This window comes from Kocuria kalidii, from assembly GCF_044462225.1.
Taxonomy (GTDB): Bacteria; Actinomycetota; Actinomycetes; order Actinomycetales; family Micrococcaceae; genus Kocuria; species Kocuria kalidii.
Genome location: NZ_JBISWJ010000110.1, coordinates 1 through 40,434, shown reverse-complemented (window position 1 = coordinate 40,434; position 40,434 = coordinate 1). Strand labels below are relative to the sequence as shown.

General features: G+C 74.1%; 38 protein-coding genes, 4 tRNA genes and 1 riboswitch. Of the genes, 33 read left to right on the top strand and 9 right to left on the bottom strand.

All coding sequences use genetic code 11. The features are described 5' to 3' along the window. The first annotated feature begins 121 nt into the window (after positions 1 to 121). The gene (gene dxs, locus ACH9D3_RS16485; protein WP_396411752.1) at positions 122 to 2,167 is read left to right on the top strand and encodes a 1-deoxy-D-xylulose-5-phosphate synthase; all 2,046 of its coding nucleotides are present in this window, start codon (positions 122 to 124) and stop codon (positions 2,165 to 2,167) included. Between the two features lie 22 nt (positions 2,168 to 2,189). Here the strand turns inward: dxs and ACH9D3_RS16480 are convergent, their stop codons facing one another. Beyond that, a complete protein-coding gene (locus ACH9D3_RS16480; RefSeq protein WP_396411751.1) occupies positions 2,190 to 2,633 on the bottom strand; it encodes a Rieske 2Fe-2S domain-containing protein in 444 nt (147 codons plus the stop codon). Between the two features lie 245 nt (positions 2,634 to 2,878). Here ACH9D3_RS16480 and ACH9D3_RS16475 point away from each other — a divergent pair, with 245 nt between their 5' ends. Then, positions 2,879 to 3,298, top strand: coding sequence for a hypothetical protein (locus tag ACH9D3_RS16475; protein ID WP_396411750.1), 420 nt, complete (start codon positions 2,879 to 2,881; stop codon positions 3,296 to 3,298). 96 nt (positions 3,299 to 3,394) lie between these two features. On the opposite strand, the gene ACH9D3_RS16470 is transcribed toward ACH9D3_RS16475, so the two are convergent. The 3 genes from ACH9D3_RS16470 to msrB all read right to left on the bottom strand — a co-directional run bounded on the left by ACH9D3_RS16470 (position 3,395) and on the right by msrB (position 6,022). Continuing rightward, on the bottom strand, positions 3,395 to 4,741 hold the full coding sequence (locus tag ACH9D3_RS16470) for an HRDC domain-containing protein (RefSeq protein ID WP_396411749.1): 1,347 nt from the start codon (positions 4,739 to 4,741) through the stop codon (positions 3,395 to 3,397). Positions 4,742 to 4,793: 52 nt separating this feature from the next. After that, complete coding sequence (locus ACH9D3_RS16465; RefSeq protein WP_396411748.1) at positions 4,794 to 5,486, bottom strand: DUF3000 family protein; 693 nt, start codon at positions 5,484 to 5,486, stop codon at positions 4,794 to 4,796. Between the two features lie 101 nt (positions 5,487 to 5,587). Further along, positions 5,588 to 6,022, bottom strand: a complete 435-nt coding sequence (msrB, locus tag ACH9D3_RS16460; RefSeq protein ID WP_396411747.1) for a peptide-methionine (R)-S-oxide reductase MsrB — start codon at positions 6,020 to 6,022, stop codon at positions 5,588 to 5,590. A gap of 166 nt (positions 6,023 to 6,188) precedes the next feature. On the opposite strand from msrB, the gene ACH9D3_RS16455 reads away from it, so the two are divergent. Further along, the gene (locus ACH9D3_RS16455) at positions 6,189 to 7,502 is read left to right on the top strand and encodes an alpha/beta fold hydrolase (protein ID WP_396411746.1); all 1,314 of its coding nucleotides are present in this window, start codon (positions 6,189 to 6,191) and stop codon (positions 7,500 to 7,502) included. Between the two features lie 7 nt (positions 7,503 to 7,509). Here the strand turns inward: ACH9D3_RS16455 and ACH9D3_RS16450 are convergent, their stop codons facing one another. The 3 genes from ACH9D3_RS16450 to ACH9D3_RS16440 are packed head-to-tail and all read right to left on the bottom strand — an operon-like array spanning position 7,510 to position 9,374. Beyond that, a complete protein-coding gene (locus ACH9D3_RS16450; protein WP_396398362.1) occupies positions 7,510 to 8,001 on the bottom strand; it encodes an aminoacyl-tRNA deacylase in 492 nt (163 codons plus the stop codon). A gap of 12 nt (positions 8,002 to 8,013) precedes the next feature. Beyond that, the gene (locus ACH9D3_RS16445) at positions 8,014 to 8,469 is read right to left on the bottom strand and encodes a SufE family protein (protein WP_396398360.1); all 456 of its coding nucleotides are present in this window, start codon (positions 8,467 to 8,469) and stop codon (positions 8,014 to 8,016) included. Continuing rightward, positions 8,466 to 9,374, bottom strand: a complete 909-nt coding sequence (locus ACH9D3_RS16440; RefSeq protein ID WP_396411745.1) for a rhodanese-like domain-containing protein — start codon at positions 9,372 to 9,374, stop codon at positions 8,466 to 8,468. The genes ACH9D3_RS16445 and ACH9D3_RS16440 overlap by 4 nt, the downstream gene beginning before the upstream one ends. A 246-nt stretch (positions 9,375 to 9,620) precedes the next feature. Here ACH9D3_RS16440 and zapE point away from each other — a divergent pair, with 246 nt between their 5' ends. Then, positions 9,621 to 10,682, top strand: a complete 1,062-nt coding sequence (gene zapE / locus ACH9D3_RS16435) for a cell division protein ZapE (RefSeq protein WP_396411744.1) — start codon at positions 9,621 to 9,623, stop codon at positions 10,680 to 10,682. A 149-nt stretch (positions 10,683 to 10,831) separates the two neighbouring features. Here the strand turns inward: zapE and ACH9D3_RS16430 are convergent. Then, a tRNA-Val gene (locus ACH9D3_RS16430) sits at positions 10,832 to 10,903 on the bottom strand. Between the two features lie 298 nt (positions 10,904 to 11,201). Here ACH9D3_RS16430 and ACH9D3_RS16425 point away from each other — a divergent pair. From ACH9D3_RS16425 to ACH9D3_RS16340, 18 genes are all read left to right on the top strand, one after another. Further along, positions 11,202 to 11,274: transfer RNA gene (locus ACH9D3_RS16425), tRNA-Gly, on the top strand. 61 nt (positions 11,275 to 11,335) lie between these two features. Then, positions 11,336 to 11,406 (top strand) — tRNA-Cys (locus tag ACH9D3_RS16420). A gap of 50 nt (positions 11,407 to 11,456) precedes the next feature. Continuing rightward, positions 11,457 to 11,531, top strand: a tRNA-Val gene (locus tag ACH9D3_RS16415). Between the two features lie 187 nt (positions 11,532 to 11,718). Then, complete coding sequence (locus ACH9D3_RS16410; RefSeq protein WP_396411743.1) at positions 11,719 to 12,576, top strand: cytochrome; 858 nt, start codon at positions 11,719 to 11,721, stop codon at positions 12,574 to 12,576. A 73-nt stretch (positions 12,577 to 12,649) separates the two neighbouring features. Then, entirely contained in the window at positions 12,650 to 13,237 is a 588-nt protein-coding gene (def, locus tag ACH9D3_RS16405) for a peptide deformylase (protein WP_396411742.1), read from the top strand. A 44-nt stretch (positions 13,238 to 13,281) separates the two neighbouring features. Then, the gene (gene fmt / locus ACH9D3_RS16400; protein WP_396398355.1) at positions 13,282 to 14,205 is read left to right on the top strand and encodes a methionyl-tRNA formyltransferase; all 924 of its coding nucleotides are present in this window, start codon (positions 13,282 to 13,284) and stop codon (positions 14,203 to 14,205) included. Continuing rightward, positions 14,202 to 15,791 (top strand): transcription antitermination factor NusB, encoded by a 1,590-nt coding sequence (locus ACH9D3_RS16395; RefSeq protein WP_396411741.1) that lies wholly within the window; start codon positions 14,202 to 14,204, stop codon positions 15,789 to 15,791. Before fmt ends, ACH9D3_RS16395 begins: the two co-directional genes overlap by 4 nt. Before the next feature lie 35 nt (positions 15,792 to 15,826). Then, entirely contained in the window at positions 15,827 to 16,492 is a 666-nt protein-coding gene (gene rpe, locus ACH9D3_RS16390; protein ID WP_396411740.1) for a ribulose-phosphate 3-epimerase, read from the top strand. 64 nt (positions 16,493 to 16,556) lie between these two features. Next, positions 16,557 to 16,720: riboswitch (FMN riboswitch) on the top strand. A gap of 118 nt (positions 16,721 to 16,838) precedes the next feature. Then, positions 16,839 to 17,891, top strand: coding sequence for a bifunctional diaminohydroxyphosphoribosylaminopyrimidine deaminase/5-amino-6-(5-phosphoribosylamino)uracil reductase RibD (ribD, locus tag ACH9D3_RS16385; RefSeq protein ID WP_396411739.1), 1,053 nt, complete (start codon positions 16,839 to 16,841; stop codon positions 17,889 to 17,891). A 146-nt stretch (positions 17,892 to 18,037) separates the two neighbouring features. Beyond that, on the top strand, positions 18,038 to 18,715 hold the full coding sequence (locus ACH9D3_RS16380) for a riboflavin synthase (protein ID WP_396411738.1): 678 nt from the start codon (positions 18,038 to 18,040) through the stop codon (positions 18,713 to 18,715). Further along, positions 18,715 to 19,389: a 3,4-dihydroxy-2-butanone-4-phosphate synthase gene (gene ribB / locus ACH9D3_RS16375; protein ID WP_396398495.1), complete on the top strand. Its 675-nt coding sequence runs from the start codon at positions 18,715 to 18,717 to the stop codon at positions 19,387 to 19,389. The genes ACH9D3_RS16380 and ribB overlap by 1 nt, the downstream gene beginning before the upstream one ends. Continuing rightward, positions 19,386 to 20,087 (top strand): GTP cyclohydrolase II RibA, encoded by a 702-nt coding sequence (locus ACH9D3_RS16370; RefSeq protein WP_396411737.1) that lies wholly within the window; start codon positions 19,386 to 19,388, stop codon positions 20,085 to 20,087. Before ribB ends, ACH9D3_RS16370 begins: the two co-directional genes overlap by 4 nt. Further along, positions 20,084 to 20,563 (top strand): 6,7-dimethyl-8-ribityllumazine synthase, encoded by a 480-nt coding sequence (gene ribH / locus ACH9D3_RS16365; RefSeq protein WP_396398349.1) that lies wholly within the window; start codon positions 20,084 to 20,086, stop codon positions 20,561 to 20,563. The genes ACH9D3_RS16370 and ribH overlap by 4 nt, the downstream gene beginning before the upstream one ends. A gap of 67 nt (positions 20,564 to 20,630) precedes the next feature. Continuing rightward, positions 20,631 to 20,894: a phosphoribosyl-ATP diphosphatase gene (locus tag ACH9D3_RS16360; RefSeq protein WP_396398348.1), complete on the top strand. Its 264-nt coding sequence runs from the start codon at positions 20,631 to 20,633 to the stop codon at positions 20,892 to 20,894. Positions 20,895 to 20,948: 54 nt separating this feature from the next. Continuing rightward, positions 20,949 to 21,794, top strand: a complete 846-nt coding sequence (gene hisG, locus ACH9D3_RS16355; RefSeq protein ID WP_396398347.1) for an ATP phosphoribosyltransferase — start codon at positions 20,949 to 20,951, stop codon at positions 21,792 to 21,794. A 61-nt stretch (positions 21,795 to 21,855) separates the two neighbouring features. Continuing rightward, positions 21,856 to 22,620, top strand: coding sequence for an imidazole glycerol phosphate synthase subunit HisF (gene hisF, locus ACH9D3_RS16350; RefSeq protein ID WP_396398346.1), 765 nt, complete (start codon positions 21,856 to 21,858; stop codon positions 22,618 to 22,620). 92 nt (positions 22,621 to 22,712) lie between these two features. Then, entirely contained in the window at positions 22,713 to 22,883 is a 171-nt protein-coding gene (locus ACH9D3_RS16345; RefSeq protein ID WP_396398345.1) for a hypothetical protein, read from the top strand. A 58-nt stretch (positions 22,884 to 22,941) separates the two neighbouring features. Then, the gene (locus tag ACH9D3_RS16340; protein ID WP_396411736.1) at positions 22,942 to 23,946 is read left to right on the top strand and encodes a helix-turn-helix domain-containing protein; all 1,005 of its coding nucleotides are present in this window, start codon (positions 22,942 to 22,944) and stop codon (positions 23,944 to 23,946) included. A gap of 10 nt (positions 23,947 to 23,956) precedes the next feature. Here the strand turns inward: ACH9D3_RS16340 and ACH9D3_RS16335 are convergent, their stop codons facing one another. Continuing rightward, entirely contained in the window at positions 23,957 to 24,469 is a 513-nt protein-coding gene (locus ACH9D3_RS16335; RefSeq protein WP_396411735.1) for a hypothetical protein, read from the bottom strand. 159 nt (positions 24,470 to 24,628) lie between these two features. Here ACH9D3_RS16335 and ACH9D3_RS16330 point away from each other — a divergent pair, with 159 nt between their 5' ends. The 11 genes from ACH9D3_RS16330 to ACH9D3_RS16280 all read left to right on the top strand — a co-directional run bounded on the left by ACH9D3_RS16330 (position 24,629) and on the right by ACH9D3_RS16280 (position 40,391). Beyond that, positions 24,629 to 25,297: a Pr6Pr family membrane protein gene (locus ACH9D3_RS16330; protein WP_396411734.1), complete on the top strand. Its 669-nt coding sequence runs from the start codon at positions 24,629 to 24,631 to the stop codon at positions 25,295 to 25,297. Then, positions 25,263 to 26,744: an AAA family ATPase gene (locus ACH9D3_RS16325; RefSeq protein ID WP_396411733.1), complete on the top strand. Its 1,482-nt coding sequence runs from the start codon at positions 25,263 to 25,265 to the stop codon at positions 26,742 to 26,744. Before ACH9D3_RS16330 ends, ACH9D3_RS16325 begins: the two co-directional genes overlap by 35 nt. A gap of 88 nt (positions 26,745 to 26,832) precedes the next feature. Further along, positions 26,833 to 27,213, top strand: a complete 381-nt coding sequence (gene hisI, locus ACH9D3_RS16320) for a phosphoribosyl-AMP cyclohydrolase (RefSeq protein WP_396411732.1) — start codon at positions 26,833 to 26,835, stop codon at positions 27,211 to 27,213. Between the two features lie 53 nt (positions 27,214 to 27,266). Beyond that, positions 27,267 to 28,865: an anthranilate synthase component I gene (locus ACH9D3_RS16315; RefSeq protein WP_396398339.1), complete on the top strand. Its 1,599-nt coding sequence runs from the start codon at positions 27,267 to 27,269 to the stop codon at positions 28,863 to 28,865. Continuing rightward, positions 28,858 to 29,457 carry a Trp biosynthesis-associated membrane protein gene (locus tag ACH9D3_RS16310; protein WP_396411731.1) on the top strand — a complete coding sequence of 200 codons (600 nt, stop codon included), beginning with the start codon at positions 28,858 to 28,860 and terminating at the stop codon, positions 29,455 to 29,457. Before ACH9D3_RS16315 ends, ACH9D3_RS16310 begins: the two co-directional genes overlap by 8 nt. A gap of 197 nt (positions 29,458 to 29,654) precedes the next feature. Next, positions 29,655 to 29,918 carry an HGxxPAAW family protein gene (locus ACH9D3_RS16305; protein WP_396398337.1) on the top strand — a complete coding sequence of 88 codons (264 nt, stop codon included), beginning with the start codon at positions 29,655 to 29,657 and terminating at the stop codon, positions 29,916 to 29,918. Between the two features lie 105 nt (positions 29,919 to 30,023). Next, on the top strand, positions 30,024 to 32,150 hold the full coding sequence (trpB, locus tag ACH9D3_RS16300; protein ID WP_396411730.1) for a tryptophan synthase subunit beta: 2,127 nt from the start codon (positions 30,024 to 30,026) through the stop codon (positions 32,148 to 32,150). Positions 32,151 to 32,197: 47 nt separating this feature from the next. Then, positions 32,198 to 33,001 (top strand): tryptophan synthase subunit alpha, encoded by an 804-nt coding sequence (gene trpA, locus ACH9D3_RS16295; RefSeq protein WP_396411753.1) that lies wholly within the window; start codon positions 32,198 to 32,200, stop codon positions 32,999 to 33,001. A 78-nt stretch (positions 33,002 to 33,079) separates the two neighbouring features. Then, positions 33,080 to 33,970 carry a prolipoprotein diacylglyceryl transferase gene (lgt, locus tag ACH9D3_RS16290; protein ID WP_396411729.1) on the top strand — a complete coding sequence of 297 codons (891 nt, stop codon included), beginning with the start codon at positions 33,080 to 33,082 and terminating at the stop codon, positions 33,968 to 33,970. A gap of 303 nt (positions 33,971 to 34,273) precedes the next feature. Further along, on the top strand, positions 34,274 to 38,935 hold the full coding sequence (gene gltB, locus ACH9D3_RS16285; protein WP_396411728.1) for a glutamate synthase large subunit: 4,662 nt from the start codon (positions 34,274 to 34,276) through the stop codon (positions 38,933 to 38,935). Further along, entirely contained in the window at positions 38,928 to 40,391 is a 1,464-nt protein-coding gene (locus ACH9D3_RS16280; protein WP_396411727.1) for a glutamate synthase subunit beta, read from the top strand. The genes gltB and ACH9D3_RS16280 overlap by 8 nt, the downstream gene beginning before the upstream one ends. Positions 40,392 to 40,434: the final 43 nt, after the last annotated feature.

Genomic DNA, 40,434 nt, shown 5'->3' with positions numbered 1-40,434 from the left:
CCGGGCCCCTGCCGCGCTGACGGCGGTGTCGGGACTTGCGAGTAGGATCGGGGGAACGTGCCGCCCCGGCCCCCCAGAGCCGGAGCGGCGGACCACGACGCCGAGGACAGCGGGAGAAACCATGAGCGTGCTGGAGCGGGTGTCCGGACCCGAGGACCTCGCGGGGCTGAGCCGCGCCGAGCTGACCGAGCTCGCCGCGGAGATCCGCGACTTCCTGGTCACGCACGTCTCCGCGACGGGCGGCCACCTGGGGCCCAACCTGGGGGTCGTCGAGCTGACCCTGGCGGTGCACCGGGTCTTCGACTCGCCCAAGGACTCCGTGGTCTTCGACACCGGGCACCAGTCCTACGTGCACAAGCTGCTCACCGGGCGCAAGAACTTCGGGACGCTGCGCCAGGAGGGCGGGCTCGCCGGCTACCCGGACCGTGCGGAGTCCGAGCACGACATCGTCGAGTCCTCCCACGCGTCGTCGTCCCTGTCCTGGGCCGACGGCATCTCGCGCGGCTACGCCATGACCGGGCAGCACGACCGGCACACGGTGGTCCTCGTGGGGGACGGGGCGCTCACCGGGGGCATGACCTGGGAGGCGGTCAACAACATCGCCTCCGACCGCGACCGCAAGGTCGTGATCGTGGTCAACGACAACGGGCGCTCCTACGCCCCGACGGTGGGCGGCTTCGCGAACCACCTCGCGGAGCTGCAGGCCAGCGTGCAGCAGGGCGTGGACGCCGTGCGCACCGACCGCCGCTACGAGCAGACCCTCGAGTCGGTGAAGAACCTCCTGAAGCACTCCGGCCCGGTGGGGGGCATGGTCTACCGCGGTCTGCACGGCATGAAGCAGGGCCTCAAGGACGTGGTGGTGCCCCAGGGGATCTTCGAGGACCTCGGCATGAAGTACGTCGGTCCCGTCGACGGGCACGACCTCGAGGCCGTCGAGCAGGCGCTGGGCAACGCCAAGAACTACGGCGGCCCGGTCATCGTGCACGCGATCACCGAGAAGGGCCACGGCTTCGCGCCGGCGATCGCCAACGAGGACGACCAGTTCCACGCCGTGGGAGTCATCGACCCCGTGACGGGCCGTTCCACGGCCACGAGCTCCGAGCGCAGCTGGACGGCCGTGTTCCGCGACGAGATCGCCCGGATCGCCGACGAGCGGCAGGACGTCGTCGGCATCACCGGCGCCATGCTCATCCCCGTGGGCCTGCAGAAGATGCAGGCCGCCCACCCCGACCGGGTCGTGGACGTGGGCATCGCCGAGCAGCACGCCATCGCGATGGCCGCCGGCATGGCCTACGGCGGGCTGCACCCGGTGGTGGCCCTCTACGCCACGTTCCTCAACCGGGGGTTCGACCAGCTCCTGATGGACGTCGCGCTGCACCGGGCCGGCGTCACGGTGGTCCTCGACCGCGCCGGGGTCACCGGGCCCGACGGGCCCAGCCACCACGGCATGTGGGACCTCGCGCTGCTCCAGATCGTGCCCGGGCTGCACCTCGCGGCCCCGCGCGACGAGGCGACCCTCACCGAGGAGCTGCGCGAGGCGGTGGCCGTCGACGACGCCCCCACCGTCATCCGCTACCCGAAGGGTTCCGTGGGCGCCCCGGTCCCTGCGGTCGAGCGGCTCCCGGACGGGGTGGACGTGCTCGCCCGCCGCGGCGGCGAGAGCGGGACCGAGGGGGCCCGCCGGGACGTCCTGATCGTGTCCGTCGGCGCCATGAGCGCCCTGGCCCTGGACGTCGCCGACCGTCTCGAGGCCCACGGCGTGTCCTCCACCGTGGTCGACCCCCGGTGGGTGCTGCCGGTTCCCGGCTCGGTCATCGAGCTCGCCGCCCAGCACCGCATCGTCGTCGTCGTCGAGGACGGCGTGCGCGCCGGCGGGATCGGCTCCCGGATCCGCCAGGAGATGCGCGCGGCGGGCGTCGACACGGCCCTCAACGAGGTCGGCCTGCCCACGCAGTTCCTGCAGCACGGCTCGCGCTCCCAGGTCCTCGCCCGGGTGGGCCTGACCGCTCAGCGCGTCGCCCAGGACACCCTGGCCTCCGTGCTGGGCACCCGCGTGCCCTACGCCCGTCCCGTGCGGAGCGACGGACCCGCCGCCGAGCAGGACGTCGTCGCCGGGGCGGACGGGGACACCCGGGGGGCCTCGCTGCCGCGGTCGCGCCGCGGCTGAGCCCGCTCCCGCCCGCGGCGGATCAGCCGAGGACGATCCGCCCGTCCTCGACGCCCGCCGGGTAGGGCTCCAGACCGGTCTCCGCGGGCCCGGAGAGGACCTCGCCCGTCGCGAGGTCGAACTGCGAGGAGTGGCACGGGCAGACGTAGAGCCCGTCCCCGGGCGTCACCGTGCACCCCTGGTGCGGGCAGACGGGGGAGAACGCGACGACCGTGTCGGCGGTCGGGCGGCTCACCACGGCCTGCACACCCTGCTGGTCGACCCGCACCGCCGAGCCCACCGCCAGGTCCTCCACGGGCCCGGCGTCCACGGGGGCGGAGCCCTCCCCGCCCCCGGGCGACGTGCTCCCGGTCGTCGGCGGCTCGCTCCCGGAGCAGCCGGTGAGCGCCGCGGCCGAGCCCGCCCCGGCGAGGCCGAGGACCGCGCGCCGGGAGGGGCAGGACGTCGGGTGCGGAAGCGGGGTCATGGAGGTCCTCTCGACGGGGCTCGGTGTCCGCCCGCCAGTCTAGGCGCAGCGGTCCGGCCCGTGGCCCGTCCCCGCGTCGGCACCCCTGCGCGTGATCGCTGTGAGCGGAGCCTCGCGGCACCGGTGTCCGCCGGCCCAGTTCATCAGTAGGATGATGATGACAAGCAGCCAGCGGGACGAGCCGTGCACGACCGGCTCCGCCCCGGGCCCGGCCGCAGCGCCGGGACGGACGGAAGGACAGCACCATGCTCAAACGACTCATCTTCGTGACCGGATTCGGGGTCGGCTTCGTCGTCGGATCGGCCTCGGGCCGGCAGAGCTACGAGGCCCTGAAGCAGAACGCCCTGAAGACCTGGCAGGACCCCAAGGTCCAGGACAAGGTCTCCGAGGGGACCGACTGGGTCAAGTCCGAGGTCCCCGTGGTCGGCGGCAAGCTGGCGGACACGGCCAAGAAGGCGGCCGACTCCGTGGGCACCAAGGCCTCCGACGCGTCCTCGACCGTCAAGGGCAAGGTCTCCGGAGCCTCGGGCGGGCAGGACTCGTCCGGCTCCGGCGGGACCTCGGACAGCGGCTACGCCGACCTGCAGGGAGCGAAGCCGGTCACCCCGGAGAGCCCCATGGACCCGGCCGAGCCGCACCCGGCCCCGGGCGACATGCAGGACTGACCTCCGGCACCGAACCGCCGCACCGAACTCCAGGTGCGACCGGACGGGCCCCGGCCGACGGCCGGGGCCCGTCCTCGTCCCGGTAACCGGGGCCGCTCAGGCGGCGGGGGCGTCCCCGTCCTCGCCCGGCGGCTGGTCGCGCTCCGCCTGACGCGCGGCGCGCTTGCGGGCCCGCAGCTCACGCCACGCCGTCCCGACGGCCGGTGCGGCCAGCTGCACCTGCCACGGGCGCGCCCCGAGGTCCCGCAGGCGGTCCGCCACCGCCTGATCGGTCGTGCTCTTCGGGGGCTGCCAGCAGAAGCGCCGCAGGTGCTCCGGGGTCAGCAGGTTCTCGGTGGGCAGCCCGTGCGTCTCCGCGAGCTCGGCCACGAGGGGCTTCAGGACCTTCAGCCGCGCGGCCGCCTCCGGGCGCTTCACCTCCCACGCCTTCACGGGCGGCAGGGCGTCGGACTTCACGGTGAACGGGACGAGCTCCGTGGCGTTGCGGGCCTCGGAGATCGCCCGCAGCCAGCGGGGTGCCTCCCGGGCGGCCAGCCGGCCGTGGAACCCCGGTGTCGCCAGCAGCTGGGGGACGGTGCGCGGCATGGCCGACGCGGCGGCCACCAGCGCGGCGTCGGGCAGCAGGCGGCCGGGGGCGATGTCCTTGTGCTGGGCGAGCCGCTCCCGCTCCTCCCACAGGCAGCGCAGGGCGGTGAGCTGCCGCCGGCCCTTCAGCCTGTTCGTCCCGGACGTCCGGCGCCACGGATCCTGCCGCGGCGGAGCCGGCGCTGCGGTGCGCACGGCCTCGAACTCCTGCAGCGCCCACTCGAGCTTGTCCTGCTCGCGCAGCAGGTCCTCCATGGCCCAGCGCAGCTGGATCAGCATCTCGACGTCGAGTGCGGCGTAGTTCAGCCACTCCTTCGGCAGCGGCCGCTTCGACCAGTCCACGGCCGAGTGCTCCTTCGCGAGGGTGTAGCCCAGCAGCTCCTCCGTCTCCGCGGCCAGGCCCACGCGCCGCAGACCCGCGATGCGGCCGCCCAGCTCCGTGTCGAAGAGCAGGTCCGGCTCCATGCCGAGCGCGCGCAGGGAGGGCAGGTCCTGGGTGGCGGCGTGCAGGACCCACTCGACCCCGGAGAGCGCCTCGCCCAGCACGGCCAGCGAGCCGGTGGCCTCGGGGTCGACGAGCACGGTGCCCACGCCCTCGCGCCGCAGCTGCACGAGGAAGGCGCGCTGTCCGTAGCGGAAGCCGGACGCCCGCTCGGTGTCGATCGCGGCCGGGCCGGTGCCCTCCGCGACGGCGGCGGCGGCCCGCTCCAGCCCGGCCACGGTGTCGATGACCGGCGGGATCCCGTCGAACGGCGCCACGAGGTGGACGGTGTCGGGGATCTCGAAGTCGTCGAAGCCGTCGACCACGGGGGTCGGGGCCTCGTCGGGCGCGGATCGGCGGTCGGCTGGGCTGGTCAAGGAGCGTCTTCGATTCTGTGTCGGCCCCGGTGGGGCACGGTCGGTTCGGTGGTCAGCGGCGCGGGTGAAGCACGGTCACGCCCCGCGGGTAGGGCGGCAGGCCGGCGAAGGTGCAGACCGTGTCGGCCCAGGCCGCGAGGTGCGGAGCCACGTCGGAGCCGTCGGGCGTCCAGGAGGCCCGCAGCTCGACGTCGGCCCCCTCCTCCTGGTCGCCCAGGAGCCCGAAGCCCTCCGCGAGGACCCGGGACGCGGTGCCGCCCTCCCGAGAGTATCCGGCCCGGTGGCGGTCCAGGGCCTCGAGGAGCCAGGTCCAGGCCATCGCGCCCGCCGTGTCGTCGCAGCCGATGTCCCGGCCGGCGGCCGCCCGCGCCCAGGTCACGATGCGGAAGGGGCCGCCCCACGCGGCGGGCTCGGAGGGATCGTGCAGGAGCACGAAGCGTCCCGTGGCCAGCTCGTCGTCCGGCGCACCGGCGCGCGGCGCACCCGCGCGGGCCCGCCGGCCCGGGAGGGCGCTGCCCGTGCCGAGAGCCGGCAGCGCGCCCGGGGCGGCCGCGAGCGCCGGGGCGGGAAGGGAGAGGCCCGGCCGCCGCACCTCGGCGCGCACCGCGGCGGCGAAGGGCGCCAGGTGCGCCGGGGCGGGGATCGCCGTGAGCACGACGTCCCCCCGGTGCCGGCCGAGGCGCAGCTGCTCGAGGGCGTCGTGGAAGTCCTGGGACATCTCGGACAGGTCGTTCACCGCGCTCACACTGGAAGAGTAGGCCGTCCGGCCGTCCGCACCGGCCGTGCCACGCCGCGGGCGCCCGACCGGGCCGGTGCACCCGGCGGCGGGACGGGCGCGGGGGTCGCTCAGTCCGCGGCGGGGGCGAGACGGACGGAGACGGAGTTGATGCAGTACCGGAGGTCGGTGGGGGTGGGGAAGCCCTCGCCGCCGAAGACGTGGCCCATGTGCGAGTCGCAGGCCGCGCACCGCACCTCCACCCGCTCCATCCCGAGGTCGGTGTCCTTGAGGTACCGGACCCGGTCCTCGGCCAGCGGCGCGTAGAAGGAGGGCCAGCCGCAGTGCGCGTCGAACTTGGCCTCGGAGCGGAACAGCTCCGCGCCGCACGCGCGGCACTCGTAGACGCCCTCGGTCTCCGTGTCCCAGTACTCGCCCGTGAAGGGGCGCTCGGTGCCCGCCTCCCGCAGCACCCGGTACTCCTCCGGCGACAGGATCGAGCGCCAGTCCTCCTCGGTCCGTCCGGCGGCGTCGGGGCGGTCGCCGTGCCTGGTGGTCTCGCTCATGGTGTCGTCCTCCGGGATTCGTTCGGTGGTCCGGTCGGCGGCCCCGTCCGGGGACCGCCCGGTGGTCCGGCCGGGCGGCTCGGTGCCGCCCGGGGCGCGGACCGCCCGGCCAGCACAACGACGCGCCCCTCCCGGTTATGCCCGCGGCCCGTGGAAGACTGAGGGCATGCTGCGACGCCCCGTGCCGGTCCCCGCCGTCCCCGAGAACCCGTCCGCGACACAGTGGGCGCGCGGCGCCGTGGTCGGGGCGGCCGTCACCGTGGGCGCGGCGTCACTGTCCTTCGGGCTCTCCAGCGCGGCGGCGGCCTACTTCGCCCGCCAGGTGGTCGTCCCCCCGAAGTACCGCTCCGAGGACCTGCAGATCCTCGAGGTCACCCGGAGCGGCGAGGACGGCGACCCGTCCGCGGCGACGCTCGTGCGGCTGCCGGCCACGGTGGACACGACGGTGGCGGGGACCTACAGCCTGCGCTTCGACGCGGGGCGGGGCCACGCCCGGATCGGCGCCATCCGCGCCTACTCCCCCCAGGAGGGGACCGTGACCCGGGTGGTGGAGGAGGTCTACACGGGGGACCTGTTCCGGGCCACCCGCGGCTTCTGGTCCGGGACCGTCTACCCGGACCCCGGGGCCGCGGGCCTGCCCTTCGAGGAGGTCGAGATCCCCATCGAGGTGGGTCCCGCGCCCTGCTGGGTCGTCCCCGCGGAGGGCGGGCCCACCCCGGAGGGGGAGCGGCCGCGGGTGCTCCCGGGCCCCTGGGCGATCATGGTGCACGGGCGCGGCGCCAACCGGATGGAGACGGTCCGCGCCGTCCCGGTGGCGCGGGCGCTGGGACTGACCTCCCTGCTGATCTCCTACCGCAACGACCGGGAGGCGCCGCCCACGCACGACTTCCGGTACGGGCTGGGGTTCACCGAGTGGAAGGACGTGCAGACGGCGATCAGCTACGCGAAGTCCCGCGGCGCCACGCAGATCGTGCTCTTCGGCTGGTCCATGGGCGGGGCGATCTCGCTCCAGACGGCGGACCTGTCCTTCTACCGGGACGACATCGCCGCCCTCGTGCTCACCGGCCCCGTGGTGGACTGGTTCGAGCTCATCGCCCACCACTCCCGCACCCGCCGCATCCCGTCGGGGATCGGCCGGCTGGCCACGAACCTGATCTCGCACCCGGCGGGGCGGATGCTGACGGGGCTCGCCGCACCGGTGGACCTCAAGGCCCTCGACTGGCTCTCCCGGTCCGAGCACCTGCGCACGCCCACGCTGGTGCTGCACTCCGTGGACGACGAGTTCGTCCCCGCCGCGAGCTCCCGCCGGCTCGCGGAGCTCAACCGGCTCGTCGAGTTCGTGCCCTTCGCCCGCGCCCGGCACACCAAGGAGTGGAACGTGGACCCGCAGCGCTGGGAGGACGCCGTGCGGCGCTGGCTGCCGGGACGGCTGGCCCAGGACGCCCGGACCTTCCGCGTCGGGAGCGCGGGGCGCCGCTGAGGCGCCGTCAGGAGCGCAGCGCGGCGGTGCGCCCGCCCGTGAGGCGCAGCAGCTCGGCCGGCGGCAGCTCGACCTCGAGGCCCCGCCGCCCGGCGGAGACGAGGACCGTGGGCCACGACCGTGCCGAGTCGTCGAGCAGGGTGGGGGAGGGCGTCCGCTGTCCCAGGGGCGAGATCCCGCCGACCACGTAGCCGGTGCGCCGCTCCGCGAGCCGGGGCTCCGCCAGGGCCGCCCGCTTCCAGCCCAGGGCGGCCGCGGCCGCCCGCAGGGACAGCCGCCCCGCCACGGGCAGCACGGCCACCGCCCACTCCCGCTCGTGCACGACCAGCAGGGTCTTCAGGACCTGCTCCGGGTCCCGGCCGAGGGCGGCGGCGGCCTCCAGGCCGAAGGACGCCGCCGCCGGGTCGTGGTCGTACTCGTGCAGGGTGTGGGCCACGCCCTCGCGCACCAGCAGCGCGACGGCGGCGGTGGGACCCGTGCGACGGGACGCCTTCGCCACGCCGGTCCCGGCTCAGGCGCCCTGGAGCTCGCGGACCCGCCGCTTGATCCGCGCGAGCATCGCGGACATCCCGCGCATCCGCAGCGGGGACACGAGCTGGGTGAGCCCGAAGCGCTCCGGCAGGTCGTCGGGGACGTCCAGGACCTGCTGGGCCGGGAGCCCGTCGAGACCCTCGTGCAGGATCGAGGCGAAGCCGCGGGTGGTCGGTGCCTCCGCGGGGGCGGAGAAGAACAGCCGCACCGGGGCACCGGGCCCGGGCTCGGCGCCCTCGTCCCACTCGACCGTCAGGAACAGCGGCGACTGGCACTCGACGACCTGCTCGAGCTCCTCCGGGTGCTCCCCCAGCCGGTCGGGCAGCGCCGGGAGGGAGCGGGAGAAGTCGAGCAGCAGCTGCAGCTTGTCCTCCTGCGGCACGGCCGTGAAGTCCTCGACGAGCTCCTCGAGCTGGGCGGGCAGGGATCCGCTCACCGGGCGGCCCCCGGGGCCTCGCCGCGCTCCTCGCCGAGGACGATCGGCACGCGCACGGAGTTGCCCCACTCGGTCCAGGACCCGTCGTAGTTGCGGACCTTCTCGTACCCCAGCAGGTACTTCAGCACGAACCACGTGTGGCTGGAGCGCTCGCCGATGCGGCAGTAGGCGATGATGTCGTCGTCGTCGGAGAGCCCCACCTCGTCGCGGTAGATCGCGTCGAGCTCCTCGCGCGAGCGGAACGTGGCGTCCTCGGCGGCGGCCCGCGCCCACGGCACGGACGCGGCGGTGGGGATGTGCCCCCCGCGCAGCGTGCCCTCCTGGGGGTATTCGGGCATGTGGGTGCGCTCGCCCGTGTACTCCGGCAGGGAACGGACGTCGATCAGGGGCTGCTCGCCGAGGTGGGCGAGGACGTCCTCCTGGTACGCCCGGATCGGGGCGTCGTCGCGCTCGACCACCGGGTAGTCGGCGCGCTCGGGCACGACCTTGTCCGTGGACAGCTCCCGGCCCTCGGCGACCCACTTGTCCCGCCCGCCGTCCATGAGCCGGACGTCCGGGTGGCCGAACAGCTCGAACACCCACAGGGCGTAGGCGGCCCACCAGTTGGACTTGTCCCCGTAGACCACGATCGTGGTGTCGCGGGAGATGCCCTTGCGGGCCATGAGGTCGGCGAACTCGGTCGCGTCGACGTAGTCGCGGGTGTCGGGGCGGTTGAGGTCGGTGTGCCAGTCGATCTTCACGGCACCCGGGACGTGCCCGGTCTCGTACAGCAGGACGTCCTCGTCCGACTCGACCACGGTCACCCCGGGGTCGTCCCGGTGCTCGGCGACCCATGCGGTGGACACCAGCCGCTCGGGGTGCGCGTACTGCGCGAAATCTTCGTTGTTCTCCACGGCAACGCCCATGGGGACTCCTTCCGGGGTGGGGATTCGGGGTACGGGTCCTCGCGGACCGGCTTCCCCTCCAGGGTAGTGGTCCGCGCCCCGGGACGCCCCCGCGGGGAGCGTCGCAGCGTCCCCGGCAGCCCGTATTTCGCGGCGGGCGCACCCGGTCGGCGGGCCAGCCGGTAAAATCGCCGGAAGCACGCGCGCGCGCCGCTCGGCGCGCCGGAACAGCGAGCCGCCGGGCACGGCGGGCAGAGGAGTCTCCCCGTGAGCATCCAGATCGAGCACCTCACCGAGCGGCGTCCCCAGGTGTCGGCGGACGAACTGCTGTCCGCCTTCCGGCCCTCGGAGCGTTTCGGGGAGGTGTCCTTCGACACCTACCGTCCCGACCCGCAGCAGCCCTCCCAGTCCGAGGCCGTGCGGGAGCTGCGGAACTTCGCCGACTCCGTCGACCGTTCGACGGGCTCCGGCGGGAGCTTCTTCTCGAAGCTCTTCGGCGGGGGGAGCCGCAACGACGACGTGCGGACGGGCATCTACCTCGACGGCGGCTTCGGGGTGGGCAAGACCCACCTGCTCGCGTCGCTGTGGCACGCGGTGCCCGGCCCGAAGGCGTTCGGCACGTTCGTGGAGTACACCAACCTCGTGGGGGCGCTCACGTTCCGCAAGGCCGTCGACGCGCTGAGCACCTACCGGCTCGTGTGCATCGACGAGTTCGAGCTCGACGACCCCGGTGACACGGTCCTGATGTCCCGGCTGATGCGCGAGCTCGCCGACGCCGGGGTGCGCATCGCCGCGACGTCCAACACGCTGCCGGGTTCGCTCGGCGACGGCCGCTTCGCCGCACAGGACTTCCAGCGGGAGATCCAGGTGCTGGCCGACCAGTTCGAGGTGCTGCGGATCGACGGCGAGGACTTCCGCCACCGGGGCCTCCCGCAGGCCCCCGCGCCGCTGTCCGACGGGGAGCTCGACCGGGCGGTGGAGGAGCACTTCTCGGGACGGGTCGTGGCCGCCGACGCGTTCGCGGACCTCGTGGAGCACCTCTCGACCGTGCACCCCTCCCGGTACCGCAAGCTCATCGAGGGGATCGACGCCGTGGCGTGGCGGGACGTGCACACCATCGAGCAGCAGGCCGTGGCGCTGCGCTTCGTGGTGCTCGCGGACCGGCTCTACGACAAGAACCTGCCGATCATCGCCTCCGGCCGGCCCTTCGACGAGGTCTTCACCGCCGAGATGATGGCCGGCGGCTACCAGAAGAAGTACAGCCGCGCCGTGTCCCGCCTCACCGCCCTCGCCCGCGAGGGCATCCTCGGGGACGTCTCCGCGGTCTGAGGGGCCCGGACCGGGGCGTCCCGGCGGTCCCACCGGCAACCCCGCGGCCGGGGATCGCGGGTCGGCGCCGCGCGGTCACGACGACGGGCCACGACCACGACGACGAAGGGCCCCGGCTGGATCAGCCGGGGCCCTTCGTGCGGTGCTCGTGCGCGATACTGGGTTCGAACCAGTGACCTCTTCGGTGTGAACGAAGCGCGCTACCACTGCGCCAATCGCGCTCACTGCTCGAAAACCATAACCCACAACCCGGCCGCGGGCCAATCCGGACCCGGTCCCTGCGCGCCGGAGCCCGCCGGTCCGGGCCCCCGCCGGCAATTTGGCGTTTCGGAAATCGGTCCCGTACAGTCTTCACCTGTCAGGAACACCGACGGGTTCCGGCGCACCGGACCGGCCGCAGGGCCGTCCCCGGACGCCGAGGCTGTCGGACGGTGCACGCCCCGGCGCGGTGGAGATCCACCGGACCGGGTTGTGCTAGAGTTCCAAACCGGAAGATCGAGCGATCGACCGGTAAGACATGCGGACGTAGCTCAGCTGGTAGAGCACCACCTTGCCATGGTGGATGTCGCGGGTTCGACTCCCGTCGTCCGCTCGCAGTGATCGGCATGGAACGATGCCGTGACCGACGGCCCTGTCCGTGAGGACCAGGTCCCGGTGGGGTGGCCGAGTGGTTAGGCAGCGGCCTGCAAAGCCGTCTACGCGGGTTCGAATCCCGTCTCCACCTCGGTGCACACCCACCACGCTCGACGGTCTCCCGCGGAGACCGCCGGTCGAGCGCGATTGGCGCAGCGGTAGCGCGCTTCCCTGACACGGAAGAGGTCACTGGTTCGATCCCAGTATCGCGCACCACCTGGAAGGCCCCGGCTCCCCGAGCCGGGGCCTTCGTCGCGTCCGGACCCCGCGCCGGACCGTGCCGGGACGCGGCGCCGCCCGGCGGGCGTCCCGTGTCCGAGGCGGTCGGTAGCCTGCGGTCCAGGACCCGGAGCACCGGGAACGCCCCGTACCCCGGGGAGGCGAGGGAGAGGCGACGAGCAGCGTGACACAGCCCCGGCTGGCGGAACAGACCGAGTACGGACGGATGTACGCGAGGTCCGTCGCGGACCAGGCCACCGTCCCCTCCATCACCACGGTCCTCGCCCGGGCCGCCACCGACCTGGACGGCTGGTACGGCTACTCCGCCGCCCAGGCCGCCGTGCGGGACGACCGCCTGCGCGCGGCCCTGGGCTCGCCCGCCCAGCTGCGCGCGGTCGTGCGGGACGCGGCCAAGGCGGCCGAGCGGCACCGCGACGAGGCCGCCGCGCGCGGGGACCGGGTGCACACCTACGCCGAGCAGATCGCCCTTCGGGCCCTCGGCCGGCCCCACCGGGCGGCGGACGCGCGGGCCGCCCTGGCCGAGCACGGCGAGGAGCGCTTCGCGTCCCGCTTCGACGAGTGGTGGGACCTCTACGAGCCCGAACCGCTCGCGGTCGAGATCACCGTCTGGAACTCCACCGTCGGCTACGCGGGCACCCTGGACCTCGTGGCCCGGATCGCGGGCAAGGTGTGCCTGATCGACTACAAGACCAAGGGCACGGACCGGGACGGGCGCGTCAAGTCGCTCGACCCCAAGGTCGTGACCCAGCTGGTGGCCGGGCTCAAGGCGGAGGAGTCCCTCGTGGACGCCGAGGCCGGCACCTGGGAGCCGTGGGCGTACGGCGACGCGGACCTGCTGCTCGGGGTCGCCGTCGGCGAGACCGAGGTCGTGCCCGTGCAGGCCGTCCCGTCGGTGCTCGAGCGGCACTGGTACAAGTTCTGCGCGCTGCACCGGCTGTGGACCCAGGAGACGGCCCTGGCCGGGGCGGGTCCCGCGCTCCGCCCCGTGCCGCCCCCGCCGGTGCGCGAGGATCAGCCGTAGGCCCGGACCGCCGCGCGTGCTCGCCGGGGACCGGCGGCCCGTAGACTTGTCGGGTCGAGAGCGAGGTCCAGCCATGTCCGTCCTGCCCATCCGCACCATCGGTGACCCCGTGCTGCGCACCCGCGCGGAGGAGGTCACGGTGTTCGACGACGCCCTGCGCCGCCTCGTCGCGGACATGCACGAGACGATGCTGGACGTCGGCGGCGTCGGCCTCGCCGCGCCCCAGGTCGGGGTGAGCGCGCGCCTGTTCACCTGGGCCGTCGAGGGCGCGGAGGGCCACGTGGTCAACCCGGTCCTGGAGGTGGGCGCCGAGCCCCAGGAGGGCGGTGAGGGCTGCCTCTCCGTCCCCGGGCTCGGCCACGAGACCCCGCGCCGGCACTGGGCCCGGGTCACCGGCGTCGACCAGCACGGCGAGCCCGTGTCCGTCGAGGGCACCGGGCTGCTCGCCCGCTGCCTGCAGCACGAGACCGACCACCTGGACGGGCGCCTCTACGTCGACCGGCTCACGGGAGCCGCAAAGCGGGACGCGATGCGGGCGATCCGTGCCGCCGGCTACGCCGAGGTCGTCCGCGACGTCGCCGGGCAGCGCGCCGCGCACGTGGGTTCCTCCTTCGGCGCCGGGTCCTCCTTCGGCGCCGGGTCCTCGTCCGGCGCCGGCTGAGCCCGGCACCCGCCCCGCCCTCGTCCCCACCCGTCAGGAGAGCCGTGAAGATTCTCTACGCCGGCACGCCGTCCGTCGCCGTGCCGCCCCTGGTCCACCTGGCCGAGCAGCCCGACGTCGAGATCGTGGCCGTCCTCACCCGCACCGACGCCCCCGTGGGGCGCAAGAAGGTGCTCACCCCCTCGCCCGTGGCCGACGAGGCCCGGCGGCGGGGCATTCCCCTGCTCCACGCCAACCGGGTGGACCCGGAGCTGACGGAGCGGATCCGGGGGCTGGGCGCGGACGCCGCCGCCGTGGTCGCCTACGGGGCCCTGGTCCCGCAGCCCGCCCTCGACGCCGTGCCGCACGGGTGGATCAACCTGCACTTCTCCCTGTTGCCGCAGTGGCGCGGCGCGGCCCCCGTCCAGCGCGCCCTCATGGCCGGGGACACGGTCGTGGGAGCCAGCACCTTCCTGCTGGAGGCGGGCCTGGACACCGGCCCCGTCCTCGGCACCATGACCGACGAGGTCCGTCCCGACGACACCGCCGGGTCGGTCCTCGAGCGCCTCTCCCGCACGGCGGCACCGCTGCTGGCGGACTCCCTGCGCGCCGTGGTCGACGGCTCGGCGCGGCCCGCCCCGCAGCAGGGCGACGTGACGCTCGCCCCCAAGCTCACGGCGGACGACGGCCGGGTCCGCTGGTCGGACCCGGCCGTGGCCGTGGTCCACCGGGTGCGGGGAGCCACCCCCGAGCCGGGCGCCTGGACCGAGCTCGACGCCCGGAGGTTCAAGCTCGACCGGGTGGCCGCCCGGCCCGACGTCCGGGAGCTCGCTCCGGGGGAGTGCGTGCTGCGCGGCGACGCCGTGCTCGTGGGCACCGGCTCCTACGCGGTGCAGCTGAGCACGGTGCAGCCCGCCGGGAAGAAGACCATGGACGCCGCCGCGTGGGCGCGGGGCCGCAGGACGGAGGAGAAGGTGGTGTTCGGGTGAACGAGCGCGAGAACCGTGGACGCGACGACCGGCGGGGCGGCCCCGACCGGCGCCCCGCCGGCGGTCGGCGCAACGCCCGCGGGCACGAGCGCAACCGCCCCGCAGGGTCCGAGCGGTCGTTCTCGTCCGCCGCGCCCTCCGGCCGGACGCGGCGCGCCGACCCGGCCCGGCTGGCCGCGTTCGAGACCCTGCGCGCGGTGTCGGAGGAGGGGGCCTACGGCAACCTCGTGCTTCCGAAGCTCCTCCGGGCCCACCGGCTGGACCGGCGGGACGCCGGCTTCGCCACGGAACTGGCCTACGGGGCGCTGCGCTGGCAGGGCACCTGGGACGCCGTGCTCGCCCGGTGCGTCGACCGGCCCCTGGACGAGCTCGACGGCCCCGTGCTGGACGCCCTGCGCCTGGGCACGCACCAGCTCCTGGCCATGCGCGTGCCCGACCACGCGGCCCTCGACCAGACGGTGGGACTCGTCCGGGCCGTCATCGGAGCCGGTCCCGGCGGGCTCGTCAACGCGGTGCTGCGCAAGGTCGCGGCCCGGGACCTGCCCTCGTGGATCGAGGAGCTGACCGCCGACGTCACCGACGAGACCGCCCGCCTCGGCCTGGCCCACGCCCACCCGGCGTGGGAGGTCCGCGCCCTGCGCCAGGCCCTCACCGCCCACGGCCGGGACGCCGCCGAGATCGAGGCCCTGCTCGAGGCGGACAACGACGCCCCCGTGGTCAACCTCGTGGCGCTGCCGGGCCTCGGGGACCTCGCGGAGGCGCTCGCGGCGGGCGCGGAGCCGGGGGTCCTCGTCCCGGGGTCGGCGCTGAGTAGCGGCGGCGACCTGCACCGGCTCGCGTCCGTCCGCGAGGGCGGGGTCCGCGTCCAGGACGCCGGGTCCCAGCTCGTCGCCCGCGCCCTCGTCACGCCCGGTCAGGGCGGCGACCACGACCCCGACGGCGGACGCTGGCTGGACCTGTGCGCCGGCCCGGGCGGGAAGGCGGCGCTGCTCGCGGCGCTCGCCGACCGGCAGGGGGCCCACCTGACGGCCAACGAGGTGGCCCCGCACCGGGCCGAGCTGGTGCGCCAGGCCCTGCGGCCGGTCCCGGCACGGGCCTGGTCGGTCCGCACGGGGGACGGCCGCCGGGCCGACGAGCTGCTCGACGGCCGGCCGGCGGAGTCGGCCGGCTTCGACCGGGTCCTCGTCGACGCCCCGTGCACGGGTCTCGGGGCGCTGCGCCGCCGCCCGGAGTCCCGCTGGCGGCGCAGCCCCCGGGACCTGGCCGAGCTCGGGCCCCTGCAGCGGGAACTGCTGCACGCCGCCCTGGACGTCGCCCGGCCCGGTGGCCTGGTGGCCTACGTGACCTGCTCACCGCACGCGGCCGAGACGTTCGCCGTGGTCGAGGACGTGCTGGCCGCGCGCGGGGACGCCGAACCGGCCGACGCCCGGGGACCGGTCCGGTCCGCGGCGCTGCCCGGCAGCCTCGACGGGGACCGGGACCCCTTCCGCCCGTGGGAGGGGAGCTCCGGCCCCGCGACCGTGCAGCTGTGGCCGCACGTGCACGGCACGGACGCCATGTTCCTGGCCCTGCTGCGCAAGCGCTGACGTCCCGACCGACCGATCACCACCCAGGAGGCCCCGTGTCCCGCACCTGCATCCACCCCTCGATCCTCTCCGCCGACTTCGTCAACCTGGAGGCCGAGCTCGGCCGGATCACCACCGCCGACGCCGTGCACGTGGACGTCATGGACAACCACTTCGTCCCGAACCTGACGCTGGGCATGCCCCTCGTCGAGCGGATCCTCGCCGTCAGCGCGATCCCCCTGGACGTGCACCTGATGATCGAGGACGCCGACCGCTGGGCCGCCGGCTACGCCGAGCTCGGCTGCGAATCGGTCACCTTCCACGCCGAGGCCGCGCGCGCGCCGCTGAAGCTGGCCCGCGAGCTGCGCGCCCACGGAGCCCGGGCCGGGATGGCGCTGCGCCCCGCGACCCCCGTCGAGCCGTACCTGGATCTGCTGCCGGAGCTGGACCTGCTGCTGGTCATGACCGTGGAACCGGGCTTCGGCGGGCAGGCCTTCCTCGACGTCACCCTGCCGAAGATCCGGCGGGCCGCCGCGGCGGTCCGCGCGGGCGGAGGGCGGGTGGCCCTGCAGGTGGACGGCGGGATCACGGAGGAGACGATCGTGCGGGCCGCCGAGGCGGGGGCCGACACCTTCGTCGCGGGCTCCGCCGTCTACGGGGCGGGGGACGCGGAGGCCGCGATCACGGCCCTGCGCGAGGCGGCCCGGGGCGCGCAGGACTGAGCGCCTCCGGCGCGGCGCCGTGGACCGTGGCCGGGGGCGCCCTGTGACATAATCGGGGCACGAACAACGTGTTCCGGGGTCGGTGCAAGTCCGAACCGGCGGTCACAGTCCGCGAACCGGACGACCACGTCCGTGCGGGTGCTCAGCGCCCCCGTCGGCCGGTCGTCCGGCCGAACCGGTGGAACTCCGGTACCGACAGTCACAGTCTGGATGGAAGGCAACACGTTCAACGGCCCTCGTGGCGTGCCGTCGACGGCACTGCCCACGGCGCCGTCGACGGCCCGCGGGCCACGACGGCGGCACCGTTGTCCTGCACCCCGGTTCCACCCCGGGAAAGGACGACGCGATGGACCCGCAGCACCGGCTCGGCGAGGACGCCGAGCGGTCGGTCATGCGGACCGCCCTGGACGCGGCGGCGCGCGGTCCGCGCGGTGCCAACCCGCTCGTCGGAGCGGTCCTCGTCGACGGCTCCGGCCGGATCCTGCACGTCGGCCACCACCGCGGGGCGGGCACGGCCCACGCCGAGGTCGACGTCCTGGAGCGGGCCGTCTCCGCCGGCACCGACCTGAGCGGCACCACGATGTACGTGACCCTCGAGCCGTGCGACCACTGGGGCCGGACGGGCCCGTGCTCCGCGGCGATCGTGGAGGCCGGCGTGCCCCGCGTGGTCTTCGGCGCGCCGGACCGCACGGCCGCCGCCGGTGGGGCCGGCACCATGCGGGCGGCGGGGGTCGAGGTCCACGGCGGGCTGCTGGCCGGCGACGCGGAGCGGCTCAACGACCGCTGGGTCGAGACGACGCGCGCCCAGCGCCCGTTCGTCACCCTGAAGGTCGCCCAGAGCCTCGACGCCAGGATCGCCGCCGCGGACGGGACCAGCCGGTGGATCACGTCGTCGTCGGCCCGCGAGCACGGCCACGAGCTGCGGGCCCGCGCCGACGCCGTCCTCGTGGGCAGCGGCACGGTGCTGGCCGACGATCCGCGGCTCACCGCCCGCACCGGCGACGGCGCCGTCCGGCGGCAGCCGCTGCGCGTGGCCATGGGCCTGCGCGCCGTGCCCCTGGACGCTGCGATCCGCGGCACGGACGGGCGCTTCCGGCACGTCGCCACCCACGACCCCCACTCCGCCCTGGCGGAGCTCTACGACGCCGGTGTGCGCCACGTGCTGATCGAGGGCGGCGCCACGGTCGCCGCGGGCTTCCTGCGCGCCGGCCTCGTCGACGAGCTCAGCCTCTACCAGGCGCCGCTGCTCCTCGGGGCGGGTCGGCCGGCCTTCGCGGAGCTGGGGATCGGCACCCTCGCGGACGCGTCCCCGTGGCGGCTCGACACCGCCGGCGGAGGACCCGTGCAGCAGCTCGGCCCGGACCTGTGGATCCACCTGAGACCCGCACCCGCGGACTGAGCGGCCCGTGCCGCCGCGGCGCCCGACGCACCGGACGGGACGGGGGCGCGGCACGGGCAGCACGGGTCGACGGTCCCGGGACGCAGAGCAGCAGACACAGAGCACCAGACACAGAGCACCAGACACAGAGACAGAGGACGTACCGCATGTTCACAGGAATCGTCGCCGGTCAGGGCACCGTGCGCTCGGTCGACCCCCGCCCGGACGGCACGAGCGCCCGCCTGCTCGTGGACGCCGGGCCGATCGTCGCCGACCTGCCGCACGGCGGCTCGCTGGCCGTCAACGGGGTGTGCCTCACGGCCACGCGCACCGAGGAGATCGGGTCCGGGCAGTTCCTCGCCGACGTCATCGGCGAGACCCTGGCCCGCACCAACCTGGGGGCCCTGGCCGTGGGCGACGCCGTGAACCTGGAGCGCTGCGTGCCCGCGGGCGGGCGCCTCGACGGGCACGTCGTCCAGGGCCACGTGGACGGCACGGGCACCGTCTCGGCGCGGGAGGACCTGGGGGCGTGGGAACGCGTGCGGATCGCCGTGCCCGCGGAACTGGCCCCCTTCCTCGCCGAGAAGGGGTCGGTCGCCGTGGACGGCGTGTCCCTCACCGTGACGGCGGTCAGCGGCCCCGGAGCCAAGGAGCACTGGTTCGAGGTCGGGCTCATCCCGGCGACCCTCGCCGAGACGACCCTCGGGCGCCGGCCGGTCGGCGCGTCCGTCAACCTGGAGGTCGACGTCCTGGCGAAGTACGCCCAGCGCCTGCTGGCCTTCGCCCGGTCCGACAGCACCCCGGCGCCGGACGAGGCCCGGCCCACGGCAGGAGAAGGAGCATGATGCCGACCAGCAGCACGCACGAGGGGACCGACCGCGGCGGGGACGGAGGGACCGGTGAGATCCGGCTCGACCCCGTGGGCGCGGCCGTCGAGGCCTTGGCCCGGGGGCGGGCCGTCGTCGTCGTGGACGACGCGGACCGGGAGAACGAGGGCGACATCGTCTTCGCGGCCCAGCTCGCCACGCCCGAGCTCATGGGGTTCACGGTCCGGCACACCTCCGGGGTCGTGTGCGTGCCCATGACCGGGGCCCGGGCCGACGCCATGCGGCTGCCCCCGATGGTCGCCGTCAACGAGGACTCGAAGGGCACCGCCTACACCGTCACGTGCGACGCCCGGCACGGGGTCAGCACCGGGATCAGCGCCGCCGACCGTGCGCTCACCGCCCAGGTGCTCGCGGATCCGGCCGCCGGTCCGGAGGACATCACCCGGCCCGGGCACGTGCTGCCGCTCAGGGCGGCGGACGGCGGGGTCGCCGTCCGCCGCGGGCACACCGAGGCCGCCGTCGAGCTCTGCGTCCTCGCCGGGCTCGAGCCGGTCGGCGTGATCGCCGAGCTCGTCCACGACGAGGGCTCGATGATGCGCCTGCCCGCCCTGCGCGCGTTCGCCGACCGGCACGGCATTCCGCTCGTGAGCATCGAGGACCTGGCGGACCAGCTGCTGGAGGACCGCCGATGAGGCCGGACACCCCCCTGGTCAGCTCCGAGCCCGTGGTCGTGCCCACGCCCGAGGGCCGCTTCGAGGTGATCGGCTGGCAGCTGCCCGGCGGGCCCGGGGACGCCGTCGCCGAGCACCTCAGCCTCACCGCACCGTCCTCGGAGCGTGTGCCCGTGGGGCAGCCCCCGCTCGTGCGGCTGCACTCCGAGTGCCTCACGGGGGACGTCTTCGGCTCCTACCGGTGCGACTGCGGGCCCCAGCTGCACCTGGCCCTGCGGCGGATCGCCGACGACGGCGGCACCCTGCTCTACCTGCGCAACCACGAGGGCCGGGGGATCGGGCTGGTCAACAAGCTGCGCGCCTACAAGCTCCAGGACGCGGGCGCGGACACGGTCGAGGCGAACGAGCTGCTCGGCCTGCCCGCCGACGCCCGGGACTACACCGCGGCGGCGGTCATCCTGCACCGGCTCGGTCTGACCCGGATCCGGCTGCTGAGCAACAACCCGGCCAAGGCCGAGCGACTGGCCGAGCTGGGCATCGACGTCGTGTCGATGGTGCCCAACGAGGTGCCGGCCCGGCCGGAGAACCACGACTACCTGGCGACCAAGCGGGACCGCATGCGGCACCGGCTGCGCCACGTGGACGAGACCACCGCCCACCGCACCGGACCGGCGGACCCCGCCGGTCGGACCGACAGGACAGGAGACCCCACCCCATGAGCGGACACGGAGCCCCCGACATCGACCTCAGCAGCGCCGACGCGAGCGGTCTGCGCGTCGCCGTCGTCGCCTCGAGCTGGCACACGGTGATCATGGACGGGCTGCTCGACGGCGCCCGCCGGGCCCTCGCCGACGCCGGCGTGACCGAGGCGCCGGTCGTGCGCGTACCGGGCAGCTTCGAGCTGCCGGTCGCCGCGGCGCGCCTCGCGCCGGGCCTCGACGCCGTGGTCGCGCTCGGGGTGGTCATCCGCGGCGGCACCCCGCACTTCGACTACGTGTGCTCGGCGGCCACCCAGGGCCTCACGGACGTGTCGGTGCGCACCGGCGTGCCGGTGGGCTTCGGCGTGCTGACGTGCGACACCGAGCAGCAGGGACTGGACCGCGCCGGCCTCGAGGGGTCCCGGGAGGACAAGGGGTACGAGGCCACGGCCGCGGCGGTGCGGACCGCGCTGCTGCTGCGCTCCCTGGGCGTCTGAGCCCCGCCCCGCGCTGCACGGCCCCGGCCGGTCGGGAGGCGCGCGCGGACCCATTACCCTGGTAGTCGTGAAAACCTTCGAGACCCTCTTCGCCGAGATCAGCGACAAAGCCGTGTCCCGCCCGGAAGGCTCCGGAACGGTCCGGGAGCTGGACTCCGGCGTGCACGGCATCGGCAAGAAGGTCGTCGAGGAGGCCGCCGAGGTCTGGATGGCGTGCGAGTACGAGACCGCCGAGGAGGCCGCGGAGGAGATCTCCCAGCTGCTCTACCACCTGCAGGTGATGATGGTCGCGAAGGGCCTGCGGCTCGAGGACGTCTACCGCCACCTCTGAGCGCCCCGCCGCCCCCGTACCACCGAAGCCCCGACGATGCCGAGAAGGAATCCCATGCTGCGTGTCGCAGTGCCCAACAAGGGTGCGCTGTCCGAGTCCTCCGTCACCATGCTCAAGGAGGCGGGCTACCGGCAGCGCCGCGACTCGCGCGAGCTGGTGCTCGTGGACCCCGAGAACAACGTCGAGTTCTTCTACCTGCGCCCGCGCGACATCGCGGTGTACGTGGGCGGGGGCATCCTCGACGTCGGGATCACCGGCCGGGACCTGCTCCTGGACTCCGGTGCCCACGCGGACGAGGACCTGGCGCTCGACTTCGCCCGCTCCACGTTCCGCTTCGCCGGGCCGGTGGGCGAGTTCTCCTCGGTCGACGAGCTGGCCGGCCGGCGGATCGCCACGAGCTACGACGGCGTGCTGCGCGACTACCTCGCCGAGCGGGACGTGGAGGCCTCCGTGGTGCGCCTGGACGGCGCCGTCGAGTCGTCCATCCGGCTGGGGGTGGCCGACGCGATCGCCGACGTCGTGGAGACGGGCAACACCCTGCGCGCCGCCGGCCTGCAGGTCTTCGGCGAGCCCATCATGACCTCCGAGGCGCTGCTCGTGCGCAGCCGCGCCGCCGAGGAGCCGGAGGGCCTCGCCGTCCTGCGCCGCCGTCTGCAGGGCGTGCTCGTGGCCCGGCAGTACGTGATGATGGACTACGACGTCGCCGACGACCTCATCGAGGCGGTCAGCCGGATCACCCCCGGGATGGAGGGCCCCACCATCTCCCCGCTCGGCCGAGGCAACGCGTCCGCGGTGCGCGTCATGGTCCCCAAGTCCGACACCAACAAGGTCATGGACGCCCTCTACGACGTCGGGGCGCGCGCGATCCTGGTCTCCCCGATCCAGGCCGCCCGGATCTGAGCCTCCCGCCCCGTCCTCCATCCCCTTCCTCCCCATCCCCGCAGCCGAGGAGGTGCCGCCCGTGGGCGTTGCCGTACGTGTCATCCCGTGCCTGGACGTCGACGCCGGTCGAGTCGTCAAGGGCGTGAACTTCGAGAACCTGCGCGACGCCGGTGACCCGGTGGAGCTCGCCAAGCGGTACAACCAGGCCGGCGCCGACGAGCTGACCTTCCTCGACGTGACGGCGTCCTCCGCCGCCCGTGCCACGACCTTCGACGTCGTCTCCCGCACCGCCGAGCAGGTCTTCATCCCGCTGACCGTGGGCGGCGGCGTCCGCGCGGTCGCCGACGTCGACCGGCTGCTGCGCTGCGGTGCGGACAAGGCCTCCATCAACACCGCCGCGGTCGCCCGCCCCGGCGTCATCGACGAGATCACCGGGCACTTCGGGAGCCAGGTCCTCGTGCTCTCCCTCGACGCCCGGCGCACGGGCAACACCGCCTCGGGCTTCGAGGTCACGACCCACGGGGGGCGCACGCTGACCGGTCTCGACGCCCTGGACTGGGCGCAGGAGGCCGAGGAGCGGGGCGTGGGGGAGATCCTGCTCAACTCCATGGACGCGGACGGCACCCAGGAGGGCTTCGACCTGGAGATGATCCGGGCCGTGCGTGCCCGGGTGCACGTGCCCCTCATCGCCTCCGGGGGCGCGGGCGCGCCCGAGCACTTCCCGCCGGCCGTGGAGGCGGGCGCCGACGCCGTGCTCGCGGCCTCGATCTTCCACTTCGGGCCCGTCCACGCGATCGCCGAGGTCAAGGACGCGCTGCGCACGGCGGGCCACGAGGTCCGCTGAACGGTCCCGTAGCCGGGGGAGGGCCCCCGGGCGTAGAGTCGACAGTGAGCTGACGACAGTCGCTCGACCGACCGACCACCAAGGAGCCCACCGTGGGACTGAAGAGCATCATCGGGAATGTCACCGGACGCGGCGCCGGGGGACGCTCCGCCGGAGGCCGCCGGGCCTCCGGGGGCATGAACACCGCCGGTCAGGCGGGCGCCGGGAAGAGCGGTGGCCGCGGGCTGGGCGGCAAGCTGAAGGGCCTCCTCAACCGCCGGTAGCGCACCGTCCCGGGGCGGCTCCCGTCGGGGCCGCCCCGGGGACGCACCGAGGACGCCCATGACCTCCTCCGAGAGCCCGGATCCGCCGGCCGACTCCGGCCCCGCGCCGGTGCCGGTGCGGCGGACGTCCTACGCCACGCACGACCCGGACCGGGGCATCGCGGCGATGTCCGAGCTCTACACGGGTCTCGGCATGCGGGCACCCACCGACGGCTCGTTCGAGCTGCGCATGGCGGCGGCCTCCGTGGGGCACCTGCTGGCGCACCGGTTCCTCCTGGCCACCTCGGAGTCCTCGGGCACGGGGGACGTCTCGGGCACCTACTCGGTCGTCCAGATCCTGACGGGGAACCTGGCGGTGAGCTCCGGGAGGGACAGGATCGCCACCACCCTGCCGTTCCTGCTGCCGCAGGGACTCTACGGCGGCCGGTGGGACGGACTGCTCGAGCTGAACACCGTGGTCCTGGAGGCGGAGCCGGTCCAGGAGCTCGCACGCGACCTGCTCGGCTCCCCGGCGTTCGCGCTGCGCTTCACGGGTCACACGCCGGTGTCCGCGCAGATGACCCGGTACTGGCTCACTCAGGTCAGGCACTTCCAGCAGGACCTCCTGCCCCACGCGGCGACCATCCGGACGCCGCTCGTGCAGGCAGAGGCCTTCCGGGCACTGGCCACGGCCCTCCTGCACTGCTTCCCGAACACCTTCCTGGACCGGCCGGCGCCGTCGGGGACCGGCTCCGTGCTGCCGGCCCAGCTGCGCCGGGCGGTCGCCTTCGTCGACGAGCACCTGCACGAGGACATCGGTCTGGCCGAGATCGCCGCGGCCGCACGGATGAGCCCGCGCGGACTGCAGGCGGCGTTCCGCAGGGAGCTCGGGCGCACCCCCGTCGGCCACCTGCGCGAGGCCCGGCTGGACGCCGCCCGACGGGACCTGCAGCGCGCCGATCCGACCGGAGGGACGACCGTCGCGACCGTCGCGGCGCGCTGGGGATTCGCCCATGCCGGCCGCTTCGCGACCGCCTACCGGGACCGGTTCGGAGAGGCACCCGGGACCACGCTGCACACCTGATGCCGCCGGCTCAGCCCGCGTCCCGGCAGGTCTCGTCCAGCCACTCCCGCACGGGGGCGAGCGCCTCGTCGAGCGCCTGCCCGTCGAAGCGCGCCGAGGGGTCCTCCTCCAGCGCCTCGCCGTAGGAGTCGACCAGCAGCTGCACCCGCGCCAGGTCCCGGGCCGGCTCCGGGGGAGCGGCGGCCAGCACCGCCTCGACCTCGTCCTCGACGTCCTGGACCTGCTCCACGGTGGGGCCGGCCGAGAGGTTGGCGGGGAGCAGGGCGAGCGCCAGGAGGTGGTCGGCGACGGCCGCGCAGGCCTCACGCCGGTCCGGGTACGCGCCCCACCGGCCGTCGGCGGACGCAGCGGGGGGACCGGACGTGCCCGGCGTCGACGTGGCGACGGGCGCGGAGGCCGTGGGGGGGACGGGGCCCGGTGAGCCGGCGTCCCCGCACCCGCTCAGCAGCGCCGCGGCGAGCACGGCGGCCGCCGCCGTGCCGGTTGCCGCGCGGGCCCGCCCCGCCGTCGTCCTGGAGTGCATCGTCGTCGCCGTCCCGCCCGCCGTGGCCGTACTTCGTCCCTGCTTCCACGATAGGCCCTGTCGCCCGTGCCCGGCAGGGGCACGGGCGGACGCCGGGGCGTCGCTCGACCTCCTATCCTGGACCACGGAGGGCCGAGCGGGGCCGGGAGGAGGTCACACGTGCGACTCGTCGTCGTCGTCGCCGTCCGGGCCTGTGCCCTGGCGGTCGCCCTCTGGGCCCTGGTCTCCCGGGCGGACTGCGCCTTCGTGACCCGGACGTGTCTCGGGACCAACCTGTTCAGCTACTTCACGATCCACAGCGCCGTCCTGATGGTCCTGGCCCTGCTGCTGGCCACGCTGTACACGGCCGCCCGCGCCGCGGAGCCGGGCTGGCTGACCGGCTTCCGGGCGATGGCCACGACCTACACGGTGGTCTCCGGGTCGGTGTTCGGGGTGCTGCTGGCCAACGCCGAGCTGTTCGGCCACCTCTTCCTCGTCCCGCTGTCCTCGAAGGTCCTGCACTTCGTGCTCCCCGTCTACGCCGTGGCGGACTTCCTGCTGGCACCGGGACGCCGGCGGCTGCGCTGGGCCTCCACCTGGGTCTCCACCGTCTTCCCGGCGATGTGGGCCGTGTACACCCTCGTGCGGGGGCGGATGGTGGGCTGGTACCCCTACTTCTTCCTCGACCCCGCCCTGGTGGGCGGCTACCGCGCCGTGGGCACGTACGCCCTCGGCGTGTCCGTGCTCATCCTCGCGGTGTCCTTCCTGGCCGTCGCCGCCACCCGCCTGCCCGCCGTCCCGGTAAGGTCTCCCCATGGAACCCTCCGCCTCCGCCGGCACCACCCCTGACCCGGACGACGCCCTCCTCCTGCGCTCGGTCCGGCGGCTGGTGGACCGCCTGGCCGCCCTGCCGCCCGAGCGCGGCGACCAGCCCACGCCGCTCGGGCAGCACCTCTCCGGCGTGCTCGGGACGGACGTGCGCACCCTGCCCGTGGTCTCGGAGGAGTTCGCCCCGCACCGGCTCGCCGACGTCGACATCGCGCTCACCGCACTGGCCGGGGACGGCCCGGGCTCCCTCCTGGGCGTCAGCGGCGGGTCGGCGCGCCAGGGCATCGGCTTCGCCGAGCTGCTCACCGCCCCGTACGCCGGGGCGGACGTCGGCCCCGTCGACTACGCGACCCGCGCCACGGGCCCGGACTCCGAACGGCAGGTCGTCGCGTTCGGCATCCGCTGCCTCGCCGTGGACGGGGTGCCGCTGGCCGTCCTCCAGCGCATGCCCCGCCCCGACTACGGGCAGCCGCTCGTGGTGCTGGAGGTGCTCGCCGCGGACCCCGCGGTCTGCGGCACGTTCCTCGCCCGGCTGCGGGCGCTGATGCTCGAGCACAGCGTGCTGCGCGGCCAGGTGCTCTCGTTCACCGCCACCGAGTACGGCAGCGAGGCGGGGGCCACCTTCCTGCGCCGCCCGCACGTGCCCGCCGAGGAGATCGTGCTGCCCGACGGAGTGCTGGAGCAGGTCGTCGGGCACGTCGTGGGCATCGGGGAGCACCGGGACACCCTCCTGGCCGCGGGGCAGCACCTCAAGCGCGGGATCCTGCTGCACGGCCCGCCGGGCACGGGCAAGACCCTCACGGTCCGGCACCTGCTCGGCGCCACCCCGGGAACCACGGCGATCCTGCTCACCGGGTCGAGCCTGCACCTCATCGGGGCCGCCGCCGAGGTGGCCCGCACCTTCCAGCCGTCCGTCGTGGTGCTCGAGGACGTCGACCTCGTCGCGATGGACCGGGACTTCGGGGACGGGCCGCAGCCGGTGCTCTTCGAGGTGCTCGACGCCCTGGACGGGCTCGACGGCGACGCCGACGTGGCGTTCGTGCTGACGACCAACCGCGTCGCCGTGCTGGAGCGGGCGCTCGCCGAGCGGCCGGGACGCGTGGACCTCGCGGTCGAGATCCCGCTGCCCGACGACGACGCCCGGCGCCGGCTGTTCCGCCGCTACGCGGGGGAGCAGCCGTTCTCCGCCGCCGCCCTCGACGCCGCGGCCGCCCGCGCCGAGGGGACCACCGGGTCCTTCCCGAAGGAGCTGGTCCGCCGGGCCGTGCTCGCGGCGGCCGTGCGCGGCGGGGAGGTGACGGACAGCGACCTGTCCCAGGCCCTCGACGGGCTCCTCTCCGCCCGGGAGGCACTGACCCTCCGGCTGCTCGGCCACGCGGACGGCGGGGAGCGCCCGTGGCCCGGCCCGCCGGACGCCGGTGACCTCCCCGGGGACCCCGGGGCGGAGCTGCCGCCGGAGTCCTGCTGACCCCGGCCGGGTCCCCGCCCGCACCCGGCGGACCCCTGCGGCGGCCCCGGTCCCGGGGCGTGCGGACGGGTCGATAGGATGGACGGCGATGAGCGAGCAGAGCCCCGACCCCGGAAACGACCTCCTCGACCCCGCCGTGGCCCGGCGGCTCAAGCGGGACCCCGCGGGCCTCGTGGCCGCCGTGGTGCAGCAGCACGACACCAAGGAGGTGCTGATGCTGGGCTGGATGGACGACGAGGCACTGCGCCGCACCCTCACGGAGGGCCGGGTGACGTTCTGGTCCCGGTCCCGTCAGGAGTACTGGCGCAAGGGCGACACGTCCGGGCACGTGCAGCGGGTGCACAGCGTGCACCTCGACTGCGACGGCGACGCCCTGCTGGTCCAGGTCGACCAGACCGGCGCGGCCTGCCACACGGGCACCCGGACCTGCTTCGACGGCCGCGACCTCGGCGCCGTCGGCACCGTCTGACCCCACCCGCTCCCCGCACCCCCGTCCGCCACCAGGAAGTCAGGTCGACACCCATGCAGGACCTGGGCACCATCAGCCCCACGCTCGAGGAGTTCCGCGCGCTCGCGGCGGAGCGCCGCGTCATCCCCGTCCGCGTCAAGATCCTCGCGGACGCCATGACCCCGATCGGTCTCTACCGGGCGCTCGCGCTCGAGGACGGGGCGGCACGGCCGGGCACGTTCCTCATGGAGTCCGCGGCCGAGGGCGGGGTCTGGTCACGCTACTCGTTCGTCGGCGCGAACTCGCAGGCCACCCTCACCGCCCGGGACGGGCAGGCGCACTGGATCGGCCGGGCCCCCGCCGGCGCACCCACCGGCGGCAATCCCGTCGAGGCGCTGCGGGACACCATGGCGCTGCTGCACACGGAGCGCTTCGCGGACGTCCCCCCGCTGACCTCGGGGCTCGTGGGCTTCGTGGGCTGGGAGGCCGTGCGCCGCTGGGAGAAGCTGCCGCACCCGCCCGAGGACGACCTGCGCATCCCCGAGCTGGCCATGAACCTGGTCTCGGACGTCGCGATCCACGACAACACGGACGGCACCGTGATGCTGGTGGCCAACGCGATCAACTTCGACGACACCGACGAGCGCGTCGACGAGGCGTGGGCCGACGCGGTCGACCGCGTGCACGCGATGCTCGAGCGGCTCGCCCGGCCGCTGGACCACGTCACGGCCTCGACGCTCACCGGCACCGACGAGATCCGCGGTGACCTGGAGTCCCGGGTCGGCCAGAGCTGGGACCGCAGCCTCTTCATGGACTCCATCGTGGCGGGCAAGAAGGCCATCGTGGACGGGGACATCTTCCAGGTGGTCGTCTCCCGCCGCTTCGAGACCGAGTGCACCGCCGACTCCCTCGACGTCTACCGCATGCTCCGCGCGATCAACCCCAGCCCGTACATGTACCTCTACAGCTTCGAGGACGCGGGCGGGCGGCCCTTCTCGATCGTCGGCTCCTCCCCGGAGGCCCTCGTGACGGTGAACGGCGACCAGGCGGTGACCCACCCCATCGCCGGCTCCCGCCCGCGGGGGCGGACGGTCGAGGAGGACCTCGCGCTGGAGCGGGACCTGCTCCAGGACGAGAAGGAGCGCTCCGAGCACCTCATGCTCGTGGACCTGGCCCGCAACGACATCTCCAAGGTCGCCGTCCCGGGATCCGTGGAGGTCACGGAGTTCATGGAGGTCGAGCGCTTCAGCCACATCATGCACCTGTGCTCCAACGTGGTCGGCCGGATGCGCCCGGACGCCACCGCCTACGACGTGCTCGCCGCGACGTTCCCCGCCGGGACCCTCTCGGGGGCGCCCAAGCCGAGGGCCCTGCGCCTGCTCGACGAGTACGAGCCGCTGCGCCGCGCCGTCTACGGCGGGGTGGTCGGCTACCTCGACTTCGCGGGAGACATGGACATGGCCATCGCCATCCGCACGGCCCTGCTCGTCGACGGCAGGGCCTACGTGCAGGCCGGCGGCGGGATCGTCGCGGACTCGGACCCCGAGACCGAGGCCCTCGAGTCCCTCACCAAGGCCACCGCCCCGCTGCGGGCCGTCCTGCTCGCCGAGCGGCTGCACGTCCTGGACCTCGACAGCGTGGCCGTGCCGGAGACGGGAGCCGGGCGTGCCTGAGGCCCGCCGGTCCCGGCGGGGGCTCCTGTCGCGGCGGCCCACGGTGGTGCTCGGCACGCTGGTCGCGGCCCTCGCGGTGTTCGCGTGCTCGGCCGCCACGTGGATCTCCGCGACCGTCCAGACCACGCTCCAGCCCGTGACCGTGGACGTCGCCGGGTCCGATGCCGCTCCGGCGGTCACCGCCCTCGGTCTGGTCGCGGCCGCCGGTGCCCTCACCACCGCCATCTCCGGGCGGGTGCTGCGCACCGTCGTGGCCGTGGTGGTCCTGCTGGCCGGTGCCGGTGCCCTGGCCGCGTCCGTGGCGGTGCTGGCGGACCCCGCCGGTGCCGCGCGGACCGTCGTGGGGGAGGCCACCGGCATGATCAACGCCGGCGGTGACTTCGCCGTGACGGTCTGGCCGTGGCTCGCCGCGGCAGCCGCGGCACTGGTGGCGCTGTGCGGCGCCTGGACCCTCGTCGCGGGCCGGTCGTGGACCACGGGCCGGCGCTACGAGCGTTCCGGGGCGGAGGAGTCCGCCGGCGCGGCAGGAGGCCGCGGCGGCGAGATCGACTCCTGGGACGCCCTCACCGAGGGCCGGGACCCCACCGCCTGAGGCCTGCCGGCCCTCCGCACCGACGGGAGCCGGCCGTGCCGGGGTGCACGAGGCGCGCAGGCCCCGCGGAGCGTGCGGGACTCCGGCCGAGGGGTGGCACAATGGAGCGGGACAGACTGTCAGCAACCGCCGCCCCTCGCCGGGGCCGTGGGATCGGAGCCGCCCGGCTCCGGCAGGGAAATCGGGAGTGCAACGAGATGGCAAACGGAAACGAGATCGTCCTCGACCACACGGGCTTCGTGGGGCACGGGAACACGCTGGCCGCCTGGGTGACCATCGGCATCATGTCGGTGGGCGTCATCGTGGGCGTGGTCGGGTTCACGGTGGGCAGCACCGTCGTGCTGATCGTGGGCATCGTGCTGGTCGTCGTCGGACTCATCGCCGGGGCCGTGCTCCGCTCCATGGGCCACGGCCACGGCTCCGAGCAGCGCAAGCACGAGGCCCGCAACCACCAGGGCTGACACCGGGCCGGCGCGGGCCGGCCACGGACACGGGGCACGCGCGCCTGCCGCGCCGGTCCCCGGAACGCACCAGGGCGGCCGGCGCCGCCGAGAGGACGGGAAACCATGTCGCAACAGAGCACCGGGACGGTCCTGGACGCCATCATCGACGGCGTCCGGGAGGACCTCGCGGAGCGCCGCGAGCGCGTCGGTGTCGACGAGCTCCGCCGGATGGCCGCCCAGCGGCCGCCGGCCCTGGACGCCGAGGCGGCCCTGCGGGGGCCCGGCCCGGACGCCGTGCAGGTCATCGCCGAGGTCAAGCGCTCCAGCCCCTCCAAGGGCGCGCTGGCGCCGATCACCGATCCCGCGCGCCTGGCCGCGTCCTACGAGCACGGCGGCGCCTCCGTGATCTCCGTGCTCACCGAGCAGCGGCGCTTCAACGGCTCGCTGGCGGACCTCGACGCCGTGCGCGCGGCGGTCGGGGTCCCGGTGCTGCGCAAGGACTTCACGGTCGACGAGTACCAGATCTGGGAGGCGCGGGCCCACGGGGCCGACCTCGTCCTGCTCATCGTGGCCGCACTGACCGACGACGAGCTGCGCCGCTTCCTCGAGCTGACCCGCGAGCTGGGCATGCACGCCCTGGTGGAGACCCACACCCCCGAGGAGATCGAGCGCGCCGTGGCGGTCGGCGCCCGGATCGTGGGCGTGAACGTCCGCAACCTGAAGACCCTCGACATCGACGTCGCGACCTTCGGGCGGCTGGCGGAGCTCCTGCCCCCGGACGCGGTGGTCGTGGCCGAGTCCGGCGTCGAGGGCGAGGAGCAGATCGCCCTCTACGCCTCCCACGGCGCCAAGGCCGTCCTCGTGGGCGAGGCCCTCGTGCGCAGCGCGGATCCCGCGTCGACCATCGCGGGCTTCCGGGCCGCCGGTGCGGCCGCCCGCGCCCGGCGGCACGCCCCCGAGGCCGAGGCCGAGGCCGCAGCCGCGGAGGCCTCCTCCCTGCGCGGGGCCCCGGGCCCGTACTTCGGGGACTTCGGGGGCCGGTGGATGCCGGAGTCCCTCATCGCCGCCCTCGACGAGCTCACCGACGTGTTCGAGAAGGCGAAGGCCGACCCGGAGTTCACCGACGAGTTCCAGCGGCTCTCCCGCGACTACTCGAACCGGCCCTCGCTGCTCACCGAGGCCCAGCGCTTCGCCGAGGAGGCCGGGTGCCGGATCTTCCTCAAGCGGGAGGACCTCAACCACACCGGCTCGCACAAGATCAACAACGTGCTGGGCCAGGCCCTGCTGGCGCGGCGGATGGGCAAGACCCGGCTGATCGCCGAGACCGGCGCGGGGCAGCACGGCGTGGCCTCCGCCACCGCGGCCGCCCTCTTCGGCATGGAGTGCGTGGTCTACATGGGCGAGGAGGACACCCGCCGGCAGGCGCTCAACGTGGCGCGCATGGAGCTGCTGGGCGCCACCGTGGTGCCCGTGACGAACGGCTCCCGCACGCTCAAGGACGCCATCAACGAGGCCCTGCGTGACTGGGTCGCCTCCGTCGAGCACACCCACTACCTGCTGGGCACCGCCGCGGGCCCCTACCCCTTCCCCTCGATGGTCCGCTACTTCCACGAGCAGATCGGCGAGGAGACCCGGGAGCAGGTCCTCGCGCAGACCGGGCGCCTCCCGGACGCCGTCGCGGCGTGCGTGGGCGGCGGGTCGAACGCCATCGGCATCTTCCACGGCTTCCTGGACGATCCCGCCGTGGAGCTGTACGGCCTGGAGGCCGGCGGGGACGGCGTGGAGACCGGACGGCACGCCGCCACGATCTCCCTGGGCCGACCCGGCGTGCTGCACGGGGCGAAGACCTACCTGATGCAGGACGAGGACGGGCAGACGCTGGAGTCGCACTCGATCTCCGCGGGCCTGGACTACCCGGCCGTGGGTCCCGAGCACTCCTACCTGCACGACATCGGACGGGCGCGCTACGAGGCGATCAGCGACAAGGAGGCCATGGAGGCCTTCCGGCTCCTGTGCCGCACCGAGGGCATCATCCCCGCCATCGAGACGTCCCACGCCCTGGCCGGGGCCCTGAAGATCGGCCGCCGCTGGGCCGAGGAGCTCGGTCCGGAGGCTGCCGCGGAGAAGATCATCGTCGTCTCCCTGTCGGGCCGCGGCGACAAGGACGTGGCGACCGCCGCGGAATGGTTCGGGCTGCTCCCGGACGACAGCGCCGAGGCAGAGCTCGGCGAGAAGGGCGAGCGACTGTGAGCACCACCGAGCACGAGACCTCCGGGGCCGACCTCGCGTCCCGCCTCCTGCCGGCCGGGCTGGAGGCCGACCCCGCCTCCCGCCTCGCGGCCCGCATCGCCGAGTGCCGGGCGCTGGGACGACCGGCCCTGGTCGGCTACCTCCCGGCCGGCTTCCCGACCGTGGAGGAGTCCATCGAGGCCGCCGTGGCCCTGGGTGCCAACGGCGCCGACGTCATCGAGATCGGGATCCCGTACTCGGACCCCGTCATGGACGGTCCCGTGATCCAGCACGCGACGACGACCGCCCTCGCCAACGGCTTCCGGGTGGCGGACGTCTTCCGCGTGGTCCGTGCCGTGGCCGAGCGCACCGAGGCGGTGCCGGTGGTGATGACCTACTGGAACCCCGTCCTGCAGATGGGCGTCGACACGTTCGCCGCGCGCCTCGCCGAGGCCGGGGGAGCGGGCATCATCACCCCCGACCTGATCCCCGACGAGGCCGGCGACTGGTTCGCCGCGTCCCGGGCCCACGGTCTGGACCGGATCTTCCTCGTGGCCCCCTCCTCCTCGCGGGAGCGGCTCGACCTGGTGGTCAAAGCCGCGAGCGGCTTCGTCTACGCTGTCTCCGTGATGGGCGTCACCGGCGCCCGCGACGCCGTCTCCGACGTCGCCGAGCAGCTCGTCGCGGACACGCGCGCGGCCGGGGCGCAGCACGTGTGCGTGGGCCTGGGCGTCTCCCGCCGGGAGCACGTCGAGGAGATCGGCGCCTACGCGGACGGCGTCATCGTGGGCACGGCCCTGGTGAAGGCCCTGGCCGACGGCGGTCCCGAGGCCGTGGGCGCGCTGGCCCGGGAACTGGCCGGGCGCGCCTGATAGCGTGACGGGGCGGACCCGCCCCTCCACGGGTGGGCCTCCGCGTCCCGACCACCCCACGAGCCGAGGCCCCACCGCATGCTGCTGAGCGCCGTTCCCCCCGTGCCCGCCCTCATGAGCGTCCCGCTCGGCCAGGGCCTGCCGTCCCCGGACTGGACCGGCTTCTCGGCCGGCCCGCTGACGGTGCACGCCTACGCCCTGTGCATCCTCGCGGGCATCGCCGCGGCCCTGTGGCTGACCACGCGCCGCTGGGAGGCCCGCGGGCTCGACCCCGACATCGTGTGGGACGTCGTGCTCTGGGCCGTGCCCGCCGGGATCGTGGGCGCGCGGGTCTACCACGTGCTCGTCACCGACCCCGCCGGCTACTTCGGCCCGGGGGCCGACCCGGTCGACGCGCTGCGGATCTGGGAGGGCGGGCTCGGGATCATGGGGGCCGTGGCCTTCGGTGCCGTCGCCGCGTGGTGGGTGTGCCGCCGGCACGGGGTCTCCCTGGCCGTCTTCGCCGACGCCGCGGCGCCCGGGCTGCTGCTGGCCCAGGCCATCGGGCGCTGGGGCAACTGGTTCAACCAGGAGCTCTTCGGGCGGCCCACCACGCTGCCGTGGGGTCTGGAGATCGACCCCGGCAGCGCCACCTTCCCGGCCGGCCTGCCCGCGGACACCCTCTTCCACCCGACGTTCCTCTACGAGTCCCTGTGGAACCTGCTCGGCGTGGTGCTGCTGCTGGCCCTCGACCGGAGGTTCCGCCTCGACGGCGGGCGCCTCTTCGCCCTCTACCTCGTGCACTACGGCATCGGCCGGATGCTCATCGAGCTGTTCCTGCGGATCGACCCGTCCCTCATGGTGCTGGGGGCCCGCGTGCACGTCTGGACGTCCCTGGGGGTCGTCCTGCTGGGGCTGACGCTGTTCGCCGTGATCGTGCACCGCCGCCGCAGGGCCCGGGGCGGCGCCGTGGACGCCGCGCGCACCTGATACCCCGCCCGGCGCCGGGACCGGGCGTGTGGCTCGGGAGTTTTCAGAGCTGTAACATCTGAGTGCTAGATTTTTCTGGCGCATGACCGGACGACGGGTGAACCACGTCCACCGCTCGTGCGCCCGCCACGATCGTCCATCGTCGGACATTCATGGAACGGGGCCCTTCGACCGTCCTGCACCTCCTCGACCACTGCCCGAGGGTGCCGGCGGCAGCTCACGATCCGGCGGCACCTCCCGACCGGAGCTCTGCCGCGGGGGCCGCTCCTGTTGACCGCATCCCATGGTGAGGAGACGTCTGTCATGACTTCTACCCCGGCCGGCACCCCCGGTGACAATCCCGACCAGGTCGGCACGGACCGGCGTCCCGCCGAGACCGCGCAGGAGCAGGCGGCGTCCCCGTTCGAGCAGTTCTCGAACGCGCCCGAGGAGCAGGGTCTCTACCACCCGGACGAGGAGAAGGACGCCTGCGGCCTGGCCGTGGTCGCGACCCTCAGCGGCATCCCGAGCCACGAGATCGTCGACGCCGCCCTGACCGCCCTGCGCAATCTGGAGCACCGCGGGGCCGTGGGCGGAGACGAGGGCACCGGGGACGGCGCCGGGCTCCTGACGCAGCTGCCGGACGCCTTCTTCCGCGCGGTGCTGGACTTCGAGCTGCCGCCCGCGGGGGGCTACGCCGTGGGCACCGCGTTCCTCCCGCACGGCGGCGAGAACGCCGAGCGGATCCAGGGCGTCCTCGAGGAGCTGGCCGGCTCGGAGGACCTGCAGGTCCTGGGCTGGCGGCCCGTCCCGGTGGTCGAGTCCGTGGTCGGCCGGTCCGCGCTCGAGGTCATGCCCTACTTCGTGCAGCTGTTCGTGGCGGAGACCGCGCCGGCGCCCGAGGACGAGGCCGCCCGGCAGCGCCTGGACCAGAAGGCGTTCCGGCTGCGCAAGCGCGCCCAGAACCGGGCCGGCGTCTACTTCCCCTCGCTGTCCTCGCGCACGATCGTCTACAAGGGCATGCTGACCACCCAGCAGCTCGAGCCCTTCTACCCGGACCTGTCCGACGACCGGTTCACCACCGAGCTCGCGATCGTGCACTCCCGGTTCTCCACCAACACCTTCCCCTCGTGGCCGCTGGCCCAGCCGATGCGCACGCTCGCGCACAACGGCGAGATCAACACCGTCAAGGGCAACCGGAACTGGATGCGCGCCCGCCAGTCGCAGCTGAAGTCCCCGCTGCTGGGCCGCAACCCCGAGGAGCTGTTCCCCATCTGCTCGGAGGGCGCCTCCGACTCGCAGTCCCTGGACGAGGTCGCCGAGCTGCTCGTGCTCTCGGGCCGCCCCGTCACCCAGGCCATGATGATGATGATCCCGGAGGCCTGGGAGAACCACGAGACCATGGACCCCGCCCGCAAGGCGTTCTACCGCTACCACGCCTCCTTCATGGAGCCGTGGGACGGGCCGGCCGCCGTGGCCTTCACCGACGGCGTGCAGGTCGGCTCGCTGCTGGACCGCAACGGGCTGCGCCCGGGCCGGTTCTGGGTCACCGAGGACGGCCTGGTCGTCTTCGCCTCGGAGGTCGGCGTCGTCGACGTCGGGGACCGCAAGATCGTGCGCAAGGGCCGTGTCTCCCCGGGCGCGATGTTCCTCGTGGACACCGCGCAGCGGCGGATCGTCGAGGACGCCGAGATCAAGGAGCAGGTCGCCTCGGCCGCCCCGTGGGCCGAGTGGGCCGACGACAACATCATCGACATCAAGGACCTGCCCGAGCGCGAGCACATGGTCCACCCGCGCTCCTCCATCACCCTGCGCCAGAAGACCTTCGGGTACACGCAGGAGGAGCTGAAGATGATCGTGGGGCCCATGGCGGCCAAGGGCGCCGAGCCGATCTACGCGATGGGCACCGACACCCCGATCGCGGTGCTCTCCGAGAAGTCCCGCACCCTCTTCGACTACTTCGTGCAGTCCTTCGCCCAGGTCACCAACCCGCCGCTGGACGCCATCCGCGAGGAGCTCGTCACGAGCCTGCGCGGGTCCGTGGGGCCCACTGGGAACCTGCTGACCACGGAGCGGGTGTGCACCCGCCAGGTGCAGGTGGACTTCCCGGTCATCGACAACGACCAGCTGGACCAGTTCCTGCACATCGAGAACGAGGACGGGCTGCCCGCGGCCCTCAAGATCCGTGGCCTGTACCGCCCCGACGGCGGCGCGGACTCCCTGCGCGCCCGGATCGCGGAGATCAGCGAGAAGGTCTCCGCGGCCGTGGCCCGCGGCGTGGAGTACGTGATCGTCTCGGACCGCGACTCCAACGGCGCCTGGGCGCCGATCCCCTCGCTGCTGCTGACCTCCGCCGTGCACCACCACCTCCTGCGCTCGGCGACCCGCACGAAGGTAGCGCTGATCGTGGAGGCCGGCGACGTGCGCGAGGTCCACCACGTGGCGCTGCTCATCGGCTACGGGGCGTCCGCCGTGAACCCGTACCTGGCGATGGAGTCCGCGGAGGAGCTCGTGCGCTCGGGCGACCTCACCGGGATCACCGCGGAGCACGCGGTGCACAACCTGATCAAGGCCCTGGGCAAGGGTGTGCAGAAGATCATGTCCAAGATGGGCATCTCGACGGTCTCCTCCTACTGCGGCGCCCAGGTCTTCGAGGCCCTCGGCCTGTCGCGGGAGCTCGTGGACGACTACTTCACCGGCACCCACACCCAGATCGGCGGCATCGGCCTCGACGTGATCGCGGAGGAGACGGCGTCCCGGCACCGGCGCGCCTATCCCGAGGACGGCGTGACCGAGCCCTACCGGGACCTCGAGACCGGCGGCGAGTACGACTGGCGCCGGGACGGCCCGCCGCACCTGTTCAACCCGCAGACCGTCTTCCGTCTCCAGCACGCGACCCGCACCGGCCGCTACGACATCTTCAAGTCCTACACCAAGCTCGTGGACGACCAGACCAAGAAGCTGCTGACCCTGCGCGGGCTGCTGGGCTTCTCCGCCGACCGCACGCCGGTGCCGCTCGAGGAGGTCGAGTCCGTCAGCTCGATCGTCAAGCGCTTCCAGACCGGTGCGATGAGCTACGGCTCCATCTCCCAGGAGGCGCACGAGACCCTGGCGATCGCGATGAACCGGATCGGCGGCAAGTCCAACACCGGTGAGGGCGGCGAGGACGTCGACCGTCTGCTCGACCCGCGGCGGCGCTCGGCGATCAAGCAGGTGGCCTCCGGGCGGTTCGGCGTCACGAGCCTGTACCTGACCAACGCCGACGACATCCAGATCAAGATGGCCCAGGGCGCCAAGCCCGGCGAGGGCGGCCAGCTGATGGCCCAGAAGCTCTACCCGTGGATCGCCCAGACGCGCCACTCGACCCCGGGCGTGTCCCTGATCTCGCCGCCGCCGCACCACGACATCTACTCGATCGAGGACCTGGCGCAGCTGATCTACGACCTCAAGCGCTCCAACCCGCAGGCCCGCGTGCACGTGAAGCTGGTCTCCGAGATCGGGATCGGCACCGTGGCCGCGGGCGTGACCAAGGCCAAGGCGGACGTGGTGCTCGTCTCGGGGCACGACGGCGGCACCGGCGCGGCGCCGCTGAACTCGCTCAAGCACGCCGGCGCCCCGTGGGAGCTCGGCCTCGCCGAGACCCAGCAGACCCTGATGCTCAACGGGCTGCGGGACCGGGTGGTCGTCCAGGCCGACGGGCAGATGAAGACCGGGCGCGACGTGGTCATCGCGGCGCTGCTCGGCGCGGAGGAGTTCGGCTTCGCCACGGCCCCGCTGATCGTGGAGGGCTGCATCATGATGCGCAAGTGCCACCTCGACACCTGCCCGGTGGGCGTGGCCACCCAGAACCCGGAGCTGCGCAAGCGGTTCACGGGCCAGGCCGACCACGTCGTCAACTTCTTCGAGTTCATCGCCGAGGAGGTCCGGGAGTACCTGGCCGAGCTCGGGTTCCGCTCGATCGAGGAGGCCGTCGGGCACGCCGAGGTCCTCGAGACCAAGGACGCCATCGACCACTGGAAGGCGCACGGGCTCGACCTCTCGCCGATCCTGCACTCCACGGTGCTCGAGCACCGCGGGGCCGCGGTGCGCAACACGCGCAGCCAGGACCACGAACTGGAGAAGCACTTCGACAACGAGCTCATCCGCCTCTCCCGGGCCGCCCTCGAGAAGCGGGAGCCCGTGCGGATCCAGCAGCGGATCATCAACACGGACCGCGCGGTGGGCACGATGCTCGGCCACGTGGTGACGAGGACGTTCGGCACGGACGTCCTCGCGCACGACACGATCGACGTGACGCTCACCGGCCAGGCCGGGCAGTCCCTCGGCGCGTTCCTCCCGCAGGGCATCACCCTGCGCCTGGAGGGCGACGCCAACGACTACAGCGGCAAGGGCCTCTCCGGCGGACGGCTCATCGTGCGCCCCGAGCGGGACGCGGTGTTCGAGGCGTCCGAGAACGTCGTCGCGGGCAACGTGATCGGCTACGGCGCCACGAGCGGCGAGATCTTCCTGCGCGGGACCGTGGGCGAACGGTTCCTGGTGCGCAACTCGGGCGCCACCGCGGTGGTCGAGGGCATCGGCGACCACGGCTGCGAGTACATGACCGGCGGCACCGCCCTGGTGCTCGGCCGCACCGGCCGCAACTTCGGCGCCGGCATGTCCGGCGGCGTGGCCTACGTCATCGACCTCGCCGAGACCTCGGTCAACAAGCAGGCGCGGGACAGCGGCGAGCTGCAGCTGCTGCCGCTGGACGAGGCGGATGCCGAGACGGTGGTCGGGCTCATCACGAGGCACGCCGAGGAGACCGGCTCCGAGCTCGCGGACCGGCTCCTGGCCGACCCCGTGGCCACGCTCGGGCGCTTCACCAAGGTCCTGCCGCGGGAGTACGCCGCCGTGCAGGGCATCCGCGAAGAGGCCCGGACGCAGGGGCAGGACCCCGACGGCGACGAGGCCTGGCACAAGATCCTGGAGGTGACGACCCGTGGCTGATCCGCGCGGTTTTCTGAAGGTGACCGAGCGCGTCGACCGCCCCAAGCGGCCGGTGCCGGTCCGGATCATGGACTGGAAGGAGGTCCAGGAGGCCCAGGACCGGGGGGTCCTGCAGAAGCAGGCCGGCCGGTGCATGGACTGCGGGATCCCCTTCTGCCACGAGGGCTGCCCGCTGGGCAACCTGATCCCCGAGTGGAACGACCTCGTGTGGCGGGGCCTCGACACCGAGGCGGTCGAGCGCATGCACGCCACCAACAACTTCCCGGAGTTCACCGGGCGGGTCTGCCCGGCGCCGTGCGAGTCCTCGTGCGTGCTCGGCATCAACCAGCCCGCGGTGACCATCAAGCAGATCGAGTACTCGATCGGGGAGATGGGCTTCGACGAGGGCATCGTCAAGCCGTTCGTCCCGCAGCGCCTGGTCGGCAAGACGGTGGCGGTCGTGGGCTCCGGCCCGGGCGGCCTCGCCGTCGCCCAGCAGCTCACGCAGGCGGGGTTCACGGTGGCGGTCTACGAGCGCGACGACCGGATCGGCGGCCTGCTGCGCTACGGCATCCCCGACTTCAAGATGGAGAAGGAGGTGCTCGACCGGCGGCTGGACGTGATGCGCGCCGAGGGCACCCGCTTCCGCCCCGGGGTGGAGATCGGCAAGGACATCACCTGGGACCAGCTCAAGCGCCGCTACGACGCCGTGGTGGTCGCCACCGGCGCCACGGTCCCGCGTGACCTGGGGATCCCGGGCCGGGACCTCGACGGCGTCCACTTCGCGATGGACTACCTCGTGCAGGGCAACCGGGTGGTGGCCGGCGACGAGGTCGCGGACCAGATCGACGCCGCGGGCAAGCACGTCATCGTCCTGGGCGGCGGCGACACCGGGTCGGACTGCATCGGCACCGCCAACCGCCAGGGCGCGGCGTCGATCACCTCGCTGGCCATCGGGCGCAAGCCGGCCGCGGACCGCTCCGACGCCGATCCGTGGCCCATGATGCCCCGGGTCTTCGAGGTCTCGAGCTCGCACGAGGAGGGCGGCGACCGGACCTACCTGGCCTCGACCGTGGAGTTCGTGGGGGAGGACGGCCGGCTGACCGGGCTGAAGGTCGCCGAGACCGCGTACCTGCCCGACGGCCGCCGCGCGCCGAAGGAGGGGACCGAGCGGGTGATCCCGGCGGACCTGGTGTTGCTGGCCCTGGGCTTCACCGGCAACGAGTCCGGGGAGATCACCGAGCAGATCGGCGCCGAGCTGGACGGCCGGACCAACGTGGCCCGCGACGACCAGTACATGACCAACGTGGACGGCGTGTTCGCGTGCGGCGACGCCGGCCGCGGCCAGTCCCTGGTGGTCTGGGCGATCGCCGAGGGCCGCGCGTGCGCGGCCGCCGTCGAGCGGTTCCTCATGGGCTCGACCCGTCTGCCGGAGCCGGTGGCCCCGACCGACCGAGCCATCGACCTCTCCCTGTAGCGCCTCCCGCGCAGCCCGGCGCGGGCCGCCCCGGCCCGGGTGC

Excerpts from the sequence above, each read along its gene's own strand:
- ACH9D3_RS16380 (WP_396411738.1), top strand. The coding sequence starts at position 18,038 with ATGTTCACAGGAATCGTCGCCGGTCAGGGCACCGTGCGCTCGGTCGAC.
- ACH9D3_RS16305 (WP_396398337.1), top strand. The coding sequence starts at position 29,655 with ATGGCAAACGGAAACGAGATCGTCCTCGACCACACGGGCTTCGTGGGG.
- ACH9D3_RS16340 (WP_396411736.1), top strand. The coding sequence starts at position 22,942 with ATGACCTCCTCCGAGAGCCCGGATCCGCCGGCCGACTCCGGCCCCGCG.
- dxs (WP_396411752.1), top strand. The coding sequence starts at position 122 with ATGAGCGTGCTGGAGCGGGTGTCCGGACCCGAGGACCTCGCGGGGCTG.
- trpB (WP_396411730.1), top strand. The coding sequence starts at position 30,024 with ATGTCGCAACAGAGCACCGGGACGGTCCTGGACGCCATCATCGACGGC.
- ACH9D3_RS16335 (WP_396411735.1), bottom strand. The coding sequence starts at position 24,469 with ATGCACTCCAGGACGACGGCGGGGCGGGCCCGCGCGGCAACCGGCACG.
- ribB (WP_396398495.1), top strand. The coding sequence starts at position 18,715 with ATGCCGACCAGCAGCACGCACGAGGGGACCGACCGCGGCGGGGACGGA.
- ribH (WP_396398349.1), top strand. The coding sequence starts at position 20,084 with ATGAGCGGACACGGAGCCCCCGACATCGACCTCAGCAGCGCCGACGCG.
- hisG (WP_396398347.1), top strand. The coding sequence starts at position 20,949 with ATGCTGCGTGTCGCAGTGCCCAACAAGGGTGCGCTGTCCGAGTCCTCC.
- def (WP_396411742.1), top strand. The coding sequence starts at position 12,650 with ATGTCCGTCCTGCCCATCCGCACCATCGGTGACCCCGTGCTGCGCACC.
- ACH9D3_RS16455 (WP_396411746.1), top strand. The coding sequence starts at position 6,189 with ATGCTGCGACGCCCCGTGCCGGTCCCCGCCGTCCCCGAGAACCCGTCC.
- ACH9D3_RS16315 (WP_396398339.1), top strand. The coding sequence starts at position 27,267 with ATGCAGGACCTGGGCACCATCAGCCCCACGCTCGAGGAGTTCCGCGCG.
- lgt (WP_396411729.1), top strand. The coding sequence starts at position 33,080 with ATGCTGCTGAGCGCCGTTCCCCCCGTGCCCGCCCTCATGAGCGTCCCG.
- ACH9D3_RS16480 (WP_396411751.1), bottom strand. The coding sequence starts at position 2,633 with ATGACCCCGCTTCCGCACCCGACGTCCTGCCCCTCCCGGCGCGCGGTC.
- hisI (WP_396411732.1), top strand. The coding sequence starts at position 26,833 with ATGAGCGAGCAGAGCCCCGACCCCGGAAACGACCTCCTCGACCCCGCC.
- msrB (WP_396411747.1), bottom strand. The coding sequence starts at position 6,022 with ATGAGCGAGACCACCAGGCACGGCGACCGCCCCGACGCCGCCGGACGG.
- ACH9D3_RS16325 (WP_396411733.1), top strand. The coding sequence starts at position 25,263 with ATGGAACCCTCCGCCTCCGCCGGCACCACCCCTGACCCGGACGACGCC.
- gltB (WP_396411728.1), top strand. The coding sequence starts at position 34,274 with ATGACTTCTACCCCGGCCGGCACCCCCGGTGACAATCCCGACCAGGTC.
- ACH9D3_RS16440 (WP_396411745.1), bottom strand. The coding sequence starts at position 9,374 with ATGGGCGTTGCCGTGGAGAACAACGAAGATTTCGCGCAGTACGCGCAC.
- ACH9D3_RS16370 (WP_396411737.1), top strand. The coding sequence starts at position 19,386 with ATGAGGCCGGACACCCCCCTGGTCAGCTCCGAGCCCGTGGTCGTGCCC.
- ribD (WP_396411739.1), top strand. The coding sequence starts at position 16,839 with ATGGACCCGCAGCACCGGCTCGGCGAGGACGCCGAGCGGTCGGTCATG.
- ACH9D3_RS16475 (WP_396411750.1), top strand. The coding sequence starts at position 2,879 with ATGCTCAAACGACTCATCTTCGTGACCGGATTCGGGGTCGGCTTCGTC.